General features: G+C 73.6%; 65 protein-coding genes (1 of these 65 only partly in view). 61 read left to right on the top strand and 4 right to left on the bottom strand.

The annotated features are described in order from the left end of the window. The 41 genes from rpsL to ACRYR8_RS07055 all read left to right on the top strand — a co-directional run. On the top strand, positions 1 to 336 hold the 3' portion of the coding sequence (rpsL, locus tag ACRYR8_RS07255) for a 30S ribosomal protein S12 (protein WP_012084987.1). It extends 39 nt beyond the left edge of the window; only the last 336 of its 375 coding nucleotides appear in the window; its start codon lies off the left edge, out of view; its stop codon occupies positions 334 to 336. Then, on the top strand, positions 336 to 806 hold the full coding sequence (gene rpsG, locus ACRYR8_RS07250; protein ID WP_432483624.1) for a 30S ribosomal protein S7: 471 nt from the start codon (positions 336 to 338) through the stop codon (positions 804 to 806). The genes rpsL and rpsG overlap by 1 nt, the downstream gene beginning before the upstream one ends. A 56-nt stretch (positions 807 to 862) precedes the next feature. Beyond that, on the top strand, positions 863 to 2,965 hold the full coding sequence (fusA, locus tag ACRYR8_RS07245; RefSeq protein ID WP_432483622.1) for an elongation factor G: 2,103 nt from the start codon (positions 863 to 865) through the stop codon (positions 2,963 to 2,965). 134 nt (positions 2,966 to 3,099) lie between these two features. Further along, positions 3,100 to 4,293 (top strand): elongation factor Tu, encoded by a 1,194-nt coding sequence (gene tuf / locus ACRYR8_RS07240; RefSeq protein ID WP_432483620.1) that lies wholly within the window; start codon positions 3,100 to 3,102, stop codon positions 4,291 to 4,293. Positions 4,294 to 4,728: 435 nt separating this feature from the next. Further along, complete coding sequence (gene rpsJ, locus ACRYR8_RS07235; protein ID WP_012084982.1) at positions 4,729 to 5,037, top strand: 30S ribosomal protein S10; 309 nt, start codon at positions 4,729 to 4,731, stop codon at positions 5,035 to 5,037. A 13-nt stretch (positions 5,038 to 5,050) separates the two neighbouring features. After that, positions 5,051 to 5,710, top strand: coding sequence for a 50S ribosomal protein L3 (gene rplC / locus ACRYR8_RS07230; protein WP_432483617.1), 660 nt, complete (start codon positions 5,051 to 5,053; stop codon positions 5,708 to 5,710). Between the two features lie 4 nt (positions 5,711 to 5,714). Continuing rightward, a complete protein-coding gene (gene rplD, locus ACRYR8_RS07225) occupies positions 5,715 to 6,410 on the top strand; it encodes a 50S ribosomal protein L4 (protein WP_432483615.1) in 696 nt (231 codons plus the stop codon). Positions 6,411 to 6,415: 5 nt separating this feature from the next. Next, positions 6,416 to 6,718 (top strand): 50S ribosomal protein L23, encoded by a 303-nt coding sequence (gene rplW, locus ACRYR8_RS07220; protein ID WP_432483636.1) that lies wholly within the window; start codon positions 6,416 to 6,418, stop codon positions 6,716 to 6,718. Between the two features lie 55 nt (positions 6,719 to 6,773). Continuing rightward, entirely contained in the window at positions 6,774 to 7,610 is an 837-nt protein-coding gene (rplB, locus tag ACRYR8_RS07215) for a 50S ribosomal protein L2 (RefSeq protein WP_432483613.1), read from the top strand. Positions 7,611 to 7,628: 18 nt separating this feature from the next. Then, positions 7,629 to 7,910 (top strand): 30S ribosomal protein S19, encoded by a 282-nt coding sequence (rpsS, locus tag ACRYR8_RS07210; RefSeq protein WP_432483611.1) that lies wholly within the window; start codon positions 7,629 to 7,631, stop codon positions 7,908 to 7,910. Between the two features lie 50 nt (positions 7,911 to 7,960). Beyond that, a complete protein-coding gene (rplV, locus tag ACRYR8_RS07205) occupies positions 7,961 to 8,341 on the top strand; it encodes a 50S ribosomal protein L22 (protein WP_242126757.1) in 381 nt (126 codons plus the stop codon). Continuing rightward, positions 8,341 to 9,192: a 30S ribosomal protein S3 gene (gene rpsC / locus ACRYR8_RS07200; RefSeq protein WP_432483609.1), complete on the top strand. Its 852-nt coding sequence runs from the start codon at positions 8,341 to 8,343 to the stop codon at positions 9,190 to 9,192. The genes rplV and rpsC overlap by 1 nt, the downstream gene beginning before the upstream one ends. Before the next feature lie 3 nt (positions 9,193 to 9,195). Next, entirely contained in the window at positions 9,196 to 9,612 is a 417-nt protein-coding gene (rplP, locus tag ACRYR8_RS07195) for a 50S ribosomal protein L16 (RefSeq protein WP_432483607.1), read from the top strand. Continuing rightward, positions 9,612 to 9,860 carry a 50S ribosomal protein L29 gene (rpmC, locus tag ACRYR8_RS07190; RefSeq protein WP_432483605.1) on the top strand — a complete coding sequence of 83 codons (249 nt, stop codon included), beginning with the start codon at positions 9,612 to 9,614 and terminating at the stop codon, positions 9,858 to 9,860. Before rplP ends, rpmC begins: the two co-directional genes overlap by 1 nt. Further along, entirely contained in the window at positions 9,857 to 10,141 is a 285-nt protein-coding gene (rpsQ, locus tag ACRYR8_RS07185; RefSeq protein ID WP_308220261.1) for a 30S ribosomal protein S17, read from the top strand. Before rpmC ends, rpsQ begins: the two co-directional genes overlap by 4 nt. 109 nt (positions 10,142 to 10,250) lie before the next feature. Continuing rightward, positions 10,251 to 10,619, top strand: a complete 369-nt coding sequence (gene rplN / locus ACRYR8_RS07180) for a 50S ribosomal protein L14 (protein ID WP_166609817.1) — start codon at positions 10,251 to 10,253, stop codon at positions 10,617 to 10,619. 3 nt (positions 10,620 to 10,622) lie between these two features. After that, positions 10,623 to 10,994, top strand: a complete 372-nt coding sequence (gene rplX, locus ACRYR8_RS07175; protein ID WP_432483602.1) for a 50S ribosomal protein L24 — start codon at positions 10,623 to 10,625, stop codon at positions 10,992 to 10,994. Next, positions 10,994 to 11,563, top strand: coding sequence for a 50S ribosomal protein L5 (rplE, locus tag ACRYR8_RS07170; protein ID WP_432483600.1), 570 nt, complete (start codon positions 10,994 to 10,996; stop codon positions 11,561 to 11,563). Before rplX ends, rplE begins: the two co-directional genes overlap by 1 nt. A gap of 2 nt (positions 11,564 to 11,565) precedes the next feature. Further along, positions 11,566 to 11,751: a type Z 30S ribosomal protein S14 gene (locus tag ACRYR8_RS07165; protein ID WP_369055792.1), complete on the top strand. Its 186-nt coding sequence runs from the start codon at positions 11,566 to 11,568 to the stop codon at positions 11,749 to 11,751. An 82-nt stretch (positions 11,752 to 11,833) separates the two neighbouring features. Then, on the top strand, positions 11,834 to 12,232 hold the full coding sequence (gene rpsH, locus ACRYR8_RS07160; protein ID WP_432483598.1) for a 30S ribosomal protein S8: 399 nt from the start codon (positions 11,834 to 11,836) through the stop codon (positions 12,230 to 12,232). 13 nt (positions 12,233 to 12,245) lie between these two features. Further along, on the top strand, positions 12,246 to 12,785 hold the full coding sequence (gene rplF, locus ACRYR8_RS07155) for a 50S ribosomal protein L6 (RefSeq protein ID WP_432483596.1): 540 nt from the start codon (positions 12,246 to 12,248) through the stop codon (positions 12,783 to 12,785). A gap of 2 nt (positions 12,786 to 12,787) precedes the next feature. Further along, positions 12,788 to 13,165: a 50S ribosomal protein L18 gene (gene rplR / locus ACRYR8_RS07150; protein WP_432483594.1), complete on the top strand. Its 378-nt coding sequence runs from the start codon at positions 12,788 to 12,790 to the stop codon at positions 13,163 to 13,165. Between the two features lie 34 nt (positions 13,166 to 13,199). Continuing rightward, positions 13,200 to 13,844, top strand: coding sequence for a 30S ribosomal protein S5 (gene rpsE, locus ACRYR8_RS07145; protein ID WP_432483592.1), 645 nt, complete (start codon positions 13,200 to 13,202; stop codon positions 13,842 to 13,844). After that, entirely contained in the window at positions 13,844 to 14,026 is a 183-nt protein-coding gene (rpmD, locus tag ACRYR8_RS07140; RefSeq protein WP_432483590.1) for a 50S ribosomal protein L30, read from the top strand. Before rpsE ends, rpmD begins: the two co-directional genes overlap by 1 nt. Before the next feature lies 1 nt (position 14,027). Next, positions 14,028 to 14,489: a 50S ribosomal protein L15 gene (gene rplO, locus ACRYR8_RS07135; protein WP_432483588.1), complete on the top strand. Its 462-nt coding sequence runs from the start codon at positions 14,028 to 14,030 to the stop codon at positions 14,487 to 14,489. A gap of 202 nt (positions 14,490 to 14,691) precedes the next feature. Next, positions 14,692 to 15,993, top strand: a complete 1,302-nt coding sequence (secY, locus tag ACRYR8_RS07130; RefSeq protein ID WP_432483586.1) for a preprotein translocase subunit SecY — start codon at positions 14,692 to 14,694, stop codon at positions 15,991 to 15,993. After that, positions 15,990 to 16,565, top strand: coding sequence for an adenylate kinase (locus ACRYR8_RS07125; protein ID WP_432483584.1), 576 nt, complete (start codon positions 15,990 to 15,992; stop codon positions 16,563 to 16,565). The genes secY and ACRYR8_RS07125 overlap by 4 nt, the downstream gene beginning before the upstream one ends. A 9-nt stretch (positions 16,566 to 16,574) precedes the next feature. After that, the gene (gene map / locus ACRYR8_RS07120) at positions 16,575 to 17,387 is read left to right on the top strand and encodes a type I methionyl aminopeptidase (RefSeq protein ID WP_432483582.1); all 813 of its coding nucleotides are present in this window, start codon (positions 16,575 to 16,577) and stop codon (positions 17,385 to 17,387) included. A 160-nt stretch (positions 17,388 to 17,547) separates the two neighbouring features. Further along, complete coding sequence (gene infA / locus ACRYR8_RS07115; protein ID WP_012084955.1) at positions 17,548 to 17,769, top strand: translation initiation factor IF-1; 222 nt, start codon at positions 17,548 to 17,550, stop codon at positions 17,767 to 17,769. A 73-nt stretch (positions 17,770 to 17,842) separates the two neighbouring features. Beyond that, positions 17,843 to 17,956: a 50S ribosomal protein L36 gene (gene rpmJ / locus ACRYR8_RS07110; RefSeq protein WP_106209588.1), complete on the top strand. Its 114-nt coding sequence runs from the start codon at positions 17,843 to 17,845 to the stop codon at positions 17,954 to 17,956. Between the two features lie 174 nt (positions 17,957 to 18,130). Then, positions 18,131 to 18,511 (top strand): 30S ribosomal protein S13, encoded by a 381-nt coding sequence (gene rpsM / locus ACRYR8_RS07105; RefSeq protein WP_432483579.1) that lies wholly within the window; start codon positions 18,131 to 18,133, stop codon positions 18,509 to 18,511. Between the two features lie 90 nt (positions 18,512 to 18,601). Next, complete coding sequence (gene rpsK / locus ACRYR8_RS07100) at positions 18,602 to 19,009, top strand: 30S ribosomal protein S11 (protein WP_106209584.1); 408 nt, start codon at positions 18,602 to 18,604, stop codon at positions 19,007 to 19,009. A 151-nt stretch (positions 19,010 to 19,160) separates the two neighbouring features. Further along, positions 19,161 to 20,174 (top strand): DNA-directed RNA polymerase subunit alpha, encoded by a 1,014-nt coding sequence (locus ACRYR8_RS07095; RefSeq protein WP_432483576.1) that lies wholly within the window; start codon positions 19,161 to 19,163, stop codon positions 20,172 to 20,174. A 60-nt stretch (positions 20,175 to 20,234) separates the two neighbouring features. After that, entirely contained in the window at positions 20,235 to 20,858 is a 624-nt protein-coding gene (gene rplQ, locus ACRYR8_RS07090) for a 50S ribosomal protein L17 (RefSeq protein ID WP_432483574.1), read from the top strand. A gap of 116 nt (positions 20,859 to 20,974) precedes the next feature. After that, positions 20,975 to 21,838 (top strand): tRNA pseudouridine synthase A, encoded by an 864-nt coding sequence (locus ACRYR8_RS07085; protein ID WP_432483572.1) that lies wholly within the window; start codon positions 20,975 to 20,977, stop codon positions 21,836 to 21,838. Positions 21,839 to 21,890: 52 nt separating this feature from the next. Next, positions 21,891 to 22,373: a SixA phosphatase family protein gene (locus ACRYR8_RS07080; RefSeq protein ID WP_432483570.1), complete on the top strand. Its 483-nt coding sequence runs from the start codon at positions 21,891 to 21,893 to the stop codon at positions 22,371 to 22,373. Between the two features lie 84 nt (positions 22,374 to 22,457). Then, the gene (locus tag ACRYR8_RS07075; protein ID WP_432483568.1) at positions 22,458 to 24,140 is read left to right on the top strand and encodes an ABC-F family ATP-binding cassette domain-containing protein; all 1,683 of its coding nucleotides are present in this window, start codon (positions 22,458 to 22,460) and stop codon (positions 24,138 to 24,140) included. A gap of 166 nt (positions 24,141 to 24,306) precedes the next feature. Then, positions 24,307 to 24,750 carry a 50S ribosomal protein L13 gene (gene rplM, locus ACRYR8_RS07070; protein WP_432483566.1) on the top strand — a complete coding sequence of 148 codons (444 nt, stop codon included), beginning with the start codon at positions 24,307 to 24,309 and terminating at the stop codon, positions 24,748 to 24,750. Between the two features lie 35 nt (positions 24,751 to 24,785). Continuing rightward, positions 24,786 to 25,283, top strand: a complete 498-nt coding sequence (rpsI, locus tag ACRYR8_RS07065) for a 30S ribosomal protein S9 (RefSeq protein WP_432483564.1) — start codon at positions 24,786 to 24,788, stop codon at positions 25,281 to 25,283. Between the two features lie 115 nt (positions 25,284 to 25,398). Then, on the top strand, positions 25,399 to 26,754 hold the full coding sequence (gene glmM / locus ACRYR8_RS07060) for a phosphoglucosamine mutase (protein WP_432483562.1): 1,356 nt from the start codon (positions 25,399 to 25,401) through the stop codon (positions 26,752 to 26,754). 105 nt (positions 26,755 to 26,859) lie between these two features. Then, complete coding sequence (locus tag ACRYR8_RS07055; RefSeq protein ID WP_432483560.1) at positions 26,860 to 27,927, top strand: GNAT family N-acetyltransferase; 1,068 nt, start codon at positions 26,860 to 26,862, stop codon at positions 27,925 to 27,927. A gap of 9 nt (positions 27,928 to 27,936) precedes the next feature. On the opposite strand, the gene coaA is transcribed toward ACRYR8_RS07055, so the two are convergent. Further along, entirely contained in the window at positions 27,937 to 28,959 is a 1,023-nt protein-coding gene (gene coaA, locus ACRYR8_RS07050; protein WP_432483558.1) for a type I pantothenate kinase, read from the bottom strand. A 151-nt stretch (positions 28,960 to 29,110) separates the two neighbouring features. Here coaA and glmS point away from each other — a divergent pair, with 151 nt between their 5' ends. The 9 genes from glmS to rimI all read left to right on the top strand — a co-directional run bounded on the left by glmS (position 29,111) and on the right by rimI (position 38,677). Then, a complete protein-coding gene (gene glmS, locus ACRYR8_RS07045; RefSeq protein WP_432483556.1) occupies positions 29,111 to 30,982 on the top strand; it encodes a glutamine--fructose-6-phosphate transaminase (isomerizing) in 1,872 nt (623 codons plus the stop codon). A 66-nt stretch (positions 30,983 to 31,048) separates the two neighbouring features. Beyond that, complete coding sequence (locus ACRYR8_RS07040; protein ID WP_432483554.1) at positions 31,049 to 31,402, top strand: holo-ACP synthase; 354 nt, start codon at positions 31,049 to 31,051, stop codon at positions 31,400 to 31,402. Positions 31,403 to 31,509: 107 nt separating this feature from the next. After that, a complete protein-coding gene (locus ACRYR8_RS07035) occupies positions 31,510 to 32,991 on the top strand; it encodes an NAD(P)H-hydrate epimerase (protein ID WP_432483552.1) in 1,482 nt (493 codons plus the stop codon). 28 nt (positions 32,992 to 33,019) lie between these two features. Next, a complete protein-coding gene (gene alr, locus ACRYR8_RS07030; protein WP_432483550.1) occupies positions 33,020 to 34,270 on the top strand; it encodes an alanine racemase in 1,251 nt (416 codons plus the stop codon). Further along, positions 34,267 to 35,319 carry an alpha/beta fold hydrolase gene (locus ACRYR8_RS07025; protein ID WP_432483548.1) on the top strand — a complete coding sequence of 351 codons (1,053 nt, stop codon included), beginning with the start codon at positions 34,267 to 34,269 and terminating at the stop codon, positions 35,317 to 35,319. The genes alr and ACRYR8_RS07025 overlap by 4 nt, the downstream gene beginning before the upstream one ends. Then, positions 35,316 to 35,834 (top strand): tRNA (adenosine(37)-N6)-threonylcarbamoyltransferase complex ATPase subunit type 1 TsaE, encoded by a 519-nt coding sequence (tsaE, locus tag ACRYR8_RS07020; protein ID WP_432483546.1) that lies wholly within the window; start codon positions 35,316 to 35,318, stop codon positions 35,832 to 35,834. The genes ACRYR8_RS07025 and tsaE overlap by 4 nt, the downstream gene beginning before the upstream one ends. A gap of 57 nt (positions 35,835 to 35,891) precedes the next feature. Beyond that, positions 35,892 to 36,569 (top strand): tRNA (adenosine(37)-N6)-threonylcarbamoyltransferase complex dimerization subunit type 1 TsaB, encoded by a 678-nt coding sequence (tsaB, locus tag ACRYR8_RS07015; RefSeq protein ID WP_432483544.1) that lies wholly within the window; start codon positions 35,892 to 35,894, stop codon positions 36,567 to 36,569. A 153-nt stretch (positions 36,570 to 36,722) separates the two neighbouring features. After that, positions 36,723 to 38,219, top strand: a complete 1,497-nt coding sequence (locus ACRYR8_RS07010; RefSeq protein ID WP_432483542.1) for a GntP family permease — start codon at positions 36,723 to 36,725, stop codon at positions 38,217 to 38,219. Then, entirely contained in the window at positions 38,216 to 38,677 is a 462-nt protein-coding gene (gene rimI / locus ACRYR8_RS07005; protein ID WP_432483540.1) for a ribosomal protein S18-alanine N-acetyltransferase, read from the top strand. Before ACRYR8_RS07010 ends, rimI begins: the two co-directional genes overlap by 4 nt. A 4-nt stretch (positions 38,678 to 38,681) precedes the next feature. Here the strand turns inward: rimI and ACRYR8_RS07000 are convergent, their stop codons facing one another. Then, a complete protein-coding gene (locus ACRYR8_RS07000) occupies positions 38,682 to 39,863 on the bottom strand; it encodes a THUMP-like domain-containing protein (RefSeq protein ID WP_432483538.1) in 1,182 nt (393 codons plus the stop codon). Positions 39,864 to 40,099: 236 nt separating this feature from the next. Here ACRYR8_RS07000 and groES point away from each other — a divergent pair, with 236 nt between their 5' ends. Together groES and groL are read left to right on the top strand one after the other, a co-directional pair. Further along, entirely contained in the window at positions 40,100 to 40,396 is a 297-nt protein-coding gene (groES, locus tag ACRYR8_RS06995; protein ID WP_012084928.1) for a co-chaperone GroES, read from the top strand. A 93-nt stretch (positions 40,397 to 40,489) separates the two neighbouring features. Continuing rightward, positions 40,490 to 42,106, top strand: coding sequence for a chaperonin GroEL (groL, locus tag ACRYR8_RS06990; protein ID WP_432483536.1), 1,617 nt, complete (start codon positions 40,490 to 40,492; stop codon positions 42,104 to 42,106). Between the two features lie 182 nt (positions 42,107 to 42,288). Here groL and ACRYR8_RS06985 read toward each other — a convergent pair whose 3' ends face one another. Further along, on the bottom strand, positions 42,289 to 42,591 hold the full coding sequence (locus ACRYR8_RS06985; RefSeq protein ID WP_432483534.1) for a WhiB family transcriptional regulator: 303 nt from the start codon (positions 42,589 to 42,591) through the stop codon (positions 42,289 to 42,291). 350 nt (positions 42,592 to 42,941) lie between these two features. Between ACRYR8_RS06985 and ACRYR8_RS06980 the strand changes: the two genes are divergently transcribed. From ACRYR8_RS06980 to ACRYR8_RS06950, 7 genes are all read left to right on the top strand, one after another. Next, positions 42,942 to 44,003: a MerR family transcriptional regulator gene (locus tag ACRYR8_RS06980; RefSeq protein WP_432483532.1), complete on the top strand. Its 1,062-nt coding sequence runs from the start codon at positions 42,942 to 42,944 to the stop codon at positions 44,001 to 44,003. Between the two features lie 129 nt (positions 44,004 to 44,132). After that, positions 44,133 to 44,744 (top strand): response regulator transcription factor, encoded by a 612-nt coding sequence (locus tag ACRYR8_RS06975; RefSeq protein ID WP_432483530.1) that lies wholly within the window; start codon positions 44,133 to 44,135, stop codon positions 44,742 to 44,744. A 4-nt stretch (positions 44,745 to 44,748) separates the two neighbouring features. Then, entirely contained in the window at positions 44,749 to 45,552 is an 804-nt protein-coding gene (gene shbA / locus ACRYR8_RS06970; protein WP_432483528.1) for an RNA polymerase sigma factor ShbA, read from the top strand. Continuing rightward, on the top strand, positions 45,549 to 47,123 hold the full coding sequence (locus tag ACRYR8_RS06965) for a hypothetical protein (protein WP_432483526.1): 1,575 nt from the start codon (positions 45,549 to 45,551) through the stop codon (positions 47,121 to 47,123). Before shbA ends, ACRYR8_RS06965 begins: the two co-directional genes overlap by 4 nt. Positions 47,124 to 47,143: 20 nt before the next feature. After that, positions 47,144 to 48,694: an IMP dehydrogenase gene (gene guaB / locus ACRYR8_RS06960; RefSeq protein ID WP_432483524.1), complete on the top strand. Its 1,551-nt coding sequence runs from the start codon at positions 47,144 to 47,146 to the stop codon at positions 48,692 to 48,694. Between the two features lie 56 nt (positions 48,695 to 48,750). After that, on the top strand, positions 48,751 to 49,872 hold the full coding sequence (locus ACRYR8_RS06955) for a GuaB3 family IMP dehydrogenase-related protein (protein WP_432483522.1): 1,122 nt from the start codon (positions 48,751 to 48,753) through the stop codon (positions 49,870 to 49,872). 23 nt (positions 49,873 to 49,895) lie between these two features. After that, positions 49,896 to 50,843 carry an oxidoreductase gene (locus tag ACRYR8_RS06950; RefSeq protein WP_432483520.1) on the top strand — a complete coding sequence of 316 codons (948 nt, stop codon included), beginning with the start codon at positions 49,896 to 49,898 and terminating at the stop codon, positions 50,841 to 50,843. A 57-nt stretch (positions 50,844 to 50,900) separates the two neighbouring features. On the opposite strand, the gene ggt is transcribed toward ACRYR8_RS06950, so the two are convergent. Beyond that, on the bottom strand, positions 50,901 to 52,766 hold the full coding sequence (gene ggt, locus ACRYR8_RS06945) for a gamma-glutamyltransferase (protein WP_432483518.1): 1,866 nt from the start codon (positions 52,764 to 52,766) through the stop codon (positions 50,901 to 50,903). Between the two features lie 240 nt (positions 52,767 to 53,006). On the opposite strand from ggt, the gene ACRYR8_RS06940 reads away from it, so the two are divergent. Both ACRYR8_RS06940 and ACRYR8_RS06935 read left to right on the top strand, forming a co-directional pair. Further along, a complete protein-coding gene (locus ACRYR8_RS06940) occupies positions 53,007 to 54,617 on the top strand; it encodes a flavin monoamine oxidase family protein (protein ID WP_432483516.1) in 1,611 nt (536 codons plus the stop codon). After that, the gene (locus tag ACRYR8_RS06935; RefSeq protein WP_432483514.1) at positions 54,617 to 55,324 is read left to right on the top strand and encodes a Rid family hydrolase; all 708 of its coding nucleotides are present in this window, start codon (positions 54,617 to 54,619) and stop codon (positions 55,322 to 55,324) included. The genes ACRYR8_RS06940 and ACRYR8_RS06935 overlap by 1 nt, the downstream gene beginning before the upstream one ends. The last annotated feature ends 50 nt before the right edge of the window (positions 55,325 to 55,374 follow it).

Raw genomic sequence — 55,374 nt, 5'->3', positions numbered from 1 at the left:
GACAAGGTCGTCAAGACCAAGACGCCCGCCCTCAAGGGCAGCCCGCAGCGCCGCGGCGTGTGCACGCGCGTGTACACGACCACCCCGAAGAAGCCGAACTCCGCGCTGCGCAAGGTGGCGCGCGTGAAGCTCACCAGCGGCATCGAGGTGACCGCCTACATCCCCGGCGTCGGGCACAACCTCCAGGAGCACTCGATGGTCCTGGTGCGCGGCGGCCGGGTGAAGGACCTCCCCGGCGTCCGCTACAAGATCGTCCGCGGTTCCCTGGACACCCAGGGCGTCAAGAACCGCAAGCAGGCGCGCAGCCGCTACGGCGCGAAGAAGGAGAAGAGCTGATGCCGCGCAAGGGCCCCGCCCCCAAGCGTCCCCTCGTGGTGGACCCCGTCTACCAGTCCCCGCTGGTGACGCAGCTCGTCAACAAGATCCTCCTCGACGGCAAGAAGTCCGTCGCCGAGTCGATCGTCTACGGCGCCCTCGAGGGTGCGCGCGACAAGACCGGCGGTGACCCCGTCGTCGTCCTCAAGCGCGCCCTGGACAACGTCAAGCCGGCGCTCGAGGTCCGTTCCCGCCGCGTCGGCGGGTCGACCTACCAGGTGCCGATCGAGGTGCGCCCCAGCCGCTCCACGACGCTGGCCCTGCGCTGGCTGGTGGGCTACGCCCGCCAGCGTCGTGAGAAGACGATGACCGAGCGCCTGCTCAACGAGATCCTCGACGCCTCGAACGGCCTCGGTGCCGCGGTGAAGCGCCGTGAGGACACCCACAAGATGGCCGAGTCGAACCGGGCCTTCGCGCACTACCGCTGGTGACCCCAGCGGTTCCTCGCCGACTCACCCCCTCGATCCCAGGGAAGAGGCAGTAAACCGTGGCACAGGACGTGCTGACGGACCTGACCAAGGTCCGCAACATCGGCATCATGGCCCACATCGACGCCGGCAAGACCACGACCACCGAGCGGATCCTCTTCTACACGGGGATCAACTACAAGATCGGTGAGGTCCACGACGGCGCGGCCACGATGGACTGGATGGAGCAGGAGCAGGAGCGGGGGATCACCATCACCTCCGCCGCCACCACCTGCTTCTGGGAGGGCACCCAGATCAACATCATCGACACGCCCGGCCACGTCGACTTCACGGTCGAGGTCGAGCGGTCGCTGCGCGTCCTCGACGGTGCGGTCGCCGTCTTCGACGGCAAGGAGGGCGTCGAGCCCCAGTCCGAGACGGTGTGGCGGCAGGCGGACAAGTACGACGTCCCCCGCATCTGCTTCGTCAACAAGATGGACAAGCTCGGCGCCGACTTCTTCTTCACCGTGCGCACGATCATCGAGCGCCTGGGTGCCGAGCCCCTCGTCATGCAGATCCCGATCGGCGCGGAGAACGACTTCCAGGGCGTCATCGACCTGGTCTACATGCGCTCCCTGACCTGGAGCGCGGAAGCGGCCAAGGGCGAGGCGTACGAGAAGGGCCCGATCCCGGCCGAGCTGCAGGCGCAGGCCGACGAGTACCGCCAGAAGCTGGTGGAGCGCGTCGCCGAGACCGACGAGGCCCTGCTGGAGAAGTACCTCGGGGGCGAGGACCTCACCCCCGAGGAGATCAAGGCCGCCGTGCGCAAGCTGACGATCGCCAGCGAGGTCTACCCGGTCTTCTGCGGTTCCGCGTTCAAGAACAAGGGCGTGCAGCCCATGCTCGACGCGGTCCTCGACTACCTGCCGTCCCCGCTGGACGTGAAGCCGATGATCGGCCACAAGGTGGGCGACGAGTCGGTGGAGATCATCCGCAAGCCGGACGCCGACGAGCCGTTCTCGGCCCTGGCCTTCAAGGTCGCGGCGCACCCGTTCTTCGGGAAGCTGACCTACGTGCGCGTGTACTCCGGGCGGGTCGCCGCCGGTTCCCAGGTCGTGAACTCGACCAAGGGCAAGAAGGAGCGCATCGGGAAGCTCTTCCAGATGCACTCCAACAAGGAGAACCCGGTCGAGGAGGCTCGCGCGGGCCACATCTACGCGATGATCGGCCTCAAGGAGACGACGACCGGCGACACGCTGTCCGACGCGGCGCAGCAGGTCGTCCTCGAGTCGATGACCTTCCCCGAGCCCGTCATCTCCGTGGCCATCGAGCCCAAGACGAAGGGCGACCAGGAGAAGCTGGGCACCGCGATCCAGCGCCTGGCCGAGGAGGACCCCACCTTCCAGGTGGAGCTCGACCAGGAGACCGGCCAGACCATCATCAAGGGGATGGGCGAGCTCCACCTCGACATCCTCGTCGACCGCATGAAGCGCGAGTTCAAGGTCGAGGCGAACGTCGGCAAGCCGCAGGTGGCCTACCGCGAGACGATCCGCCGCGCGGTCGAGAAGATGGACTACACCCACAAGAAGCAGACGGGTGGGTCGGGCCAGTACGCGAAGGTCCAGGTGACCATCGAGCCGCTGGACACCTCCGACGGGGAGTTCTACCAGTTCGACAACAAGGTCACCGGTGGCCGCGTCCCGCGCGAGTACATCCCCTCCGTGGACGCCGGCATCCAGGACGCCATGCAGCTCGGCGTGGTCGCGGGCTACCCGCTCGTGGGCATCAAGGCGAGCCTCCTCGACGGTGCTGCGCACGACGTCGACTCCTCCGAGATGGCGTTCAAGATCGCGGGCTCGATGGTCCTCAAGGAGGCCGTCAAGCGCGCCGACCCGGTGCTCCTCGAGCCCGTGATGTCCGTCGAGGTGCGTACGCCCGCCGACTACATGGGTGAAGTCATCGGCGACCTGAACTCCCGCCGTGGGCAGATCGAGTCCATGGAGGACGTCAGCGGGGCCAAGGTCGTCAAGGCGACCGTGCCGCTGTCGGAGATGTTCGGCTACGTCGGCGACCTGCGGTCCAAGACCCAGGGTCGTGCGGTCTACACGATGCAGTTCTCCAACTACGCCGAGGTTCCCCGGAACGTGGCGGAGGAGATCGTGAAGAAGGTCCGCGGGGAGTAACCGCCCCGGGAGCCGGCGGGGGGTCCACACCCCCCGCCGGCACCAGACCGGTCACCAGACGGCGGCCGGCCACTCTCACCCACCCGCCCGATCCACGGGACGGGGAAGAAGCGACAGTCCGAGGAGGACCCCCAGTGGCGAAGGCGAAGTTCGAGCGGACTAAGCCGCACGTCAACATCGGCACGATCGGTCACATCGACCACGGGAAGACGACGCTGACGGCGGCGATCACCCGCGTGCTGCACGACAAGTACCCGGAGCTCAACCAGGCCTCGGCGTTCGACCAGATCGACAAGGCCCCCGAAGAGCGTCAGCGCGGGATCACCATCTCGATCGCGCACGTCGAGTACCAGACCGAGGCGCGCCACTACGCGCACGTCGACTGCCCGGGTCACGCGGACTACATCAAGAACATGATCACCGGTGCGGCGCAGATGGACGGCGCCATCCTGGTGGTCGCGGCGACCGACGGCCCCATGCCCCAGACCAAGGAGCACGTCATCCTGGCCCGCCAGGTCGGCGTCCCCTACATCGTCGTGGCCCTGAACAAGGCCGACATGGTCGAGGACGAGGAGCTGCTCGAGCTCGTCGAGATGGAGGTGCGCGAGCTCCTCTCCAGCTACGAGTTCCCCGGTGACGACGTCCCCGTCGTCCGGGTCTCCGCGCTGAAGGCCCTCGAGGGCGACGCCGAGTGGGGCGACAAGCTCATGGAGCTCATGAACGCGGTCGACACCGCGATCCCCGAGCCCGAGCGTGCGATCGACCAGCCCTTCCTGATGCCGATCGAGGACGTCTTCACGATCACCGGCCGCGGCACCGTCGTGACCGGCCGCATCGAGCGCGGTGTCCTCAACGTCAACCAGGAGGTCGAGGTCGTCGGCATCAAGCCGACCTCCACCAAGACCACCGTGACCAGCATCGAGATGTTCAACAAGATGCTGGACACCGGCCAGGCCGGCGACAACGCCGCCCTGCTGCTGCGCGGTCTCAAGCGTGACGACGTCGAGCGCGGCCAGGTCGTCGTGAAGCCGGGCAGCATCACGCCGCACACCGAGTTCGAGGGCCAGGCCTACATCCTGTCCAAGGACGAGGGTGGCCGTCACACGCCCTTCTACAACAACTACCGTCCGCAGTTCTACTTCCGGACGACCGACGTCACCGGCGTCGTCTCGCTGCCCGAGGGCACCGAGATGGTCATGCCCGGCGACAACACCGAGATGAAGGTCGACCTCATCCAGCCCATCGCGATGGAAGAGGGCCTGAAGTTCGCGATCCGTGAGGGTGGCCGCACCGTCGGCGCCGGTCGGGTCACGAAGATCCTCAAGTGAGCTGAGCCGGCGGGGGAGCGAGAGCCCCCCGCCGGGTCGCTCTCCGCGCGGAGGGGCGGGTCCACTCGGGCCCGCCCCTCCGTCGTGAGGGGCGCCGCCGCCGGCGGCGCCTGCCCAGTCCTCCGCGCACGGCTCGATTCGCCAAGGTGGGGTCCTGTCTGGCAGACTATCGGGGTTGCTGTGCCGCCGCGGGTGAATCCCGCCAGGCGACCGGCGACCGCGAACGTCGAACGTCTCGTACGGGCGGCGGACGGTCAACCTGAACAGGACGACCGCCGTGGGTGACCACGGCTAGGGACCACACCGGGCAACCGGGCGAGGGTGCAGATCGTGCGAGAGCGCGACACGCCCGACCTCGGGGGTCGGAGCCCCTGACGGGGCTCCGCGCCGCGCGCGAGTCAGTAGCGGTACGAAGAGAGAGAGTCAGACGACGCCATGGCGGGACAGAAGATCCGCATCAGGCTCAAGGCCTACGACCACGAGGTCATCGACAGCTCGGCGCGCAAGATCGTCGACACGGTGACCCGTACCGGCGCTTCCGTCGCCGGCCCCGTGCCGCTGCCGACCGAGAAGAACGTCTACTGCGTGATCCGCTCGCCGCACAAGTACAAGGACAGCCGCGAGCACTTCGAGATGCGCACGCACAAGCGCCTCATCGACATCATCGACCCCACGCCGAAGACCGTCGACTCGCTCATGCGTCTCGACCTCCCGGCCGGTGTCGACATCGAGATCAAGCTCTGAGGGACTGCACACGATGAGCGACAGGCAAGTGCGAGGGGTGCTCGGCACCAAGCTCGGCATGACGCAGCTGTGGGACGAGGCCAACCGCCTCATCCCCGTCACGGTCGTCAAGGTCGAGCCCAACGTCGTGACCCAGGTCCGCACCACTACCACCGACGGCTACGAGGCCGTCCAGCTCGCCACCACGGCGATCCCGCAGCGCAAGGCGAGCAAGCCGGCTGCCGGGCACTTCGCGAAGGCCGGTGTGGCGCCCCGCCGTCACCTGGTCGAGCTGCGCACCACGGACGCCGCGTCCTACGAGCCGGGCCAGGAGGTCACGGCCGAGGTGTTCGACGCGGGCACCACCGTCGACGTGGTCGGCACCACGAAGGGCAAGGGCTTCGCGGGCGTCATGAAGCGCCACGGCTTCGCGGGTGTGAGCGCTTCCCACGGCTCGCACCGCAACCACCGCAAGCCGGGCTCCATCGGCGGGTGCGCCACGCCGGGCCGCGTCTTCAAGGGCCTGCGCATGGCCGGTCGCATGGGTGCCGTGCGCCAGACGACCCAGAACCTGACCGTGCACGCGGTCGACGCGGAGAAGGGTCTGCTGCTCATCACGGGCGCCGTCCCCGGTCCCCGCGGCGCGCTCGTGCTCGTCAAGACCGCCGCCAAGGCGCGCGTGAAGGAGGCCTGAGCAGATGACCGCGACGACTGAGGCCATCACCGTCCCGCTGCGCACCGCCGACGGCGGCACCAGCGGCACCGTGGAGCTGCCCGCGGCCGACTTCGGCCGCCAGGTGAACCTCCCGCTGATCCACCAGGTCGTGACGGCCCAGCTGGCCGCCGCGCGCCAGGGCACCCACTCCACCAAGAGCCGTGGCGAGGTGCGAGGCGGTGGCAGGAAGCCCTACAAGCAGAAGGGCACCGGCCGCGCCCGTCAGGGCTCGCTGCGCGCCCCGCAGTTCACCGGCGGTGGCATCGTCCACGGCCCGCAGCCGCGCGACTACTCGCAGCGGACGCCCAAGAAGATGAAGGCCGCCGCCCTGCGCGGTGCGCTCTCCGACCGGGTGCGCCACGAGCGCCTCCACGTGGTGGAGGCCCTGGCCATCGGCGAGGCCCCCTCGACCAAGGTCGCCGTGAAGCTGCTGGCCGCGCTCTCCGGCCGCAAGAACGTGCTGGTCGTCCTGACCCGCGACGACGAGGTGGCGGCCAAGAGCCTGCGCAACATCGCCGGCGTGCACGTCCTGCCCGCGGACCAGCTGAACACCTACGACGTGGTCAAGAGCGACGACGTCGTCTTCACCCGCGCGGCGCTGGACGCCTTCGTCGCGGGGCCGCCGAAGGGTCGCAGCGCGACCGCGGTGGCGGCGGAGTCGGAAGGGAGCACCCTGTGAGCTCGATCGGCGGAACCCAGAAGGACCCGCGCGACATCCTCATCGCTCCGGTCGTCTCGGAGAAGAGCTACGGGCTCATCGACGAGGGCAAGTACACGTTCATCGTGGACCCGGCGGCGAACAAGACCGAGATCAAGATGGCGGTCGAGAAGGTGTTCGGCGTGAAGGTCTCCGCGGTGAACACCGCGAACCGGCAGGGCAAGAGCCGGCGCACCCGGTACGGCACCGGCAAGCGCAAGGACACCAAGCGGGCCATCGTGACGTTGCGCGAGGGCACGATCGACATCTTCGGCGGCTCGGTCGCCTGAGCCCCAGGGCTCGCACGACTGCCGTAGACACCTTCGAACCCGAGGAACCGACGCAATGGGAATCCGCAAGTACAAGCCGACGACGCCGGGCCGCCGCGGCTCGTCCGTCGCCGACTTCGTCGAGGTCACGCGGAGCGAGCCGGAGAAGTCGCTCGTCCGCCCCCTCACCAAGTCCGGCGGCCGCAACTCGACCGGGCGCATCACGACCCGCCACATCGGTGGTGGCCACAAGCGCGCCTACCGCGTCATCGACTTCCGTCGTGACGACAAGGACGGCGTGCCGGCGAAGGTCGCGCACATCGAGTACGACCCCAACCGCACCGCGCGCATCGCGCTGCTGCACTACGTGGACGGCGAGAAGCGCTACATCATCGCGCCGACCCGTCTGAAGCAGGGCGACCGGATCGAGAACGGCCCCACGGCCGACATCAAGCCGGGCAACAACCTGCCGCTGCGCAACATCCCGGTCGGCACCGTGATCCACGCGATCGAGCTGCGCCCCGGTGGCGGTGCGAAGATCGCCCGCTCCGCCGGTGCCAGCGTGCAGCTGGTGGCCCGCGAGGGCCGCTTCGCGCAGCTCCGCATGCCCTCCGGTGAGATCCGCAACGTCGACGTCCGCTGCCGCGCGACGATCGGCGAGGTGGGCAACGCCGAGCAGTCGAACATCAACTGGGGCAAGGCCGGCCGCATGCGCTGGAAGGGCAAGCGCCCGACCGTCCGTGGAGTCGCCATGAACCCGATCGACCACCCGCACGGTGGTGGTGAGGGCAAGACGTCCGGTGGCCGTCACCCCGTCAGCCCCTGGGGTCAGCCTGAGGGCCGCACGCGGCGTCCGGGCAAGGAGAGCGACAAGCTCATCGTCCGTCGTCGCCGCACCGGCAAGAAGCGCTGATAGGGAGTCCAGGCCAGCATGCCTCGCAGCTTGAAGAAGGGCCCGTTCATCGACGACCACCTTCAGAGGAAGGTGGACTCGCAGAACGAGGCCGGCACGCACAACGTCATCCGTACCTGGTCCCGCCGTTCGGTCATCACGCCGGACTTCCTGGGCCACACGTTCGCGGTGCACGACGGCCGCAAGCACGTCCCCGTCTTCGTCACCGAGGCGATGGTGGGGCACAAGCTCGGCGAGTTCGCGCCCACGCGCACGTTCAAGGGCCACGAGAAGGACGACCGCAAGGGGCGTCGTCGCTGAGCACCGCTCATCGACGACGTCACAGACTGAGACCAGAAGGCAGGACAGGGATGGAAGCCAAGGCGCAGACGCGGTACCTCCGCGTCACGCCCCAGAAGGCGCGCCGAGTCGTCGACCTCGTCCGGGGCAAGCAGGCCACCGAGGCCGTCGCCGTGCTCTCGTTCGCCCCGCAGTCGGCGGCCGAGCCGGTGCGGAAGCTCGTCGAGAGCGCCATCGCGAACGCGAAGTTCCTCGCGGACAAGCACTCTGAGGCGTTCGACCCCAACGACTACGTGGTCAAGGCGATCCACGTCGACGAAGGCCCCACCATGAAGCGCTTCCGTCCCCGCGCCCAGGGCCGCGCGGGACGCATCCTGAAGCGCACCAGCCACATCACGGTGGTCGTCGCCCCCGCCGTCGCCGGCGCCAAGAAGACGAGGAGGACCCGCTAGTGGGACAGAAGGTCAACCCGCACGGGTTCCGACTGGGCATCACCACCGACCACAAGAGCCGCTGGTTCGCGGACTCCACCAAGACGGGTCAGCGCTACGCCGACTACGTCAAGGAGGACGTCGCGATCCGCCGCCTCATGTCCAAGGGCATGGAGCGGGCCGGCATCTCCAAGGTCGAGATCGAGCGCACCCGCGACCGCGTGCGCGTCGACATCCACACCGCCCGGCCGGGCATCGTCATCGGCCGTCGCGGCGCGGAGGCCGACCGCATCCGCGGTGAGCTGGAGAAGCTCACCGGAAAGCAGGTGCAGCTGAACATCCTCGAGGTCAAGAACCCCGAGGTGGACGCCCAGCTCGTGGCGCAGGGCATCGCCGAGCAGCTCGCCAGCCGCGTGTCGTTCCGCCGCGCCATGCGCAAGGGCATGCAGACGTCCCTGCGCTCCGGTGCCAAGGGCATCCGCGTGCAGTGCGCCGGCCGCCTGGGCGGCGCCGAGATGAGCCGCTCCGAGTTCTACCGCGAGGGTCGTGTGCCGCTGCACACGCTGCGCGCGAACATCGACTACGGCTTCTACGAGGCCCGCACGACCTTCGGCCGCATCGGCGTGAAGGTCTGGATCTACCACGGTGACGTCACCAGCCGTGAGCTCGCCCAGTCGCAGGCCGCCGCTCCGCGCGCCCCGCGTCGTGGCGAGCGCGGCGACCGCCCCGACCGCGGCGGCCGTCGTCCCCGTCCCGCTCAGGACGCGGCCAGCGCGCCGGTGGCCGAGGCCGCCAGCGCCGGCAGCGCCCCGACCGGGACTGCGGCGAACGAGGCCGTCACCGGCAAGGGCAGCAACGGAACGGAGGCCTGAGTCGTGCTCATCCCACGGCGAGTCAAGCACCGCAAGCAGCACCACCCCACGCGGCGTGGTGCGGCGACCGGCGGCACCCGCGTCACCTTCGGCGAGTACGGGATCATGGCCGTCGAAGGCGGCTACGTGACCAACCGGCAGATCGAGTCGGCCCGTATCGCCATCACCCGCCACATCCGTCGTGGCGGCAAGGTCTGGATCAACATCTACCCGGACCGGCCGCTCACGAAGAAGCCCGCCGAGACCCGCATGGGTTCCGGCAAGGGCTCGCCGGAGTGGTGGATCGCGAACGTGAAGCCGGGAAGGGTCATGTTCGAGCTGTCGTTCCCCAACGAGAAGGTCGCTGCGGAGGCGCTGACCCGCGCCATCCACAAGCTTCCGGTGAAGTGCAAGATCGTGCGCCGCGAGGGTGGTGAGTGATGGCCATCGGGACCAAGGGGCTGAGCCCCGACGAGCTTCGTGAGTTCGACGACGCGAAGCTGGTCGACGAGCTCAAGAAGGCCAAGGAAGAGCTGTTCAACCTGCGCTTCCAGTCCGCGACCGGTCAGCTGGAGAACAACTCCCGGCTCCGGGCCGTCAAGCGGGACATCTCCCGCATCTACACCACGATGCGCGAGCGCGAGCTCGGCATCACCGAGGCGCCGATCACGAAGGAGGCTGCGGAGTGAGCGAGCAGACCGCCGCCGCCGCGACGAGCGAGCGCGGCTACCGCAAGACGCGCCGCGGCTACGTCGTCAGCGACAAGATGCAGAAGACCGTCGTGGTCGAGGTCGAGGACCGCGTGAAGCACCCGCTCTACGCCAAGGTCATCCGCCGCACCACCAAGGTCAAGGCGCACGACGAGGCTTCGACGGCCGGCGTGGGGGACCTCGTCCTCATCGCCGAGACCCGGCCGCTGTCGGCCACGAAGCGCTGGCGCGTGGTCGAGGTCCTCGAGCGCGCCAAGTGACCTCGGGCGGAGCGCGGCTGCGCACCGCCCCCCGTACCCCATGTCCGTTCGGCCAGGCTCGGCGCCCCCTCGCGGGGCGTCGAGAACCGGCGCGACGAAGGAGTAGAGAGTGATCCAGCAGGAGTCGCGGCTCAAGGTCGCCGACAACACGGGTGCCAAGGAGATCCTGTGCATCCGCGTGCTCGGCGGTTCCGGCCGCCGCTACGCGGGCATCGGTGACGTGATCGTGGCCACGGTCAAGGACGCGATCCCCGGTGGCAACGTGAAGAAGGGCGACGTGGTCAAGGCCGTCGTCGTCCGCACCAAGAAGGAGCGTCGCCGCGCCGACGGTTCCTACATCCGCTTCGACGAGAACGCCGCCGTGATCCTCCGCGCCGACGGCGACCCGCGCGGCACCCGCATCTTCGGGCCCGTGGGTCGCGAACTGCGTGAGAAGAAGTTCATGCGCATCATCTCGCTGGCTCCGGAGGTGCTCTGACCCATGGGGAAGATCCGCATCAAGAAGGGTGACCTCGTCCAGGTCGTCACCCGTGTGCGTGGACGCCGCAACGAGGACGGGACGAAGACCTCCGACCTCGGCAAGCAGGGCAAGGTCCTGGAGGTCTTCGCCGACACGCAGCGCGTGCTCGTCGAGGGCGTCAACCAGATGAAGCGGCACACCAAGGCCCGTCCGGGTGTCGCCGGCGGCATCGAGGTCCGCGAGGCCCCGATCCACATCAGCAACGTGCAGCTGGTGGACCCGGAGACGGGCAAGCCGACCCGCGTCGGCATCCGCACCGAGCAGGTCGAGCGCGACGGCCGGACCAAGACCAACCGGATCCGCGTCGCCAAGCGCTCCGGCAAGGACATCTGATGACTACTGAGACTGAAGCCCGCGTGCTGCCCCGCCTGAAGCAGCGCTACCGTGACGAGATCAAGGGTCAGCTGCACGAGCAGTTCTCCTACGGCAACGTCATGCAAATCCCCGGCCTGGTCAAGGTCGTGGTGAACATGGGTGTCGGCGAGGCCGCTCGCGACTCCAAGCTGATCGACGGCGCCGTGCGCGACCTGACCGTCATCACCGGCCAGAAGCCGCAGGTGACCAAGGCCCGCAAGTCGATCGCCCAGTTCAAGCTCCGCGAGGGCATGCCGATCGGCGCGCACACCACGCTGCGCGGCGACCGCATGTGGGAGTTCCTGGACCGCCTGCTGTCGCTCGCCCTGCCACGCATCCGCGACTTCCGCGGCCTGTCGGCGAAGCAGTTCGACGGCAACGGCAACTACACCTTCGGTCTCAACGAGCAGTCGATGTTCCACGAGATCGACCAGGACAAGATCGACCGCGTCCGCGGCATGGACATCACGGTCGTGACGACGGCCAAGACCGACGAGGAGGGCCGTGCGCTGCTGCGTGCGCTGGGCTTCCCGTTCAAGGAGAACTGACCGTGGCGAAGACCGCTCTCGTTACCAAGGCCGCGCGCAAGCCCAAGTTCGCTGTCCGCGCCTACACCCGTTGCCAGCGCTGCGGCCGGCCCCACGCCGTGTTCCGCAAGTTCGGCATCTGCCGCATCTGCCTGCGGGAGATGGCACACCGTGGCGAGCTGCCCGGTGTGACCAAGAGCAGCTGGTGACCTCCAACATCACGACGACGCCGCAGGTCCGCACCGCTCAGCGCGGTGTGGAAACCCCGGCGAGGAAGGGCGGACGAGCCCGATGACGATGACCGACCCCATCGCAGACATGTTGACCCGTCTGCGCAACGCCAACTCGGCGTACCACGACACGGTTTCCATGCCGTACAGCAAGCTCAAGTCGCACATCGCGGAGATCCTCCAGGCCGAGGGCTACATCGCCTCCTGGTCCGTCGAGGACGCCGAGGTCGGCAAGAAGCTGACGCTGAACCTGAAGTTCGGCCCCAACCGGGAGCGCTCCATCGCCGGCCTGCGCCGCGTGAGCAAGCCCGGTCTGCGGGTCTACGCGAAGTCGACCAACCTGCCCCGCGTGCTCGGTGGCCTCGGCGTGGCGATCCTGTCCACGTCCTCGGGGCTGCTGACCGACAAGCAGGCCAACAAGAAGGGCGTGGGTGGGGAAGTCCTCGCCTACGTCTGGTGAGGGAGGAGGACTCATGTCGCGCATCGGTCGACTCCCGATCCCCGTTCCCACGGGCGTGGACGTGACCATCGACGGCCCCGCCGTCACGGTCAAGGGCCCCAAGGGCACGCTGACGCACACCATCGCTTCGCCGATCACGGTGGAGCGCACGGACGAGGGCACCCTGCAGGTCGTTCGCCCGAACGACGAGCGGACCTCTCGCTCCCTGCACGGCCTGACCCGCACGCTCCTGGCCAACATGGTCGAGGGCGTGACCCAGGGCTACGAGAAGCGCCTCGAGATCGTCGGCACCGGTTACCGCGTGACGGCCCGGGGCTCCGACCTCGAGTTCGCCCTCGGGTTCAGCCACCCGGTCGTCGTCAAGGCGCCGGACGGCATCACCTTCGCGGTCGAGAACAACACCCGCTTCTCGGTGGCCGGCATCGACAAGCAGCAGGTCGGCGAGGTCGCTGCGAACATCCGCAAGCTCCGCAAGCCCGACCCGTACAAGGGCAAGGGCGTGCGCTACGCCGGCGAGCAGATCCGCCGCAAGGTCGGAAAGGCTGGTAAGTGACGATGGCTCTCTCCACCCAGCGCACCCAGAAGAGCAAGGCCGCGTCGCTCAAGCGCCGCCACACCCGCGTGCGCAAGAAGGTCGTGGGCACCGCTGCGCGCCCGCGCCTGGTCGTCACCCGCTCCACCCGGCACGTCTTCGTGCAGGTCATCGACGACGCGGCGGGTCACACCCTCGTGTCGGCCTCGACCATGGAGTCGGACCTGCGTGCGAGCAGCGACGACAAGTCGGCCAAGGCGAAGGCCGTCGGCGTCCTCGTCGGCGAGCGGGCCAAGGCGGCCGGCATCGAGGCCGTGGTCTTCGACCGCGGCGGCAACCGCTACGCCGGGCGCGTGGCGGCGATCGCCGACGGCGCCCGCGAGGCTGGTCTCGCCCTGTGATGACCCGAACTGTCGATGAGATGAGGAACGTCTGATGCCTGGACCCCAGCGCCGAGGCGCCGGCGCCGGTGCGGCCGGCGGCGGCGACAACCGCAACAACGACCGTCGGGACCGCCGTGACGGCGGCCGCGACCAGCGCGGGCGGGGCGACGCGGGCGACCGCGGCAACTTCGTCGAGCGCGTGGTGACCATCAACCGCGTGGCCAAGGTCGTCAAGGGCGGCCGCCGCTTCAGCTTCACGGCCCTCGTGGTCGTGGGCGACGGCGACGGCACCGTCGGCGTCGGCTACGGCAAGGCCAAGGAGGTGCCCGCGGCGATCGCCAAGGGTGTCGAGGAGGCCAAGAAGAACTTCTTCCGCGTGCCCCGCATCCAGGGCACCATCCCGCACCCCGTGCAGGGCGAGAAGGCGGCCGGCGTGGTCATGCTGCGTCCGGCCTCCCCGGGTACCGGTGTCATCGCCGGTGGTCCGGTGCGCGCCGTGCTGGAGTGCGCGGGCGTCCACGACGTCCTGTCCAAGTCCCTGGGCAGCGACAACGCCATCAACATCGTCCACGCGACGGTGGAGGCGCTGCGCGGCCTGGAGCGTCCCGAGCAGGTCGCGGCGCGCCGCGGGCTGCCGGTGGACCACGTCGCGCCCGCCGCGCTGCTGCGCGCCCGGGCCGAGGGGGTGACCGCCTGATGGGTCGCATCAAGGTCACCCAGGTGAAGTCCGCCATCGGCGGTAAGCAGAACCAGCGGGACACCCTCCGCAGCCTCGGGCTGCACAAGATCGGGCAGAGCGTCGTCAAGGACGACAAGCCCGAGTTCCGCGGCATGGCCAAGACGGTGGCGCACCTCGTGACCGTCGAGGAGGTTGACTGACATGGCGAACCAGCCGGGCGAGCACGTCCTGAAGCTGCACCACCTGCGCCCCGCCCCGGGCGCGAAGACCGCCAAGACCCGCGTCGGCCGCGGTGAGGGCAGCAAGGGCAAGACCGCCGGTCGCGGCACCAAGGGCACCAAGGCGCGGTACTCCGTGCCCGAGGCGTTCGAGGGCGGCCAGATGCCCCTGCACATGCGCCTGCCGAAGCTGCGCGGGTTCAAGAACCCGTTCCGCGTCGAGTACCAGGTCGTCAACCTCGACAAGCTGGCCTCCCTGTACCCCGAGGGCGGCACGGTCACGGTCGAGGACCTGGTCGCCAAGGGCGCGGTCCGCAAGGGCCAGCCCGTCAAGGTCCTGGGCACCGGTGAGGTCACCGTGGCCCTGCAGGTGACCGCGGACAAGTTCTCCACCTCGGCCGCCGAGAAGATCGCGGCGGCCGGCGGGACGACCACCGCCTCCTGAGCGGCGTCCCTGTTCCACCACGCACGGCGGTAGCGGCGAGTGATCGCCTGCTACCGCCGTGTGCGCGTTGTGGGTGACTGTAGGGTGCTCCGGGGAGACGCCCGCAGCACGCTGCGCACGCCGACCCGGCAGGTCTCCGCAAGTCCGTCCTCGAAGTCCACCCGCCGCGCCCCGCCGGGCAGCGGTGGCGCAGGAGGTTCACGTGCTCACCGCATTGGCCCGGGCGTTCCGCACGCCGGACCTGCGCCGCAAGCTGCTGTTCACGCTCGGCATCATCGTGCTGGTCCGTGTCGGCTCCTTCGTGCCCACGCCCGGGGTGGACTACGCCGCCGTGCAGCAGTGCATCGCGCTCGCCGACTCCGGCAACGACCTCTTGGGGTTGGTCAACCTCTTCTCGGGCGGCGCGCTGCTCCAGCTGAGCATCTTCGCGCTCGGGATCATGCCGTACATCACGGCGAGCATCATCGTCCAGCTGCTCACCGTGGTGATCCCGCGCTTCGAGGCCCTCAAGAAGGAGGGTCAGCAGGGCACGACCAAGCTGACCCAGTACACGCGCTACCTGACCATCGCCCTGGCCGTGCTGCAGTCGACGACCTACGTGACGATCGCGCGCGACCCCTCCCGGCTCTTCGGCACGGCCTGCAACGCCGAGGTGGTGCCCGACCAGAGCATCCCGGTGATCGTGCTCATGGTCATGACGATGACCGCGGGCACCGGGCTGATCATGTGGCTGGGCGAGCTGGTCACCGAGCGCGGCGTCGGCAACGGCATGTCCCTGCTCATCTTCACGCAGATCGCAGCGGGCTTCCCCACGTCGCTGTGGGCCATCCAGCGCGAGCGCGGCACGCTGACGTTCGCGGCCGTCCTGCTCATGGGCCTGGTGGTCGTGGCCGCCGTCGTGGCCGTGGAGCAGTCCCAGCGCCGCGTGCCGGTGCAGTACGCCAAGCGGATGGTCGGCCGGCGCATGTTCGGCGGCAGCTCCACCTACATCCCGCTGAAGGTCAACATGGCCGGCGTCATCCCGGTCATCTTCGCCTCCTCGCTGCTGTACCTGCCCGCGCTGGTGTCGCAGTTCAGCGACCAGGACGCCGGCTGGGTCGTGTGGATCAACAGGTACCTCGTGACCGGTGACCACCCGATCTACATGGCCACCTACTTCCTGCTGATCATCTTCTTCGCCTACTTCTACGTCGCGATCACGTTCAACCCGGACGAGGTCGCCGAGAACATGCGCAAGTACGGCGGCTTCATCCCCGGCGTGCGCGCCGGCCGGCCCACCGCCGAGTACCTCGACTACATCCTCACGCGCATCACCCTGCCAGGCTCGCTGTACCTGGGGCTCGTCTCGCTGCTTCCCCTGATCGCACTGGTGGCGTTCAATGCCAACGCGAACTTCCCCTTCGGGGGCACGTCGATCCTGATCATCGTCGGGGTGGGCCTCGAGACGGTGAAGCAGATCGAGTCCCAGCTCCAGCAGCGCAACTACGAAGGGTTCTTGCGATGAGTCGTCTCGTCCTCCTCGGTCCGCCCGGTGCCGGCAAGGGCACCCAGGCCAAGCTCCTGTCCGACCGCCTCGGCATCCCGGCGATCTCCACCGGCGACATCTTCCGGGCGAACGTCGCGGAGCGCACCGACCTGGGCAGGACGGTCCAGGAGTACCTGGACGCGGGCAAGTACGTGCCCGACTCCGTGACCAACGCCATGGTGCGCGACCGCCTGGCGCAGCCGGACGCCGCCGACGGCTTCATCCTCGACGGCTACCCGCGCACGACCGACCAGGTCCGCGAGCTCGACGACATGCTGGCCGTGGCCGGCGTGAAGCTCGACCGGGTCCTGGAGATCACCGCCGACCCCGACGAGCTCGTGCGCCGCCTGACGAAGCGCGCCCAGGTCGAGGGTCGCAGCGACGACACCGAGGAGGTCGTCCGCACCCGGCAGCAGGTCTACGCCGAGCAGACCGCCCCGCTGGTCGCGGTGTACTCCGAGCGCGGTCTGCTGCGCAGCGTGGACGGTCTGGGCGAGGTGCCCGAGGTGACCGCGCGGCTGCTGGACGCGCTGGCGTCCGACGCCGGCTGAGGCAGCTCCTTGTTCGGTCGCGAGCGCATCGAGATCAAGACGCCGGAACAGGTCGTCGCCATGCGGCGCGCGGGTCTGCTGACCCACGCAGCGCTGGAGAGCGCCCGGGCGGCCCTGCGCCCGGGGATCACCACGCGCGAGCTGGACGCCGTCGCCGCCGAGGTGATCCGCGCCGGTGGCGGCACGTCCAACTTCCTGGGCTACCACGGCTACCCGGCCACCCTGTGCATCTCCGTCAACCACGTGGTCGTCCACGGCATCCCCGGTGACCAAGTGCTGGCCGAGGGCGACGTCGTCTCCATCGACGGCGGTGCGGTCGTCGACGGCTGGCACGGCGACTCCGCGTTCACGGCCATCGTGGGGGAGCCGGCCGACCCGGCCGACGTCGAACTGGTGGAGACCACCCGCCGGGCCCTGTGGGCCGGCATCGCGGCCCTGGACCGCCGTGGGCGAGTGGGGGACGTCGGGGCCGCCGTGGAGGACGCGGTGGACGGTCGCTTCGCCATCGTCGACGGGTACACCGGCCACGGCATCGGCACGGCGATGCACATGGCGCCCGAGGTGCTCAACCACCGGGCCCGGGAGCGCGGTCCCAAGGTGCGCCCCGGCCTGTGCCTGGCCGTGGAGCCGATGTGCACCCGCGGGGGCGTCGAGACCGACGTCCTCGCCGACGAGTGGACCGTGGTGACCTCCGACGGCTCCCGAGCCGCGCACTGGGAGCACACCGTGGCGGTGCTGGAGGAGGGCCTGTGGGTGCTCACCGCCCCCGACGGCGGAGCCTCCGAGCTCGGCCCGCTCGGGGTGCGGGTCCCGCAGGAGTGACTGCGGCGCAGCGCGTCTCACCGGCGCGCTGCGCCGATTTCTTGTATGGCGCGCCGTCGACTAAGCTTGACCGTCGGTCCGCCATGCCCATGTTCCGACGCGTCAGCGCCGGGCAGAGCGGGCGGACACCGAACCGACACTTGATGGAAAAGCGGAGGACATGCCGAAGAAGGACGGCGTCATCGAGATCGAAGGCACCGTGATCGAAGCCCTGCCGAACGCGATGTTCCGCGTCGAGCTGAGCAACGGTCACAAGGTGCTCGCCCACATCTCCGGGAAGATGCGGCAGCACTACATCCGCATCCTCCCCGAGGACCGGGTGGTCGTCGAGCTCAGCCCCTACGACCTGTCCCGCGGGCGCATCGTCTACCGCTACAAGTGATCCCCCCACTGGCCGCCGGCCGGGGTCCCGCCACGCCCGTGGCCGGGGTCCGGTCTGCACGACCGGAGACACGATGAAGGTCAAGCCGAGCGTCAAGAAGATCTGCGACAAGTGCAAGGTGATCCGCCGTCACGGCCGGGTCATGATCATCTGCGACAACCTGCGCCACAAGCAGCGCCAGGGCTGATCGCAGGACCACCCCCGCCGCCGGGCCCCGCAGCCGGCAGCACCCGTTGCAGCACCCGCCCGTCCCGGTGACCACCGGAGCGGGCGACACCCCCGGTCGGAGGCCGGGGACCCGCCCGACGAGAGCGGGAGCGGTGCTGCGTCAGACCTCCGCCACAGAAGAAGGACCACCACGATGGCACGTCTCGTCGGTGTCGACCTCCCCCGCGAGAAGCGGCTGGAGATCGCACTCACGTACATCTACGGCGTCGGGCGCACCCGCGCCCAGGAGACGCTGGCCGCTACCGGCGTCAGCCCGGACCTGCGCGTCCGCGACCTCTCGGACGACGACCTGGTCGCCCTGCGCGACCACATCGAGGGCAACTACCGCGTCGAGGGTGACCTCCGCCGCGAGGTGGCCGCCGACATCCGCCGCAAGGTCGAGATCGGCACCTACCAGGGTCTGCGGCACCGCCGCGGCCTGCCCGTGCGCGGGCAGCGCACCAAGACCAACGCCCGCACCCGCAAGGGACCGAAGCGCACCGTGGCCGGCAAGAAGAAGGCCGGTCGCAAGTAAGCAGTGCGCGGCCCTCCGGGTCGCCTCGCGAGCCGTCCACCGGCTCGCCCTCGAACTCAGTCGTCGCAGTCCACCAGGAGTCCGGACACCATGCCTCCCAAGAGCCGCCAGGCCACGGCGACGCGCAAGCCGCGTCGCAAGGAGAAGAAGAACGTCGCGCACGGCCACGCGCACATCAAGAGCACGTTCAACAACACGATCGTCTCGATCACCGACCCCACCGGTGCGGTGATCGCCTGGGCCTCCGCCGGCCAGGTCGGTTTCAAGGGGTCGCGCAAGTCCACCCCGTTCGCCGCTCAGATGGCGGCCGAGGCCGCCGCCCGCCGCGCTCAGGAGCACGGCATGCGCAAGGTCGACGTCTTCGTCAAGGGTCCCGGCTCCGGCCGTGAGACCGCGATCCGCTCGCTGCAGGCCACCGGCCTGGAGGTCGGCGCGATCCAGGACGTCACCCCCAGCCCGCACAACGGCTGCCGGCCGCCCAAGCGCCGGCGCGTCTGACCCGGTGACGGAGCCGGCCACCCCCTGCGGGGCGGTGGCCGGCTCCGCCCCGACCGGCTGGTCCCGGTCGACAAGCCAGACCCCGTCGGTGGACCGATGCTGACGGGCGTGCGGGGCGTCATATGGCGGACGCCCGCGGGAAGGAACCTCCGTGCTGATCGCACAGCGCCCCACCCTCACCGAAGACGTCGTCGACGAGTACCGCTCGCGCTTCGTCATCGAGCCCCTCGAGCCCGGTTTCGGGTACACGCTCGGCAACTCGCTGCGCCGGACCCTGCTGTCCTCCATCCCGGGCGCGGCCGTGACGAGCCTGCGCATCGACGGCGTCCTGCACGAGTTCACCAGCGTGCCGGGGGTCAAGGAGGACGTCACCGAGATCGTCCTCAACGTCAAGAACCTCGTGGTCTCCTCCGAGCACGACGAGCCCGTCGTGATGTACCTGCGCAAGCAGGGGCCGGGTGCCGTGACCGCCGCCGACATCGCGCCCCCGGCCGGTGTCGAGGTGCACAACCCCGACCTGCACATCGCGACCCTCAACGGCAAGGGCAAGCTCGAGATGGAGCTGACGGTCGAGCGTGGCCGCGGCTACGTGTCGGCCGCCCAGAACAAGTCCGGCGAGCAGGAGATCGGCCGCATCCCGGTCGACTCGATCTACTCGCCCGTGCTCAAGGTCACGTACAAGGTCGAGGCCACCCGCGTCGAGCAGCGGACGGACTTCGACCGCCTCGTCGTGGACGTGGAGACCAAGCACGCCATCACCCCGCGCGACGCCGTCGCCTCGGCCGGCAAGACGCTCACCGAGCTGTTCGGACTGGCGCGCGAGCTCAACGTCGAGGCCGAGGGCATCGACATGGGCCCCTCGCCGACCGACGCAGCGCTCGCGGCCGACCTCGCGCTGGAGATCGAGGCACTGGACCTGACGGTCCGCTCGTACAACTGCCTCAAGCGCGAGGGCATCCACACCGTCGGCGAACTGGTCTCGCGCAGCGAGGCCGACCTGCTCGACATCCGCAACTTCGGGCAGAAGTCCATCGACGAGGTCAAGGCCAAGCTGGCGGGCATGGCCCTGCACCTGAAGGACTCCCCGCCCGGGTTCGACCCGAGCACCGCCGTCAACGACTTCGAGGAGGACGACCCGTCCTTCGCCGAGGACGAGCAGCTCTGACCGTCCGCTGACCGTCACCCCGCACCGGGGTGACGGCGACCTTCGAGGAGATCGACAACCATGCCCACCCCCACCAAGGGTCCGCGGCTCGGCGGCGGGCCGGCCCACGAGAAGCTCATCCTCGCCAACCTGGCGACGCAGCTGTTCGACAACCGCAGCATCACCACGACCGAGGCGAAGGCCAAGCGCCTGCGCCCCGTCGCGGAGCGGCTCATCACCTTCGCGAAGAAGGGTGACCTCGCCTCCCGTCGCCAGGTGATGAAGACGGTGCGCGACAAGTCCGTCGTGCACTTCCTGTTCACCGAGATCGCCCCGGCGATGGCGGAGCGGCAGGGCGGCTACACCCGCATCGTGAAGATCGGCCCCCGCAAGGGCGACAACGCCCCCATGGCGGTCGTCCAGCTCGTCATGGAGCCGGTCAGCGCGAAGCAGGCCACCGTGCGCGAGGCCGAGCAGGCCGCCGCCGGTGCCGCCGCCGCGTCCACCGCCGCCGCGGTCGCCGCCGACGCCGAGGCGGGCGCCGCCGCGGCGGAGGAGCCGGTCGAGGCCGGCAGCGTGGACCAGCCCGACACCCTGCCCGACGCGGGTGCCGAGGTCGACGCCGCCGAGGCCGACCCGAGCGACGAGGCCGCCGGCGCCGCGCCGGTGACCTCCACCGAGGGCACCACCGAGGACAAGGCCTGAGCGCCACCCCCTCGCACCGCGACGAGCCCGCCCTCCCCACCGGGGAGGGCGGGCTCGTCCGCGTCCCGGCCGCGGGCGGTGCGGTCGACCCCCTCCCCGGCGCACCCGCCGGCCCGGTGCGGCTGCGCCTCGACCTCGGCTACGACGGCGCCGGTTTCGCCGGCTGGGCGGAGCAGCCCGGTCTGCGCACCGTGCAGGGCGAGCTCACCCGGGCGCTGGGGCGCGTGCTGCGCCTGGACCCGCCCCCTCGCCTGACGGTCGCGGGGCGCACCGACGCCGGCGTGCACGCGCGCGGCCAGGTGGCCCACGTGGACGTCCCGGCCGAGGCGCTGGCCGCTGCCCCCGGACGGTCCGGTTCGACGCCGCAGGCGGCGCTCCTGCGGCGCCTGGCGGGGGTCCTGCCGCCGGACGTGCGGGTGCACGCGGTCCAGGAGGCGCCCGCCGGCTTCGACGCCCGCTTCTCCGCGCTGCGCCGCCGCTACGCGTACCGCGTCAGCGACCACCCCGCGGGGGTGCCGCCGCTGCGCCGGCACGACGTCCTCGGCCACCGCCGCCCCCTGGACGTCGCGGCCATGGACGCCGCCGCGCGCGCCCTGGTGGGCCTGCACGACTTCGCCGCCTACTGCAAGCCCCGGGAGGGCGCCACGACCGTGCGCGCGCTGCTGGGGTACTCCTGGCGGCGCGAGGAGGACGGCCCCGACGCGGGGCTGCTGGTGGCCGACGTGCGCGCCGACGCGTTCTGCCACTCCATGGTGCGGGCGCTGGTCGGTGCCGCGCTGGCGGTGGGGGACGGCCGCCGCGGCGCGGACTGGCCCGCGCAGGTCCTGCTGCGCGGCGTGCGCGACCCCGGCGTCGCCGTGGTGGCCCCGCACGGCCTGTGCCTGGAGGAGGTCTCCTACCCGCCGGACGCCGAGCTGGCCGCCCGCGCCCGCGAGGCGCGCGCGGTGCGCTCCGCGCCCCCCTCACCGGGACGCCCCTGAGCGTCGCGGGGCCGGGTGCGGGGGGCCGGGAGCCGTGGGGCAGTCTTGCGCCGTGCCCACGCTCGTCCTCGTCCGTCACGCCAAGGCGGACACCCCCCTCGGCCTGCAGGACATCGCCCGCCCCCTCACCGAGCGGGGCCGCGCCGACGCGGTCGCCGCCGGGCGGTGGCTGGCCGACCACGTCGCCGCCCCGGACCTGCTCGTCACCTCGCCCGCCCGGCGCACCGAGGAGACCACCGCGCGACTGCTGGACGCCTGGGGCGTCGAGCCGGCGGTCGTGGACGAGGAGCGCGTCTACGAGGCGTCCCTGGGCGACCTGCTGCGCCTGGTGCGCGGGCTGGACGCCGACCGCCCCGACGCCGTCGTCGTCCTCGTGGGCCACAACCCGGGCCTGTCGGACCTGCTGGAGGCCCTCACCGGGGAGGTCCAGCAGCTGCGCACCGCCGGGATCGCCGTCTGCGACGTGGCGGGGGCGTGGGCCGACGCCGACAGCACCAGCTGCGTCCTGCGCACCGTCCACACCGCGCGCGCCTGAGCTGCCCCCCGCCGGTGCCCCCCGAGGGGCCGGCGGGGAAAAGCGGGCGCACCCCCGGCGGCCGCGGGGGCAGACTGACCCCCCGTGGGTCACGTCGACGTCCAGGCCGTCAGTCACGAGCTGCCCGACGGGCGGCCGCTGCTGCACGAGGTCTCCTTCCGCGTCGCCGACGGGACCACCACCGCGCTGGTGGGTCCCAACGGCACCGGCAAGACGACGCTGCTGCGCCTGGTCGCCGGGGACGAGCCCGTGCAGGAGGGGGCCGTCGCCCGCAGCGGGGGGCTGGGCGTGATGCGCCAGTTCGTCGGCTCCGTGCGCGACGGCACCACGGTCGGCGAGCTGCTGGTCTCCGTGGCCCCGCCGCAGCTGCGCAGCGCCGCCGCCGCCCTGGACGCCGCCGAGCTGGCCCTGCTGGAGACCGACGCCGAGCGCGAGCAGATGCGCTACGCGCAGGCCATCGCCGACTACGCCGACGCGGGCGGCTACGACGCCGAGGTCGGGTGGGACGAGTGCACCACCGCCGCGCTGGGGATCGGCTTCGACGCCTGCCGGCACCGCTTGGTGCGCACCCTCTCCGGGGGCGAGCAGAAGCGCCTGGTGCTGGAGGCGCTGCTGCGCGGCCCCGACGAGGTGCTGCTGCTGGACGAGCCGGACAACTACCTGGACGTGCCCGGCAAGCGGTGGCTGGAGGAGCAGCTGCGGGCCACGGCCAAGTCGGTGCTGCTGGTCAGCCACGACCGCGAGCTGCTGTCCGCGGCCGCCGACCGCATCGTGACGCTGGAGCCCGGCGCCCTGGGGGCCGTCTCGTGGGTGCACGGCGGCTCCTTCGCCACCTACGGCGAGGCCCGCACGGCGCGCGGTGAGCGGCTGGAGGAGCTGCGCCGGCGCTGGGACGAGGAGCGGGTGAAGCTGCGCACGCTCGTGGTGACGCTGCGGGAGAAGTCGAAGTTCAACGACGGGGTGGCCTCGCGCTACTCGGCGGCGCAGACGCGGCTGGCGAGGTTCGAGGAGGCCGGCCCGCCGCAGGCGCCCCCGGCCGTGCAGGACGTGCGGATGCGGCTGCGCGGTGGGCGCACCGGCAAGCGCGCCGTGGTGTGCGAGCGCCTGGAGCTGACCGGCCTGATGCGCCCGTTCGACGCGGAGCTGTGGCTGGGCGACCGCGTGGCCGTCCTGGGCTCCAACGGGTCGGGCAAGTCGCACTTCCTGCGGCTGCTGGCGGCCGGCGGCACCGACCCGGACGCCGAGCACGCTCCCGTGGCCGAGCAGGCCGTGGCGCCCGTGCCGCACGCCGGCACCGCGCGCCTGGGCGCGCGGGTGCGGCCGGGCTGGTTCGCGCAGACCCACGACCAGCCGTCGCTGGTGGGTCGGACCCTGCTGGACGTGCTGCACCGGGGCACCGCCCACCGGGCGGGGCTGGACCGGGAGGCCGCCTCCCGGGCGCTGGACCGCTACGGGCTGGCGGCGGCCGCCGAGCAGCGCTTCGAGCACCTGTCGGGCGGCCAGCAGGCGCGGCTGCAGATCCTGCTGCTGGAGCTGTCGGGCGCCACGCTGCTGCTGCTGGACGAGCCGACCGACAACCTGGACCTGCACTCGGCCGAGGCGCTGGAGCAGGCGCTGGCGACCTTCGAGGGCACCGTGGTGGCCGTGACCCACGACCGCTGGTTCGCGCGGGGCTTCGACCGCTTCCTGGTCTTCGGGGCCGACGGGCGGGTCGTCGAGAGCGACGAGCCGGTCTGGGACGTGGCCCGCGTGGTGCGGGCGCGCTGAGCCGCCCGGCGCTCGCGCCACGCAGCCGTTTTGACCCTTCGGCTACTGGCCGGGTAACGTCATGGGTCGTTGTGCCCACGCAGTGCCTGTCAGCCCGATTCCCGGAGCCGGCGGCCCCGAGCGCGGGCCCGTTCCGCAACTGTTCTCGAGGAGATGGGCAAGCCCCGTGCGCACGTTCACCCCGAAGCCCGGCGACATCGACCGCCGCTGGCTCGTCATCGACGCGGAGGACGTGGTCCTGGGTCGCCTGGCGTCTCAGACCGCCACCCTCCTCCGCGGCAAGCACAAGCCGACCTTCGCGCCGCACGTCGACGGCGGCGACTACGTCGTCATCGTCAACGCCGCCAAGGTGGCCCTGACGGGCTCCAAGCGCGACCAGAAGATCGCGTACCGCCACTCCGGCTACCCGGGCGGCCTCAAGGCCACCGGCTACACCGAGCTGCTGGAGAAGAACCCCGAGAAGGCCGTCGAGAAGGCCATCCGCGGGATGCTGCCGAAGAACTCGCTGGGCCGGCAGATGCTGGCCAAGCTCAAGGTCTACGCCGGCCCTGAGCACCCGCACGCGGCGCAGCAGCCGCAGCCCTTCGAGCTGACCCAGGTCGCGCAGTGAGCGCTGCGCCCACTGCGAACTGACTGAGGAGAACCGTGGCCGAGTACACCACCGAGACCGTCGACGACATCACCGAGTCCGACGAGTTCACCGGCACCTACACCAGCGAGTCCGCGCAGCCGCAGACCGGCGGCAGCAGCGTGATCGCCCCCGGCGGGGCCACCGGCCGCCGCAAGGAGGCCGTCGCCCGCGTCCGCATCGTCCCCGGCTCCGGCAAGTGGACGATCAACGGCCGTGAGCTGGACAACTACTTCCCGAACAAGGTGCACCAGCAGCTCGTCAACGAGCCGTTCCGGGTCACCGCGCTCGAGGGGTCCTTCGACGTCATCGCCCGCATCCACGGCGGCGGGTCGTCCGGCCAGGCCGGTGCGCTGCGTCTCGGCGTGGCCCGCGCCCTGAACGCGGTCGACCTCGAGGCCAACCGCCCGGCGCTGAAGAAGGCCGGGTTCCTGACCCGCGACCCGCGCGCCACCGAGCGCAAGAAGGCCGGTCTGAAGAAGGCCCGCAAGGCGCCGCAGTTCAGCAAGCGCTGATCCGTGCCCGCACCCGCGGGCACGCACCAGCTCACACCACGACGGCCCCGGGGGGAACCACCCCGGGGCCGTCGTGGTGCCAGGAGTCATTGGACCGAGTGGGGGACGGACGCACGTGGGGCGGCTCTTCGGCACCGACGGGGTGCGTGGTCTGGCGAACGTCGACCTGACGGCGGACATGGCGCTGGGCCTGTCGGTCGCGGCGGCCACGGTGCTCGCCGAGCCCGGTGGCGCCGCGCACCCGCGCGCGCTGGTGGCGCGGGACCCGCGGGTCTCGGGGCAGTTCCTGTCCGCCGCCGTGGTGGCCGGCCTGGCCAGTGCCGGGGTCGACGTGCTCGACGTGGGGGTCGTGCCCACGCCCGCCCTGGCCCACCTCGTGGACCGGACCGGCGCCGACTTCGGCGTGATGCTCTCGGCGTCCCACAACCCCATGCCCGACAACGGGCTGAAGATCTTCGCCCGGGGCGGCACCAAGCTGCCCGACGAGGTCGAGGACGCCGTCGAGCGGGAGTTCCGCGCCGGCGGCGGCCGCCGGCCCACCGGTGCCGCGGTGGGACGCGTGCACTCCGGCCCCGACGTCGAGCAGGACGCCGCCGACACCTACTCCGCGCACCTGCTGTCCACCCTGCCGAACGGGCTGGAGGGCCTGCACGTCGTCGTGGACTGCGCCAACGGCGCGGCCAGCGCCATCGCCCCGCGGGTGCTGGCCGAGGCCGGTGCCCGCGTCACCACGCTGTTCGCGCACCCCGACGGGTTGAACATCAACGACGGCTGCGGCTCCACCCACCTGGGGCCCCTCACGGAGGCCGTCCTCGAGCACGGCGCCGACGTCGGCATCGCCCACGACGGTGACGCCGACCGGTGCCTGGCCGTGGACGCGGCCGGGCAGGTCGTCGACGGCGACCAGATCCTCGCCGTGCTCGCCCTCGCCCTGCGCGACCGCGGGGAGCTGCACGAGTCCACCCTGGTGGCCACCGTCATGAGCAACCTGGGCCTGCGGCTGGCCATGCGGCGCGAAGGGGTGCGGATGGTCGAGACGGCCGTGGGGGACCGCTACGTGCTCGAGGCCCTCGGCGCGGGCGGCTGGAGCATCGGTGGCGAGCAGAGCGGCCACGTCGTGCTGCCCGCGCACGCCACCACCGGCGACGGCGTCCTGACCGCCCTGCACCTGCTGGCGCGGGTGGCGGGCACCGGCCGGTCGCTGGCCGAGCTGGCCGCCGTCGTGCAGCGCCTGCCGCAGGTCCTCGTCAACGTGCGCGGGGTGGACAAGTCCCGCGCGGGCGCCGACGAGCCCCTGCGCGACGCCATCGCCGCCGCCGAGGCCGAGCTGGGGGAGACCGGCCGGGTGCTGCTGCGACCCAGCGGCACCGAGCCGCTGGTGCGCGTCATGGTCGAGGCCGCGCACACCGCGCACGCGCAGGAGATCGCCGACCGCCTCGCCGGCGTCGTGCAGCAGCGCCTCGCCCTCTGACCCGCAGCGTCCCTCCCCCCTCCCCGCGCGACCCCCGGGGTGGGGGAGGGACGGGCGCCGGAAAACCCCTCGCCGTCGCGGTCGGTGCGCTGGCTCACTGGTGCCGTGCGCATCTGGACCGCCTGCACCGACGACCCGGACCGCTCCGCGTGGGCCGCGGACCACTTCGACGACTGGTACGCGGCGCTGGCCGCCGGGGAGTCCCACGGCCGCGCCGACCCGGCGCTGTGGCAACCCGGGGAGCGGCGCGCCCAGTTCGAGCACGGCACCGTCGACGAGCGCATCCACCTGCTGCTGGCCCGCGGCGCTGACGGCACGCCGCTGGGCGCGGCGGAGGTGTGGCTGCCCGTGCACGACAACCTGCACCTCGCCCTCGTCGACGTCGCCGTCGACCCGGGGCACCGCCGCGGCGGGGTGGGCACCGCGCTGCTGCGCGCGGGCCTGGACGTGGCCGAGGCCGCCGGCCGCACGCGCGTCCGGTCGACCACCGAGCGTCCGGCGGGCGTCGCCGCCGGCGGCTGGCCCGGCTCGGCGGCCGCGGCCGCGTGGGGCTTCACCGTCGGCCAGGCCGTCGCCCGCCGCCAGCTGCAGCTGCCGGTGCCCGAGGGCCTGCTGGAGCGGCTGGAGCGCGCCGCCGCCCCGCACGCCACCGGGTACGCGCTGCGCTCCTGGAGCGGACCCGTGCCCGAGGCGGACGTCGAGGAGCTCGCACGCCTGGCCTCGCGCATGAGCACCGACGCGCCGCAGGGTGAGCTGAGCACCACCCCGGAGGTCTGGGACGCGGCCCGGGTGCGTCGCGGCGAGGAGCTGCGCGCCGCGCAGGGCCGCCGGTGGTGGACGGCGCTCGCGCAGGCGCCGGACGGCGCACCGGCCGGGTACACGGTGCTCGTGAACTCCCGGCACGAACCGCAGCGGCTGCTGCAGCACGACACCCTCGTGGTGCGCGAGCACCGCGGGCACCGGCTGGGACTGCTGCTGAAGGTGGCGTGCCTGCGCGCGGCGCTGCGCGACGTCCCGGGCGCCCGGCGGGTCACGACGTGGAACGCGGTCGCGAACACGCCGATGATCGCCGTCAACGAGGCGATGGGGTTCCGCTGCGACGAGGTCGTCGAGGAGCTGGAGGCTCCGCTGGCCGCCGTGCGCGCCGCGCTGGCCCGGCGGACCGCCCCCTGACGGCCCGGCTCAGATCTTGCGCAGCCGCACCTGCTGCACGGCGTGGTCGGGGCCCTTGCGCAGCACGCACGTCGCGCGGCCCCGGGTGGGGCGCACGTTGCCCACCAGGTTCGGCTCGTTGATGTCCGCCCAGATCCGCTCGGCCCGGGCGGCGGCCTCGGCGTCGCTGAGGGCCGCGTAGCGCCGGAAGTACGACTGCGGCCGGTTGAAGGCCGTGCGGCGCAGTTCCAGGAACCGGGACACGTACCAGGAGCGCACGTCCTCGGTGCGCGCGTCCACGTACAGGGAGAAGTCGAAGAAGTCGCTGACGGCCACGCCCTGCGTGCCGTCGGCGCGCACCCGTGCCGGCTGCAGCACGTTCAGCCCCTCCACGATGAGGACGTCGGGGCGGCGCACCACGGCCTCCTCGCCGGGCACGATGTCGTACGTCAGGTGCGAGTACACCGGTGCACGCACCTCCGCGGCCCCGGACTTCACGGCCGCCACGAAGCGCAGCAGCGCCCGGCGGTCGTACGACTCGGGGAAACCCTTCCGGTGCAGGAGCCCGCGCCGCTCCAGCTCCGCGTTCGGCAGCAGGAACCCGTCGGTGGTCACCAGCTCCACCCGCGGCGTCTCCGGCCAGTGCGACAGCAGCTCGCGCAGCACGCGCGCCGTCGTGGACTTGCCGACCGCCACCGACCCGGCGACCCCGATGACGAAGGGGGTGCGCTGCGACCGCTCGCCCAGGAACGTGGAGGTCGCCGCGTGCAGGCTGCCGGTGGCGCGCTCGTACAGCGTCAGCAGCCGCGACAGCGGCAGGTACACCTCCTCCACCTCGCGCAGGTCGACGCGGTCGCCCAGGCCCCGCAGCCGCGCGACGTCCTCGGCGGTCAGGGTCAGCGGGGTGGCCGCCCGCAGCCGGCTCCACTCCCGCCGGTCCAGCACCACGTAGGGGGAGGTGTCCCGGGAGGTGTCCCGGGGGGTCTCGCGGGAGGGGTCGCCCGGGTCCGGCGCCACCGGCGCCGTCCCGGTCGGGGGTCCGGCCGTGCTCACCGGCGGCACGGTACCCGCTCGCCCCGCCCGCCCCGCCCGCCGCGGCGCGTCACCCGCGCGGCCGGACGGGTGGAGCCGACCGGGTGGTGGGCACAGCACCCGCACACCGCGTTCCCGGCCCGGGCCAGGGAGGGACCGTACGCTGCTGCCCATGTGCGGCATCGTGGGCTACGTCGGGCGACCCGGGGCACCGGGCGCGGCAGGGGGGGACGGCGCAGCCGTCGTCCTGGAGGGGCTGCGGAGGCTGGAGTACCGCGGGTACGACTCCGCGGGCATCGCCGTCGTCACCGGCGACGGGCTGGCGGTGCGCAAGCGCGCCGGCAAGCTGGCCAACCTCGTCGAGCTCCTGGACGCCGACCCGCTGCCCGGGGCCGACACCGCGATCGGCCACACCCGCTGGGCCACCCACGGCGGCCCCACCGACGCCAACGCGCACCCCCACGTCGACGCCGCCGGCCGCGTCGCCGTCATCCACAACGGCATCGTGGAGAACTTCGCGGCGCTGCGCGCCGAGCTGCGCGAGGCGGGTGTGGAGTTCACCAGCGAGACCGACACGGAGGTCGTCGCGCACCTGCTGGGCGCACAGCACCGGCTCACCGGCGACCTCACCGAGGCGATGCGCCTGGTGTGCGCCCGTCTGGAGGGCGCCTTCACGCTGCTGGCCGTGCACGCCGACGCCCCCGGCGTCATCGTCGGCGCGCGCCGCAACTCCCCGCTGGTGGTCGGGCTCGGCGAGGGCGCCAACTACCTCGGCTCAGACGTCGCGGCGTTCATCGCGCACACCCGCGACGCCCTGGAGCTCGGGCAGGACCAGGTCGTCACGATCACCCCCGACGAGGTGAGCGTCATCGGTTTCGACGGTGCACCCGCGCAGGGCCGGCGCTTCCACGTCGACTGGGACGCCTCGGCCGCCGAGAAGGGCGGCTTCCCCAGCTTCATGGCCAAGGAGATCCACGACCAGCCGCAGGCCATCGCCGACACCCTGCTGGGCCGCACCGACGCCGCCGGCCGCCTGCAGCTGGACGAGATGAAGATCTCCGAGGCCGAGCTGCGCAGCATCGACAAGATCGTCGTCATCGCCTGCGGCACCGCCGCCTACGCCGGGCAGGTCGCCAAGTACGCCATCGAGCACTGGTGCCGCATCCCCGTCGAGGTGGAGCTGGCGCACGAGTTCCGCTACCGCGACCCGGTGGTCTCCGACCGGACGCTCGTGGTGGCGATCTCGCAGTCCGGCGAGACGATGGACACGATCATGGCGGTGCGCCACGCCCGCGAGCAGGGCGCCAAGGTGCTGGCGATCTGCAACACCAACGGCTCCACCATCCCCCGCGAGTCCGACGCGGCGCTGTACACGCACGCCGGCCCCGAGATCGCCGTGGCCTCCACCAAGGCGTTCCTGGCCCAGATCACCGCGTGCTACCTGCTGGGGCTGTACCTGGCGCAGTTGCGCGGCAACAAGTTCGCCGACGAGGTCTCCGAGGTCCTGGCCCAGCTGCACGAGATCCCCGGCCAGGTCCGCCAGGTCCTCGACGGCCTGGAGCAGGTCCGCGAGATCGCCCGCTACATGGCCGACACCCGCTCGGTGCTGTTCCTGGGCCGCCACGTCGGGTACCCGGTGGCCATGGAGGGTGCGCTCAAGCTCAAGGAGCTGGCGTACATCCACGCCGAGGGCTTCGCGGCCGGTGAGCTCAAGCACGGCCCCATCGCCCTGGTCGAGCCCGGCCAGCCCGTGTTCGTCGTGGTGCCCAGCCCCCGCGGGCGCGACTCGCTGCACGCCAAGGTCGTCTCCAACATCCAGGAGGTGCGCGCCCGCGGCGCCCGCACCCTCGTCATCGCCGAGCACGGCGACACCGACGTCGAGCCGTACGCCGACGTCGTCATCCGCATCCCGCGCACCTCCACGCTGCTGTCGCCGCTGCTGGCGGTCGTGCCGCTGCAGGTGTTCGCCTGCGAGCTCGCCACCGCCAAGGGCCTGGACGTCGACCAGCCCCGCAACCTCGCCAAGTCCGTCACCGTCGAGTGAGGCGACCCCGCCGCCGGTGGCCCGGACCCCCCGTGGGACCGTGGCCGCCTGCGGAGGGGGTGGGGCGTGATCGTCGGAGTGGGCATCGACGTCGTCGACATCGCGCGGTTCGTGCGGCAGGTGCAGCGCACGCCGCGACTGCTGGACCGGTTGTTCGGCGACGGTGAGCGCGGCCTGCCGGCCGAGTCGCTGGCGGCGCGGTTCGCCGCCAAGGAGGCCGTCGCCAAGTCGCTCGGCGCTCCCGTCGGACTGGTGTGGCGAGACGTCGTCGTCGAGCGCGAGGACGGTCACCGCCCCGAGATCGTCGTGCGGGGCAGCGCCGAGCGCATCGCCCGCGAGGCGGGCGTGCAGCGCTTCCACCTGTCGCTGTCGCACGACGCGGGCATCGCCACCGCCATGGTCGTCGCGGAGGGTCCCTGAGGCGGAGGGTCCCTGAGAGCGCGGCCGGGGAGCGGCCGAGGACCCGCTGAGCCGTTCGGGTGACCCGTCGGCGCGCGCGCGCGGCCCTTCGGTGCCAGGGTCGGGACGTGATCGAAGCGCACGCCACCGCAGACGTCCGCGCTGCCGAACGCACCGTCATGGCCAGCGTGCCCGAGGGCACGCTCATGCAGCGCGCTGCCACGGCCCTGGACGCCGAGTGCGCCGCCGTGCTGCGGGCCGCCACCGGTCGCGTCACCGGCCGGCGCGTCGTCGTCCTCGTCGGCGCCGGCGACAACGGCGGCGACGCCCTGTTCGCCGCCGCCCGCCTCGCCGCCCGCGGCGCCGGCGTCCTCGTCCTGACCACCGCCGACGTCGCGCACCGGGCCGGGCTGGAAGCCGCCGTGGGCGCCGGCGCCCGCGTGCGCCCCTTCGACGACGAGGGGCCCGCGGCCTGCCGGGCCGCGGACCTCCTGATCGACGGGATCACCGGCATCGGCGGGCGCGGCGGGCTGCGCGCCCCCCTGGACGCGCTGCCCGCGGCGCTGGCCGGCGCCGGCGACGACGGCCCCGTCGTCGTCGCCGTCGACGTGCCCAGCGGCCTGGACGCCGACCGCGGTGCCGTGGAGGGCGACGTCCTCGCCGCCGACGTCACCGTCACCTTCGGCACCGCCAAGCCCGCCCACCTGCTGGCCCCCGCGTCCGCCCGCTGCGGCCGCGTCGTCGTCGCCGACATCGGGGTGCGCGAACAGCTGCCCGCCGCCGCGGTGCGCCGGGTGGAACCCGCCGACGTCGCCGCCCGCTGGCGGCGCCCCGGGCCCGGTGACGACAAGTACTCCCGCGGCGTCGTCGGCGTCGTCGCCGGCGGGCCCGACTACACCGGCGCGGCGCTGCTGGCCGTGGACGCCGCGGTGCGCGCCGGCGCCGGCATGGTGCGCTACCTCGGCCCCGAGCACCCCGCCGAGCTGGTGCGCCACCACCGCCCCGAGGCCGTCGTCGGGCCCGGGCGCGTGCAGGCGTGGGTGCTGGGCCCCGGCGTCTCCCCGGACGACGCCGAGCAGCAGGCCCGCGTGCGCGAGGCCCTGGCCTCCGGTGAGCCCGCCGTCGTCGACGCCGGCGCCCTCGCCGGGCTGCCCGAGGGCCTGGGCCCGCAGCACGTCCTCACCCCGCACGCCGGGGAGCTGTCCCGCCTGCTCGGGGCCCTCGGCGAGGACGTCCCGCGCGCCGCCGTGGAGGCGGACCCGCTCCCGCACGCTCGCCGCGCCGCCGTCGCCACCGGTGCCACCGTGCTGCTCAAGGGTGCCGTCACCACCGTCGCCGGCCCCGACGGGCGGGTCCTCACCGCCGCGTCCGCCCCGGCCTGGCTGGCCACGGCCGGCGCCGGGGACGTGCTCGCCGGCGTGCTCGGCGCCGCCCTCGCCGCGCGGGCCGACGACCTCGCGCAGGACCCGGCGCTGGCCGCGGAGGTCGCCGCCGACGCCGCGGTGCTGCACGGCTGGGCCGCCGAGCTGGCCAGCGCGGGCGGGCCGTTGAGCGCGCTGGACGTGGCCGAGGCGGTGCCGGCGGCCCTGACGTCGCTGCCCGGCTGGTAGGCGGTCGGGGCCCGGTACCGTCGGGAGGGTGGGTTCACCCGTGGAGGAAGCCGCGCCGCCGACCGACGACCCGGCCGCCGGCGCGCCCCGAGCCGACGGTCACGCGCCGCCCGAGCCGTCGCCGGGGTTGCCGGCCGAGGCGGTCGTCGACCTCGACGCGATCTCCGGCAACGCCGGCGTGCTGCGCGGACGCCTGGGCGGCGCGCAGCTGATGGCCGTGGTCAAGGCCGACGGGTACGGGCACGGCGCCGTCCCCGCGGCTCGCGCGGCGCTCGCGGGCGGCGCGGCGTGGCTGGGCGTGGCGCACGTGCACGAGGCGCTCGCGCTGCGGCGGGCCGGCATCAGCGCGCCCGTGCTGGCGTGGCTGCTGACCCCCGGGCTGGACCTGACCGCGGCCGTGGCGGCGGACGTGGACCTGTCGGTGGCCGCGCCCTGGTCGCTGGGGGAGGTCGCCGCCGCCGCCCGCGTCACCGGGCGCACCGCTTCGATCCACCTGGAGGTCGACACCGGCATGTCCCGCGGCGGTGCCTCCCCGGCGCTGTGGGCGGACCTGCTGGACGCCGTCGCGGGGCACGTCGCGGAGGGTTCCGTGCGGGTGCGCGGCACCTGGGCGCACTTCGCCTCCGCCGACACCCCCGGTGACGCGTCGGTGGACGCGCAGCTGGAGGCCTTCAGCGGCGCGGTCGCCGTCGCCCGCGCCCGCGGGGTCGACCCCGGCCTGCTGCACCACGCCAACTCCCCGGCGGCGCTGTTCGACCCGCGCGCCCGCTTCGACCTGGCCCGCTGCGGCATCGCGCTGTACGGGCTCAGCCCGGCGCCGCACGTGGCCTCGTCGGTGCAGCTGGGGCTCGTGCCGGCGATGACGCTGACGGCGCGGCTCGCCCACGTGCGCTCGGTGCCTGCCGACGCGGGCGTCTCCTACGGCCTCACGCACCGCACGCCCCGTGCCACCACGCTGGGCCTGGTGCCCGTCGGGTACGGCGACGGGCTGCCGCGGCACGCCTCCTCGCGCCCCGGCGGCGGCGGGGCGGTGCTCGTGGCCGGGCGGCGCCGGCCGGTGCTGGGACGGGTGTGCATGGACCAGGTGGTCGTCGACCTGGGCGGCGAGGCACCGGCCCCGGGCGAGCCGGTGGTGCTGTTCGGCGCGGGCGAGGCCGCCGGCCGGCCGGCCGAGCCCACGGCGCAGGACTGGGCCGAGGCGGCCGGCACGATCGCCTACGAGGTCGTCACGCGCATCGGCCCGCGTGTGCCGCGCCGCTGGACCGGGGGCACGGCGTGAGGGTCGCCGGCGCGCTGCGACCGCGGCGGCGCGTCGCGGTCGCCCGCGAGGAGGTGCAGCCCCTGGCCGGGGAACCGGTCGAGGTGGAGACCGACGACGGTGCGCGCCTGCACGTGGAGGTCGACCCCGCCGACCCCGCGCAGGTGGTCCCGGGCGCGCCGACCGTCGTGCTGTGCCACGGCTACGGGCTGTCGGCCGACGCCTGGCACTTCCAGCGCCTGGCGCTGCGCGGCCGGCACCGGCTCGTCCTGCCCGAGCACCGCGGTCACGGCCGCTCCACCCGGGGGCCCGCCGGGCCGGTGGGGGTGGCGCGGCTGGCCGACGACCTGGGGCAGGTCCTCGACGTCGTGGCGCCGACCGGCCCGCTGGCGCTCGTGGGCCACTCCCTCGGCGGCATGACGATCATGGAGCTGGCGGTGCGCCGGCCCGACCTGCTGGAGCGCACCCGCGCCGTCGGCCTCGTCGCCACCAGCTCCGGCGGGCTGGCCGCCTTCGACCACGGGCTGCCGCTGCTGGGGCGTCACCTGGTGCGCTGGGCGGAGCAGGCGCTGCAGCGCACCGCGGAACGCGCCGACGTCCTGGAGCGCGGCCGCCGGCTCGGCGCGGACGTCGAGCAGCGCCTGGTGTCGCACTGGTCCTTCGCCTCGCCGGTCTCCCCTGAGGTGGAGCGGCTGGCCGCTCGGATGATGGCCGGCACCTCGGTGGGGACCATCGCCGACCTGCTGCCGGCGTTCGGCACCCTCGACGAGACCGAGGCGCTGGTCGCGCTGGCCGGGCGGGCGGTGCTGGTGATCGCCGCCGAGCGGGACCTCATGACGCCCGCCGCGCACGGGCGCACCATCGCCGACGCGGTCCCCGGCGCCGAGCACGTGCTGGTCCGGCAGGCGGGGCACCTGGTGATGCTCGAGCACCCCGCCGTGGTCACCGCCCGGCTGGAGCGGCTGCTGGCGCGCGCCGCCGGGGACGTCGAGCACGGCGGGCGCGGCGGGGGCGACGAGGTCGTCCTGCCGGTGGCCGCCCGCTCGCGCCCGAGGCGGGTGCGGCGGTGAGCGCCCCGCTGGAGCTGGAGCTGCCCACCGCGGAGGCCACCGGGGAGTTCGGCCGCCGCCTGGGGGCGCTGCTGCGCGCCGGGGACCTGGTGGTCCTCTCCGGCGACGTGGGGGCGGGCAAGACGACGATGACCCGCGGTCTGGCCGAGGGCCTGGGCGTGCGGGGTCCCGTCACCTCCCCGACGTTCGTCATCGCCCGCGTGCACCCCTCGCTGCGCGGCGGCCCGCCGCTCGTGCACGTGGACGCCTACCGGGTCGGTTCCCTGGCGGAGGTCGACGACCTCGACCTGGACGCCGACGCCGCCGAGGCCGTCACCGTCGTGGAGTGGGGGGCCGGGCTGGTGGAGGACCTGACCGGGCAGCGCCTGGAGGTGCACCTGGAGCGCCCGCACGGCGCGGTGCCGGTGGGGGAGTCCGGGGAGGTGCCGGTGGAGCCGCGCACCGCGCGCGTGGTCGCGCACGGCGCGCGGTGGGCCGGCGTGGACCTGGCCGGTGCCCTGGCGGCGGGCGGGTGAGCGGCGGCGCGCCTCGCGGGTGAGGGGCTCCGGCCGCCACGTCATAAGCTGCCCGGCGTGCTGCTGCTCGCCCTGGACACCGCCACCGACGGGGTCGCCGTGGCGCTGCACGACGGCACCCGCGTGCTGGACGCCCGCCGCGCCGGTGACGCCCGCCACCACAACGAGGTGCTCGTCCCCACGATCGCCGAGGCGCTGGCCGCCGCCGGCCGCGAGCGCGGCGAGGTGACCGACGTGGCCGTGGGCGTGGGGCCGGGCCCGTTCACGGGCCTGCGGGTGGGGCTGGTCACCGCCCGCACCCTGGCGCTGGCGTGGGGGGCGGCGCTGCACGGGGTGTGCTCGCTGGACGCGCTGGCCGCGCAGGCCCTCGCGCAGGGCGCGGTGCCCGCGGAGGGGGAGTTCCTCGTCGCCACCGACGCGCGCCGGCGCGAGGTGCACACGGCCCGCTACCGCGGCGAGGGCGGCCGCCCGGTGCGCCTGGCCGGCCCGGACGTGGCGGCGCCCTCGGCGGTGCAGCGCGACGGGCTGACCGTGGTGGGGCGCGGTGCCGCCCTGTACCCCGACGCGCTCGGACCGGCCGGCCCGCTGGCGGACGTCGACGCGGGGTTCCTCGCCCAGGTGGCCGTCGACGCGCTCGCCGGGCGCGGCGGGCCGGGGCTGCTGCCGGCCGAGCCGCTGTACCTGCGGCGGCCGGACGCCACCGAGCCGGGGGCCCGCAAGCGCGTCACCGCGTGAGCGGGCGCGCGGTCCGGCCGACGCGCCGGTGATCGGCAGCGGTTGACACCGCCCGGAGGAGTGGGAGGGTGTGATCGCCGCCGCGACCCGTCGGCGGTCCGCCCGACCGGGCACCGCCCCAAGGACAGCGCCGTCCCCGTTCCCGGAGGCCCCATGGACGCCGTCGAACCCGCCTACGGCACCGCCACCCTGCTGCTCATCGCAGCCGGTGCCGTGGCCGTGCTCCTGCTGCTCATCATCAAGTTCAAGCTGCACGCCTTCCCCGCGCTCGTGCTCGTCAGCGTCCTGACGGCCGTGGCGACGGGGATCCCCACCGGCGAGATCGTCGACACCCTCAGCACGGGCTTCGGCGGCACGCTCGCCAGCGTGGCGCTCCTCGTCGGGTTCGGCGTCATCATCGGCCGCCTGCTGGAGGTGACCGGGGGCGCGCAGGTGCTCGCCGACACCCTGATCGCCCGCTTCGGGGAGAAGCGCGCCCCGCTGGCCCTGGGCGTCGCCTCGCTGCTCTTCGGGTTCCCGATCTTCTTCGACGCCGGCTTCGTCGTCTTCCTGCCGATCATCTTCTCCGTGGCCCGGCGCTTCGGCGGGTCGGTGCTGCGCTACGCGCTGCCCGCGGCCGGCGCCTTCGCGATCATGCACGCGTTCGTCCCGCCGCACCCCGGGCCGGTCGCCGCGGCCGAGCTGCTAGGGCTGAACGCCGACATCGGCCTGCTCATCCTCGTCGGCTTCGTGCTGGCCGTGCCCACCTGGTTCGTCTCCAGCTACCTGTTCGGCCTGTGGGCGGCGAAGCGCACGGACGTGCCGCTGCCGGCGGAGTGGGCCGGGCACGCCGCGAAGGCCGGCGGGGACCACGGCACCAACCGCGAGTCCTCCACCGGGGCGGGCAGCGGCAGCGCGGCGGGGGCGGTCGGCGACGGCCGCGACGACGAGCCCGCGGTCGGCGGGGACGAGGGCCTGCCCGGCCCGCCGCCGTCGTTCGGCACCGTCCTGTTCCTGCTGCTGCTCCCGCTGGTGCTGATCTTCCTGAACACCGGCCTGAACACGCTGGCCACGGCGGGCAGCGTCGACGGGGACGCCGGCTGGGTGCAGACGCTGCGCCTGATCGGGCAGACGCCCATCGCGCTGCTCATCGCGGTGCTGGTGGCGATGGTCGTCCTGGGGCGCGGCCGCTTCGACAAGGGCACCGTGGAGGACCTCGCCAACGGCGCGCTCGGCCCGGTCTGCGCGATCATCCTCATCACCGGCGCGGGCGGCATGTTCGGCTACGTGCTGCGCACCAGCGGCATCGGTGGCGCGCTGGCCGACACCCTGGAGGCCGCCGGCCTGCCGATCATCCTGGCGGCGTTCATCATCTCCCTGGGCCTGCGCGTGGCGCAGGGCTCGGCCACGGTGGCGCTGACCACGACGGCCGGGCTCATCGCCCCGGCCGTGCAGGGAGCGGGCCTGTCGTCGCTCGACCTGTGCTTCGTCGTCATCGCCATCGCCGCGGGTGCGACGGCCCTGAGTCACGTCAACGACTCCGGCTTCTGGCTGGTGGGGCGCTTCCTCGGCATGGACGTGCCCACGACGCTGCGCACCTGGACCGTGATGGAGACGATCATCGGCGTCGTCGGCTTCGCGCTGGCCTGGCTGGGTTACGTGCTGCTGTGACGACCGTGCTCGCCCCGGAGAGGCTCCTCGCGCCGATGCGCTGGTGGCACGTGGCCGACGTGCAGCGCCTGGAGGCGGACCTCTTCGGTCCCACCGCCTGGTCGGTGGAGACGTTCTGGGGCGAGCTGGCGGCGCCGGGACGCACCTACCTCGTCGCGCTCGAGGGCGAGGAGGTCGTCGGCTACGCCGGGCTCGTGGTCTCGGGCGCGGACGCCGACGTGCAGACCATCGGCGTGGCGCGCAGCGCGCAGGGTCGCGGGCTGGGCCGGGCGCTGCTGCGCGAGCTGCTGGCTGCGGCCCGCGCCGGCGGCGCGACCCACGTGCTGCTGGAGGTGCGCGCCGACAACGAGCCGGCGCAGTCGCTGTACGCCTCGGAAGGGTTCGGGACGATCGCCCGCCGGGCGCGCTACTACCAGCCGGGCGGGGGCGACGCCCTCGTGATGCGCGCGCGGCTCTGACGACTCAGCCGATCGGCTCGACGACGAGCACCGACTGGCGCCCGGCCACCCGGGTCAGCACGATCGTCGCCGCCACCGAGCCCTTCAGGGCCAGCTGCTTGCGCAGCACGTCCGGGTCGACCGCGGTTCCGCGCTTCTTCACCGTCAGCGGCCCCACGTCGCGCTCGCGCAGGTGGCGGCGCAGCGCCTTGAGCCCGAAGGGCAGCACGTCCCGGACGGCGTAGGAGCGCGTGAACGGCGTGCTCGCGGGGCCGTCGGTGGTGACGTAGGCGATCGTCTCGTCCACCAGTCGGCCGCCGAGCTGCTCGGCGACGGCGCCGACCAGCCCGGCGCGGATGACGGCGCCGTCGGGCTCGTGCAGGTGCGAGCCCACGGGGCCGACGGCGGGGACGGGGTTGGCCGAGTCGTCCAGCTCGAAGCGCCCGCCGGCGCGCAGCACCAGGGCGCTGCGCGCCACGCCGGGGCGGGCCAGCGGCCCGCACCACAGCGCGGACTCCACCACGTCGCCGTCCACGGAGGTCCACTGCGCCTCCGCCCCGGCGGGCACCAGCTCGTGCGGCAGGCCGGGGGCGAGCTTGGCGCCGGTGGCGGGCACCCGCGCGGCGGTGGCGAGCACGAACGACAGCGGGGGCGAGGTGGCTTCGGGGTCGAACAGGCGCCTGCCGCCGGTGGTGCGCCGGGCCGGGTCGAACCAGGCCCCGTCACCGGGGCCCAGCTCGTCGACGACGCCGGCGGTCACGTCGGCGCAGCGGACCTCCGCGCGCCCGGCGAGGTTGGCTGCGGCCACCGCGGCCGTGCCCGGGTCGGCGTCCACGGCGAGCACGGCCAGGCCCGCGTCGGCCAGGGCGAGGGCGTCGGCGCCCACGCCGCAGCCGAGGTCGGCGACCCGCCGCACCCCCGCGCCGGCGAAGCGCTGCGCGTGCTCGGCGGCGACGACGGCGCGGGTGGCCTGCTCCACGCCGGCGGCGGTGAGCAGCAGCCCGTGCGCGCGGGGGCCGAGCTTGGCGGCGGCGCGCTCGCGCAGACGCGCCTGCGTCATGGCCAGGGCCACCAGCGCGGGTTCGTGCCCCTCGCGGCGCAGCCGCTGCCCCAGCGCCAGCGGGTCGGCCGGGCCGGCCGCGGTGAGCAGGTCCAGCAGCGCGCGCCCGGTGGGGGAGGTCAGCGCGGCGACGTCGGCGGGGTCCACCCGCCCGACTGTGCCAGCACCCCCACCCGGCCGGTCGCACCGCGGGGGGCGTCTCTGGCACTCGGGGAGTGGGAGTGCTAACTTCTGTCGCAGCGTCGGTGGCACTCCCCCGAAGGGAGTGCCAGCACGCGAGGCGGCGCCGCCCGGCACCCGCGACGACGGGCGGGCACCAGCTTCGCACCCGGCCACCAGTACGCCAGATCCGTACCGAGTACGCAGAAGGGGAGGGCCGCTCAGTGTCGGTCTCCATCACTCCGCTCGAGGACCGCATCGTCGTCAAGCCGCTCGACGCGGAGCAGACGACCGCTTCCGGTCTGGTCATCCCGGACACCGCCAAGGAGAAGCCCCAGGAGGGTGAGGTCCTGGCCGTGGGCCCGGGTCGCGTCGACGACAACGGCAACCGCGTGCCCGTCGACGTCGCCGTGGGCGACAAGGTCATCTACTCGAAGTACGGCGGCACCGAGGTGAAGTACGGCGGCGACGAGCTGCTGATCCTCTCGGCGCGCGACGTCCTCGCCAAGGTCGCCAAGTAAGCAGCAGCAGGACCTGACGCCCCGGGCGCCCGGCGACACCGGGTGCCCGGGGCGTCCGCCGTTGCCGCCAAGAGATCTGGAAGGAACACGCACATGGCCAAGCAGCTCTCGTTCAACGAGGACGCCCGCCGCTCCCTGGAGCGCGGTGTCGACGCCCTCGCCAACGCCGTCAAGGTGACCCTGGGCCCCCGCGGCCGCAACGTCGTCATCGACAAGAAGTGGGGTGCGCCGACGATCACGAACGACGGCGTCACCATCGCCCGCGAGGTCGAGCTCGAGGACCCGTACGAGAACCTCGGCGCGCAGCTCGCCAAGGAGGTCGCCACCAAGACGAACGACGTCGCCGGTGACGGCACCACCACCGCGACCGTCCTGGCGCAGGCGATGGTCCACGAGGGCCTGCGCAACGTGGCGGCCGGCGCGGCGCCGTCCGCCCTCAAGCGCGGCATCGACGCGGCCGTCGAGGCCGTGAGCGACGAGCTGCTCAAGCTCGCCCGCGACGTCGACGGCAAGGGCGACATCGCCCACGTCGCCACCATCTCCGCGCAGGACCCGGCCGTCGGCGAGCTGCTCGCCGACGCGTTCGACAAGGTCGGCAAGGACGGCGTCATCACGGTCGAGGAGTCCTCCACGACCGCGCTGGAGCTGGACTTCACCGAGGGCATGCAGTTCGACAAGGGCTACATCTCGCCCTACTTCGTGACCGACGCCGAGCGCCAGGAGGCGGTGCTGGAGGACGCGTACGTCCTCGTGCACCAGGGCAAGATCTCCACGGTCACCGAACTGCTGCCGCTGCTGGAGAAGGTCCTGAAGACCTCCAAGCCGCTGCTGATCATCGCCGAGGACGTCGACGGCGAGGCCCTGTCCACGCTGGTCGTCAACAAGATCCGCGGCACCTTCAACGCCGTCGCGGTGAAGGCTCCCGGCTTCGGCGACCGCCGCAAGGCCATCCTGGGCGACATCGCCACCCTCACCGGCGGCCAGGTCGTCGCCGAGGAGGTCGGCCTCAAGCTCGACCAGGTCGACCTGGACGTGCTGGGCACCGCCCGCCGCATCGTCGTCACCAAGGACGACACCACGATCGTCGAGGGCGCCGGCGCGTCCGACGAGGTCGCGGGCCGCGTCGCGCAGATCAAGGCCGAGATCGAGCGCACCGACTCGGACTGGGACCGCGAGAAGCTCCAGGAGCGCCTCGCGAAGCTGGCCGGTGGCGTGGTCGTCATCAAGGTCGGCGCGCACACCGAGGTGGAGCTCAAGGAGAAGAAGCACCGCATCGAGGACGCCGTCTCCGCGACGCGCGCCGCGATCGAGGAGGGCATCGTCGCCGGTGGCGGCAGCGCCCTGACCCACGCGGTGCGGGTCCTCGAGGGAGCCCTGGGCAAGGAGGGCGACGAGGCCACCGGCGTGAAGCTGGTGCACCGCGCCGCCACCGAGCCGCTGCGCTGGATCGCCGAGAACGCCGGTCACGAGGGCTACGTCGTGGTCGAGAAGGTCCGCGACCTCGAGCCCGGCAACGGCCTGAACGCCGCCACCGGCGAGTACGTGGACCTGCTGGCCGCGGGCGTCATCGACCCGGTCAAGGTGACCCGCTCGGCGCTGGTCAACGCCGCGTCGATCGCCTCGATGGTCCTGACCACCGACACCCTGGTGGTGGACAAGAAGGAGGAGGAGCCGGCGGCTGCCGGTCACGGTCACGGCCACGGCCACTGACCCCTCCGCACGACGAGAGGCCCGGTCCCCCGAGGGGGCCGGGCCTCTCCGCGTGTCCCCGCCGGTGCCGCGGGGAACGGGTGTCTCGTCGTGCTGGTCGTCGTGGCGCGCGCCGCACACCGCACCACACCGTGCGCGGCCGCGCCGTCCGACGCAGGCGGGCCCCCGCCCGCCGGCCGTGGTCAGCTGGCGATGCGCAGGCTGCGGCGGCGCTCGGTGGCGTAGATGGCCTCGCGGTCGTCCTCGGTGAGGCCGCCCCACACGCCGTAGGGCTCGCGGACCTTCAGGGCGTGCTTGCGGCACTGCTCGATGACGGGGCAGCCGGCGCACACGGCCTGGGCGGCGGCGTCGCGGTTGCGGCGGGCGGGGCCGCGCTCGCCCTCGGGGTGGAAGAACAGGTCCGGGTCGGCCTCGCGGCAGGACCCGATGAGCTGCCACTCCCAGATGTCGGCGACGGGTCCGGGGAGGCGGGAGATCTCGGCCATGGTGCGCTCCTTGGGGAGGGTGCTGGGGGGCCACCGCGAGACGGTGGATCTTGCTGACGAGGTAGGACGCTACAACCGCGCCAGAAGTTGTTCAAGGGGCTGGGGGCAAGTTGTTCAGCAGTGATGCAAGTGACCTGCGCCACACGGATCGAGCGGCGTTGCCGCAACGGGGCCATGCCGTGCACAACCGGTGAACATCCCTGTGAACAACCTTCCGGACAGCGCTTCCCCGTTCGTCGCTCGCAGTGAACAACGTTGAACAACTTCTGCGTGGCCTCCTGCTGCTCCGGGGGGCGCCGGGAACCGGCCGGGGAGTGGCGGTCCAGGTCGCCGCGCGGGAGGATCCCGGGGTGTCCTCGTCGCCCCACGGGTCGGCCGCGCCACCCGCGCCGCGCCTGACCCTCACCGTCGCCGCCGTGGCGCGCCGGCTGGGTGTCGCCCCGGCGACGCTGCGCACCTGGGACCGCCGCTACGGGCTGGGGCCCTCCGAGCACACCGCGGGCGCGCACCGGCGCTACTCCTCCACCGACCTGGCCCGCCTCGTGGTCATGCGCCGCCTGACGCTGGAGGGCGTGGCCCCCGCCGAGGCCGCCGCGATCGCCGCGACCACCGCCGTCGCGGACGGCGGCTTCGCGCTCGCCAGCGTCTCCACCATCCCCGCAGCCGTCATCGAGGCCGCCGTCACCGACGCCGCCGCCATCGCCGGCGGACAAGCCGGTGGCGAGCCCGTCGAGGGCGGGGCGGCCCGCACCGCGGTGGACCCCGGGGTCGGCCTGCCGGCGGCTCGCCCCGGCCGCGCTGCCGACGAGGACGACGAGGACGACGAGGCGGAGGAGGCCGACGCGGAGCGCCGCGCCGCCGGTGCGGTCCCGCGCAACCGCGACGAGCTGCAGGACTGGGCGGTGCAGAGCCTGGCGGACCGCTTCGCCGAGGAGGTCCGCAACCGCGGCGCCGCCGCCGCCTGGGACGACGTCCTCGGCCCCGCGCTCGCCACCGACGACGCCGCGCTGCACGAGGCCGTGGCCCGCGCCCTGGCCCTGCTGCCCACCCGCGAGGACGAGCGCGCCGTCGTGCTGGCCGGCGCCGACCCGGTCCCGCGGGGACCGGCGCTGCTGGCCGCCGCCGCCGCGCTGGCCGAGGCGGGAGCCGGTGCCCGGTCCGTCGGCGACGGTGTGCCGGTGCGGATGCTCGTCGCGGCGGTGCGCCGCGCCCGGCCGCCCGCGGTGCTGCTGCACGCCCGGGCCGCGCGCAGCGGCGCCGAGGTGGAGGCCCTGGCGGCGCTGCTCGCCGTGCGCCCGGCGCCGCTGGTGGTGCTGTGCGGGCCCGGGTGGCCGGACGCCGTGGAGGGGTGCGAGCGCGCCGGCTCCCTGGCCGACGCCGTGCGCCGCTGCGCCCGCGCCGTGCACGCCTGAGCACTCCGCGGAGATCACCGCTCAGGTGCGTGCCGTCACGTGCCGATGCCTTCCCTGCAGCTCGCTCCAGGCGGGTCGCAACGGGTCCACGGAAGGGCCCGTTCCACCCATACAGGGAAGAGGCAAGTGGTGGCTACGGTCCTGGTCTGCGATGACCTCCCACTAGCCCGGGAGGCGATGCGGCGCATGGTCGCCGCGGTCCCGGGTGTGACCCGCGTCGTGGGCGCGGCCTCCGGCGAGGAGGCGCTGACGCGCTGGCCCGTCGAGCGGCCCTCGCTCGTCATCATGGACGTGCGGATGCCCGGCATCGGTGGTGTGGAGGCCGCGCGCCGCTTGCTCGCCCGGCACCCCGAGGCGAACGTCCTCATGGCCACGATGGCCGAGGACGGCGACGGCGTGGCGCGGGCCGTGGCCTCCGGCGCCCGCGGCTACGTCGTCAAGGACGTCTCGCGCGAGGAGCTGGCCACCGCGGTCCTGCAGGCCCTGCAGGACGTGTCCCGCCGTCGTGGCGGCGGCCGCGCCCGCACGGTGCTCTCCGGCCGCGCGCCGGTCCTGACCGAGCGGGAGGGGCAGGTCCTCGTCGGGATGAGCCGCGGCCGCAGCAACGCCGAGATCGGCCGGGAGCTGTTCCTGTCCGAGGACACCGTCAAGACGCACGCCCGGCGGCTCTTCCGCAAGCTCGAGGCGGCGGACCGGGCGCAGGCGGTGGCTGTGGGATTCCGCTGGGGTCTCGTACGGTAGGCGCGTGGGCCCTGGGGGCGACGAGGCCGGCGGACCGGCCGGGACGGACGCCGCGCGGCGCGCCGGCCCCGGTGCTGCGCCCTCCGCGGACGTCGCCCCCGGCACCGTCGAGGTGCGCACCGCGCCCACCGTCACGGCCGGAGCGGCGAGCGGCGAACGGTCCGCGGACGCCCCGGAGGTGCGCTTCGACGGCAGTGGTGTAACGGACGGCGAGCCCCGGCCGATGAGCAGAGTGGATGCCGGGGGGCTCCAGGAACTGGCGACGCGCGCCCTGTCGGGGGAGCAGGGCGCCGTCGCCGACCTCCTGGCAGCGGTTCGCCGCCTCGTCCACCGCTACTGCCGGGCCAGGCTCGGGCGCATGCCCGGGGCTGATCACGCCGCCGAGGACGCGGCACAGGAGGTCTGCATCGCCGTGCTGACGGCACTGCCCCGCTACAAGGACACCGGACGCCCGTTCGAGGCGTTCGTGTACCGCATCGCGGCCAACAAGGTCGCCGACGCGCAGCGGGCCGCGTACCGGGCTCCCGTGCCCACCGACGAGGTCCCGGACTCGGCCGCCGCCGAACCCGGCCCCGAGCAGCTGGCCCTGGACTCCTTCGACGCCGAGACCGTGGGGCGCCTGCTGGACACCCTCCCGCCGAAGCTGCGCGAGATCCTCACGCTGCGCGTGGGAGCGGGCATGTCCGCCGAGGAGACCGGCCGCGCCCTGGACATGACGGCCGGTGCGGTGCGCGTCGCGCAGCACCGGGCGATGCAGAAGCTGCGCAAGACCGCGATGGCCGACGAATCGCTGCGGGTGACGACGTGAGCGGCGACCGCGGGCACCTGCGCGGCGACCGCGGGCACCTGCGCGGCGGGCGGGGCCTGCCCACGGTGCCGGACCTGCTGGCCACCGACGCCCTGCTGGACCGCCTGGGATCGCACCGAGCCGGTGAGGACGACCTCCAGGACACCGTTGCGCGCCTGCTGAACTCCTACGCCCTGCACGCCGACCCGCTCACGGCGGGCGCGCGGGCGCTGGAGCTGCCGGTCGTCGAGGGTGCGGGCGCGCCGGCCGGGGGTTCCTCCCCGGCCGCTCCCGAGCCGCGCGTGCTGATGGCGCGCCGCCGGACGCTGGAGCGCCTCGGGCGCGGCACGGCCGCCGCGTGCGCCGTCCTGGCGCTGCTGGGCGGCACCGCCGCGGCGGCCGCCACGAGCGGGGGGCACCCGGACGCGGTGGCCGGGGAGGTCGCCAGCCCCGTCACGGCCAACCTGCCCGCCTGGTTCCCGGACCGCGTCCTGGAGGCGCTGGGCGGAACGGTGAAGCAGCGCGTGCAGCGGGAGCTGGCGCAGGCGCGCGCCGACGCCTCCTCCGGTGAGCACGAGGAGGCCGTGGAACGCGTCAGTGAGGTCCTGACGACCTTGCGGACCGTCGACGGCGACCCGCAGCTGGTGCGCTCGGTGCAGGACGCGCTGGAGCAGCTGCAGGAGCAGGCCGCCGCCGCGGGGGTCCCCGTGACGGGCCCGGCGCCCGCCGGCGCGAGCGCCCCCACCGGCGTCCCGGCGCCCCCCAGGACGCTGCCGGGCCTGGTCGCCGCCGCCACCCCGACGGTGGGGGCGACCTCCCGCTGGGTCGCCCCGATGGCTCCCGAGCAGCCCGGGGAGGGGACCACCCAGTCGCCGGGTGACGGCACGCTGTCGCCGACCGCGCCGCGCCCGTCGACGGGCACCACCGCGCCGACGGCCCCGGCCGTGCCGAGCGCGCCGGCGTCGCCCTCGGGCGGCAGCTCGGGCGGCGGGTCCACCGGTGCCCCGGTGCCTCCCGCCACCGGTGCCCCGGTGCCTCCCGCCACCGGCTCCCCGGCGCCTCCCGCGACCGGGGGGGCGGGCACGCCGGCCCCCTCCGGTTCGGGGGGGACGGCCGAACCGGTGCCCACCGGCTCCGGCGAGCCGACCGGCGGTGCGGACCCGACCGGTGAACCGGCTCCGACGGGGCCCGCCGGGCCGACCGGGCCCGCCGAGCCGACCGGGGCGGAGCCGCCCGCCGAGCAGCCCGTGCCGTCCTCCGAGCCGGCCGTGCCCGGCACCGCGACGGGCGAGCCCACCGGGGCTCCGGTGGCCCCGGAGGAGCCCGCGGGCGAGCCCACGGAGGAGCCCGCGGACGAGCCCACGGACCCGGAGGCGTCCACCACGCCCGTCGACGTCGTCGCGCCGGGCCCCGGTGCGGAGCCGTCCCCGGAGGCCGGGGCCGCGCCGTCCCCGTCCCCGCAGGCGTCCGGGGGTGGGGCGGCGGCCGACCCGGTGGCGGACGCGCCCGCCGGCGCACCCCCGGACACCCCCGCGGAGGTCCTGCCCGGCGGCTCGGCGGAGGTGCCCGCGCAGCCGTCGGAGGAGGGCTGAGGGAGCCGTAGCATCGAGGGGTGAGCGCGCACACCCCCGCCGGTGCCCCGGCCCCCCTCCCCGCTCCCGACGACCCCGGTCGCGACCCCTTCGGGTTCGTGGGCCTGACCTACGACGACGTCCTGCTGCTCCCCGGCGAGTCGGACGTCGTCCCCTCCGAGGCGGACACCTCCAGCCGCGTCTCCAAGCGCGTGACGCTGCGGGTGCCGCTGCTCAGCTCGGCGATGGACACGGTGACCGAGTCCCGGATGGCCATCGCGATGGCCCGCCAGGGCGGTCTGGGCGTGCTGCACCGCAACCTGTCCGCCGACGAGCAGGCCAACCAGGTCGACATCGTCAAGCGGTCGGAGTCGGGCATGGTCACCCGGCCGGTGACGACCTCCCCGGACGCCACGCTGGCGGACGTGGACGTCCTGTGCGGGCGCTACCGGATCTCCGGCGTGCCCGTCGTGGACGGCGACGGCACCCTGGTCGGCATCGTCACCAACCGCGACCTGCGGTTCGAGAGCGACTTCTCCCGCCCGGTGCACGAGGTCATGACCCCGATGCCGCTGGTCACGGCGCCCGTGGGCATCAGCGCGCACGACGCCGAGCAGCTGCTGCGCCAGCACAAGATCGAGAAGCTCCCGATCGTCGACGAGCGCAACCGCCTCACCGGGCTCATCACGGTGAAGGACTACGTCAAGAACGAGCAGTACCCGCTGGCCACGAAGGACGAGGACGGCCGGCTGCGGGTGGCCGCCGCCATCGGCATCTTCGAGGACGCCTGGAAGCGCGGCATGCAGCTGGTCGAGGCGGGCGTGGACGTCCTCGTGGTCGACATGGCGCACGGGCACTCGCGGGCGGTGCTGGAGATGATCTCCCGCCTGAAGGCCGACAGCGCGGCCGCGCACGTCGACGTCGTCGGCGGCAACGTCGCCACCCGGGCCGCGGCGCAGGCGCTGGTCGACGCGGGCGTGGACGGCATCAAGGTCGGGGTGGGCCCGGGCTCGATCTGCACCACCCGCGTCGTCTCGGGCGTGGGCGTGCCGCAGGTGACGGCCATCCACGAGGCGTCCAAGGCCGCCGGCCCGGCGGGCGTGCCGGTCATCGGCGACGGCGGGCTGGCCTACTCCGGCGACATCGCCAAGGCGATCGTGGCGGGCGCGGACACCGTGATGCTGGGCTCGCTGCTGGCGGGTTGCGAGGAGAGCCCCGGCGACCTGGTGTTCATCAACGGCAAGCAGTTCAAGAGCTACCGCGGGATGGGGTCGCTGGGCGCGCAGCAGACCCGCTCCGGGGGCCGTTCGTTCTCCAAGGACCGCTACTTCCAGAACGACGTGGCCTCCGACGACCGCTTCGTGCCCGAGGGCGTGGAGGGGCAGGTCCCGTACCGCGGTCCGCTGGCGGCGGTGGCGCACCAGCTGGTGGGTGGCCTGCGGCAGTCGATGTTCTACGCCGGTGCCCGCACGGTGCCGGACCTGCAGCGGGTGGGTCGGTTCGTCCGGATCACCCCGGCGGGGCTGCGGGAGAGCCACCCGCACGACATCCAGATGACGGTCGAGGCGCCCAACTACAGCAGCGGCCGCTGAGGGGGCGCCCCTCCCGCGCAGCGGGAGGGGCGCCGCGCAGCCGGTAGCCTGTGCGGGTGCACGAGATCGAGATCGGCCGCGGCAAGCGGGGGCGTCGCGCTTACAGCTTCGACGACGTGGCGATCGTCCCCAGCCGCCGCACCCGCGACCCGGAGGACGTGTCCACCGCCTGGCAGATCGACGCGTACCACTTCGCGATCCCCGTGCTGAGCGCGCCGATGGACTCGGTGGCCTCGCCGGCGACGGCCGTGGCCATGGGGCGCCTGGGTGGTCTGGGCGTGCTCGACCTCGAGGGGCTGTGGACGCGCTACGAGGACCCGGAGCCGCTGCTGGCGCAGATCGCCGCGCTGGACCCGGCCGTGGCGGTGCGCCGCATGCAGGAGATCTACGCGGAGCCGGTCAAGCCCGAGCTCATCACGGCGCGGCTGGCGCAGGTGCGCGCCGCGGGCGTGACGGTCGCCGGCGCCCTGTCGCCGCAGCGGACCCAGGAGTTCTGGAAGGTCGTCGTCGACGCCGGCGTGGACCTGTTCGTCATCCGCGGCACGACGGTCTCGGCCGAGCACGTCTCGGGCCGCAGCGAGCCGCTGAACCTCAAGCGCTTCATCTACGAGCTGGACGTGCCGGTCGTGGTGGGCGGCGCGGCCACGTACACGGCGTCGCTGCACCTGATGCGCACCGGTGCGGCCGGCGTCCTCGTCGGCTTCGGCGGGGGGGCGGCGCACACCACGCGCCGCACGCTGGGCATCCACGCCCCGATGGCCAGCGCCGTCGCGGACGTGGCGGCGGCCCGCCGCGACTACATGGACGAGTCCGGCGGCCGGTACGTGCACGTCATCGCCGACGGCGGCGTGGGCACCTCCGGCGACATCGTCAAGGCGGTGGCGTGCGGGGCGGACGCGGTGATGCTCGGGGCGGCGCTGGCGCGCGCCACGGAGGCGCCGGGCCGCGGCTGGCACTGGGGCCCGGAGGCGCACCACTCGGTGCTGCCGCGCGGTGAGCGCGTGCACGTGGGCACCGTCGCGCCGCTGGCGGAGATCCTGGAGGGGCCGGGCCGGGTGGCCGACGGCACCACGAACCTCGTCGGCGCGCTGCGCCGCTCGATGGCCACCACGGGGTACTCCGACCTGAAGGAGTTCCAGCGCGTCGAGGTCGTCGTCTCCCCGTACCAGCCCGCGTGAGGTCGCGCGGGGAGGGTTCCGCGGTGCCGTGGACGCCGGGCGAGGTCGGTCCCCAGGAGGGTCGCACCGTCGTGGTCACGGGCGCGAACTCCGGTCTGGGGTTCCACGTGGCGACCGAGTTCGCCCGCCGCGGCGCGGACGTCCTGCTGGCCTGCCGCGACGCGGCCCGCGGCGCTGCGGCGCTGGAGCGGCTGCGGGCGGAGGTCGCCGACTCGGGCGTGGAGGCGTCCGCGGAGGTGCTGGCGCTGGACGTGGCGGACCTGGCGAGCGTGCGGCGCGCCGCGGCGGAGGTCGCCGGCCGCCGCGCGAGCGTGGACGTGCTGGTGAACAACGCCGGCGTCATGGCCCCGCCGTTCGGGCGCACCGCGGACGGCTTCGAGCTGCAGGTGGGCACCAACCACCTGGGCCACTTCGCGCTGACGGGCCTGCTGCTGCCGCTGCTGCTGGCCGGGGACGGCGCCCGCGTGGTGAGCGTGGCCAGCGTGGCGCACCGCTTCGGCCGGCTGGACCGGGAGAACTACCTGAGCGAGCGCTCCTACTCGCGCTGGCACGCCTACGGGCAGTCGAAGCTGTCGAACCTGCTGTTCGGCCTGGAGCTGCAGCGGCGCGCCGCGGCGGCGGGGCTGCCGCTGGTCTCGGCGATCGCCCACCCGGGCCTGTCGGACACGAACCTGTGGAAGGCGACGCCGCTGTCGGCCGACACCCGCGTCGGTGCCGCGCTGGGCGGGGCGCTCGGGCGCGCGGTGGGGCACCCCCCGGCGCAGGGGGCCTGGCCGCTGCTGCGCGCCGCCACCGACCCGGACGTGCGCGGTGGTGAGTACTTCGGCCCCGACGGCTTCGGCGGCTGGAAGGGTTTCCCGGTCCTGGAGCGCGCGTCGGCCGCGGCGTACGACACCGCGGACGCGGCGTGGCTGTGGGCGCGCTCGGTGGAGTGGACGGGCGTGGGGTTCGGGGAGCTCGCCGCGCGCTGAGCGGCCCGCTCGTCCGCGGCGGCCCCGGGGCGGGTGCTTCCCGCCCCGGGGTCCCCGTCAGTCGACCAGGCGGGGGGCCAGGTCGGTCGCGGCCTTCGTCGTGGTGGTCGCGTACACGTCGTCGACGACCCCCGCGCTGCCGCCGCCGCGCCGGGTGGTCTCGGCCGCGGCGAGCAGGAGCGGGGTCCGCCCCTCGGGCGTGGGCAGGAACTCCACGGCCGTGGCGGCGCCGATCTCGGCGGTCTCGCTGAAGGCGTGGCCGAGCGCGGTGAGCTCCGCCCCGTGCGCCTGCAGGAACGCCGGCTCGGCGTTGACGCTGGCCGTGTTGCGCGGCGTGGCCCGCGGCGCGGCGATGGCCTCGTCGAGCCGCATGTTCGCGTCGACCCGGTTCACGAGGGTCTGCAGGACGGTCGTGATGATGGTGCTGCCGCCGGGGGAGCCGAGCGCCATGAGGGGCTCGCCGTCGTCCAGCACGATCGTGGGGGCCATGCTGCTGCGCGGGCGCTTGCCGGGGGCGGGCAGGTTGGGCTCCGGCTGCGTGAGGTCGGCGGGCGCGAAGGTGAAGTCGGTGAGCTCGTTGTTGAGCAGGAAACCGCGGCCCGGCACGGTGATGCCGCTGCCGCCGGTCTGCTCGATCGTCAGCGTGTAGCTGGCGATGTTGCCCTCCGCGTCGGCGACGGTGAGGTGGGTCGTCGACACCCCCGCCGCGGTGTCCTGCACGCTCGCGCCCTCGGCGGTGCCGCACGGGGCGTACTCGCCGTCCGGCACGCCGGCCGGGACGGGCTTGACCGCCGCGGCGGTGGGGTCGATCTCGCAGGAGCGCTCGGCCGCGAACCCCTCGGAGAGCAGTTCGTCGACGGGCACCTGGGTGTAGGCGGGGTCGCCGACGTAGGCGTTGCGGTCGGCGAAGGCCAGCGCACCGGCCTCGAGGTAGTGGTGGAGCCGGTCGGCCGCGGGAATCGAGGCCAGGTTGTGCTCGTCGAGGATGTTCAGGGCCTCGCCGACGGTGGTGCCGCCGCTGGAGGGGGGAGCCATGCCGTAGACCTCCAGGCCGCGGTACTCCACCTTCGTCGCCTCGCGCAGCGGGGCGTCGTAGGCGGCGAGGTCGGCGCTGGTGAGCAGGCCGTCGTAGGCCTCCGGCACGCCCTCGGCCTCCTGCGGGTCCTGAGCGGTCGCCGCGATCTCGTCGGCGAGCCGGCCGTCGTAGAAGGAGTCCACGCCCCGCGCGGCGAGCTGGCGGTAGGTGCGGGCGAGGTCGGGGTTGCGGAACACCGACCCCACCTCGGGAAGCTGCCCGCCGGGCAGGAACAGCTCCGCCGTCGCGGGGAACAGGCGGAACCGCTCCTCGTTGTCGGCGGTCTGCTGGCGGAACGTCTCGTCGACCACGAACCCGTCGCGGGCCAGGGCGGTGGGCCCGGTAAGCACGTCGCGCAGCGACTTCGTGCCGAACTCCTCCAGGGCCCGTTCCCAGGTCCGGGGCGTTCCCGGGGTGCCCACGGACAGGCCGCTGTTGACGGCCTCGGCGAAGGGCAGGGGCTCGCCGTCCTCGCCGAGGAACGCGGTGGCGCCCATGGCCATCGGGGCGGTCTCGCGACCGTCGATGGTGGAGACCTCACCGCTCCCGGCGTCGTAGTAGACGAAGAAGCCACCGCCGCCGACGCCGGCCGAGTAGGGCTCGGTGACGCCGAGCGCGGCTGCGGCCGCCACGGCCGCGTCGGCGGCGTTGCCGCCGTCGGCGAGCACGTCGAGGCCGATGCGGGTGGCGTCGGGGTCGACCGTGGCGACCGCGCCGCCCGTGCCGACGGCGAGGGGGACCTTCTCGGCGGTGGGGGCGGCGGACACCGGGCCGGCGGGCCCGGCGACGGCGACCCCGGCGGTCAGGCCGGCGAGAGCGAGCAGGGAGGTGCGGCGACGCTGCGGCATGCGGGCTCCAGGCGGGGGTCGTGGACCGCGGACGGCGCCATCCAATACCCGCGCGCAGCGGCTGCGCAAGGACGCGGGCACGGACGGTGATCGCCCCGTCGGCCCGGGCCGGCGTTGCGCGGCCGTCACAGGCGTCACACGGTGTTGATGATCACGTGATCTGCGCGAAACACGGCCCCGCCAGGGTTCGGGTGTCCCCCCCACCGTGGGTGACTCCACACTGTCCTCTCGAGGAGAACCGTGCCCGTTTCCCGCAGGAACTTCCTCCGTGGTGTCGGCGCCACCGGAGGGGCCGGAGCCATGTTCGGCGCCATGGGTGCGCTGGGTCTGGCACCGGCCGCGTCGGCCGCCGAGAACGCCGCGTTCACCCCGCCCCGCGCCTCCGACTTCACCCTCACCGGCCGCTCGAGCCGCAGCGTCCTGGTGCTGGGCGCCGGCATCGCCGGGCTCACCACGGCCTACGAACTGGGCAAGGCCGGGTACCGCGTCACCCTCCTGGAGGGGCGCCACCGCCCCGGCGGCCGGAACTGGACGGTCCGCGGCGGTGACACGGAGACCGACCTGAACGGTGAGACGCAGCGCGTTCGGTTCGCCGAGGGTCAGTACATGAACGCCGGCCCCGCCCGCATCCCGCAGCACCACGTCACCCTGGACTACTGCCGCGAGCTGGGGGTCGCGATCGAGCCGTTCGTGAACCAGAACGCCGACGCGCTGCTCTACTACACCGGCGACACGGCGATCTCCGGCACGGCGGTCCGGCACCGCGCGGCCAAGGCCGACGTGTACGGCTACGTGTCGGAGCTGCTGGCGAAGGCCACGAACGCCGGTGCGCTGGACGGGGAGCTGAGCGGCGACGACAAGGAGGCGCTCGTCGAGTTCCTGCGCGACTTCGGTGACCTGGGGAACTCCACCGGCGACCCGGCCGCGGCGGACCTCTACCTCGGCGGCAGCGGCCGGCGCGGTTTCGACGTCGCACCCGGCGCGGGTCTGCAGGCGGGTTCCGTCTCCCCGGCGCCGGGGCTGCACGACGTCATCGCCAGCGGGATCGGCAGGGAGTTCTCCTTCGAGTTCGGCTGGGACCAGGCCGTCATGATGTTCCAGCCGGTCGGCGGCATGGACCGCATCGCGTACGCGCTGGAGAAGGCCGTCGGCCCCGCGAAGATCCGGTACGGTGCCGAGGTCACCGCGATCCGCACCACGCCCGCCGGCGGTGAGGTCGACTACGTGGACGCGCGCGGCGCCACCCGCACCGCGACCGCCGACTTCGTCGTCAACACGATCCCGCCGCACATCGCCGCACGGATCCCGCACAACCTCGGCCTCGGTGTCACCACGGCGCTGCAGGCCGCCACCGGATCGCCCACGGGCAAGATCGGCCTGGAGTACTCCCGGCGCTGGTGGGAGGAGGACATGCGCATCTACGGCGGCATCACGAACACCGACCTGGACCTGGCGCACGTCTGGTACCCGTCGTCGGGTTTCCACACCGACCGCGGCGTGGTCGTCGGTTACTACAACTACGGACAGACCGCACTGGACTACGCGGCCCTGCCGCACGCCGAGCGCCGCGAGCGGGCCGTGAAGAACGGCGCGCTGATCCACGGCGACGTGTACGGGGAGGACATCGCCTCCTCGTTCTCGGTGTCCTGGAGCGCGACGAAGTACAGCGAGGGCGGCTGGGTGGACTGGACCTCGCAGACCGGTCCCGAGTACGCGACGCTGCTCGCGCCGCAGGGCAACGTGTACTTCGCCGGCGACCACCTCTCCCACGCCATCGCCTGGCAGCACGGCGCGATGACGTCGGCGCGCGCCGCCGTCACCGCGCTGCACCAGCGCGTCATGAGCAGCTGATGACCCCGAACCGGAGGACCCGAGTGAAGAAGAACCTGTCCCGCCGGCCGCTGGCCGTGGGCGTCAGTGCGCTGCTCCTCGTCGGCCTGGGCGCCGGCGCCGGTGTCGCCGCCGTCCGCGGCGGGACGCCCGCGCCGGGCACGGTCGAGGTGGCGCTGCCCCTGGGCGACACGAACCCGTTCATCGCGAACGGCGTCGGCATCGGCCCGGGGACGGCGATCTACAAGTCCAGCGGGATCGGCCCGTCCGCCGCGAACCCCGACGCCGAGCCGGGTACCCCGGAGGCGTACGTGGACCTCGCCCCCTTCGGCGGTGCGCTGCCGGAGGGGGTGACCCTCACCGAGGCGCAGGGCCTGAACGCCCTGGCGGCGATCGGTGAGAACCTCGCCGCGCAGGGCCTCAGCTTCGACGACGTCGTCACGATGCGCGTGTTCCTCGCCAACGAGGAGGGCACCGAGGTCGCCGACTTCGCCGGCTGGAACCGCGCCTACCGGCAGTACTTCGCCAACGTCGACCTCGAGACGAACGAGGCGGTCGACGTGCCGATGGGCACCGCGGCGCCCGCACCGCCGTTGTTCGAGAACCCCGCGCGCCCCTCGCGCTCGGCGCTCGAGGTCGCCTCGCTGCCGGTCGCCGGCTGGCTCGTGGAGATCGAGGTGGACGCGGTCTACCCGGAGCAGCCGTTCGCGAAGGGGAAGAAGGGCTGACGCACGCCTGAGGCGGTGACCGCGGCGGACCCCCGGGGGTCCGCCGCGGT

Source organism: Kineococcus esterisolvens (assembly GCF_050871405.1).
GTDB lineage: Bacteria > Actinomycetota > Actinomycetes > Actinomycetales > Kineococcaceae > Kineococcus.
The sequence above is the reverse complement of the archived record's forward strand: the minus strand, read 5'-3'. Positions and strand labels throughout refer to the sequence as shown.

Bases quoted from the DNA above. Each gene is read 5' to 3' on its own strand.
- rpsG (WP_432483624.1), top strand. From the start codon at position 336: ATGCCGCGCAAGGGCCCCGCCCCCAAGCGTCCCCTCGTGGTGGACCCC.
- rpsJ (WP_012084982.1), top strand. From the start codon at position 4,729: ATGGCGGGACAGAAGATCCGCATCAGGCTCAAGGCCTACGACCACGAG.
- rplC (WP_432483617.1), top strand. From the start codon at position 5,051: ATGAGCGACAGGCAAGTGCGAGGGGTGCTCGGCACCAAGCTCGGCATG.
- rplD (WP_432483615.1), top strand. From the start codon at position 5,715: ATGACCGCGACGACTGAGGCCATCACCGTCCCGCTGCGCACCGCCGAC.
- rplB (WP_432483613.1), top strand. From the start codon at position 6,774: ATGGGAATCCGCAAGTACAAGCCGACGACGCCGGGCCGCCGCGGCTCG.
- rpsS (WP_432483611.1), top strand. From the start codon at position 7,629: ATGCCTCGCAGCTTGAAGAAGGGCCCGTTCATCGACGACCACCTTCAG.
- rplV (WP_242126757.1), top strand. From the start codon at position 7,961: ATGGAAGCCAAGGCGCAGACGCGGTACCTCCGCGTCACGCCCCAGAAG.
- rpmC (WP_432483605.1), top strand. From the start codon at position 9,612: ATGGCCATCGGGACCAAGGGGCTGAGCCCCGACGAGCTTCGTGAGTTC.
- rplX (WP_432483602.1), top strand. From the start codon at position 10,623: ATGGGGAAGATCCGCATCAAGAAGGGTGACCTCGTCCAGGTCGTCACC.
- rplE (WP_432483600.1), top strand. From the start codon at position 10,994: ATGACTACTGAGACTGAAGCCCGCGTGCTGCCCCGCCTGAAGCAGCGC.
- rpsH (WP_432483598.1), top strand. From the start codon at position 11,834: ATGACGATGACCGACCCCATCGCAGACATGTTGACCCGTCTGCGCAAC.
- rplF (WP_432483596.1), top strand. From the start codon at position 12,246: ATGTCGCGCATCGGTCGACTCCCGATCCCCGTTCCCACGGGCGTGGAC.
- rplR (WP_432483594.1), top strand. From the start codon at position 12,788: ATGGCTCTCTCCACCCAGCGCACCCAGAAGAGCAAGGCCGCGTCGCTC.
- rpsE (WP_432483592.1), top strand. From the start codon at position 13,200: ATGCCTGGACCCCAGCGCCGAGGCGCCGGCGCCGGTGCGGCCGGCGGC.
- rpmD (WP_432483590.1), top strand. From the start codon at position 13,844: ATGGGTCGCATCAAGGTCACCCAGGTGAAGTCCGCCATCGGCGGTAAG.
- rplO (WP_432483588.1), top strand. From the start codon at position 14,028: ATGGCGAACCAGCCGGGCGAGCACGTCCTGAAGCTGCACCACCTGCGC.
- ACRYR8_RS07125 (WP_432483584.1), top strand. From the start codon at position 15,990: ATGAGTCGTCTCGTCCTCCTCGGTCCGCCCGGTGCCGGCAAGGGCACC.
- infA (WP_012084955.1), top strand. From the start codon at position 17,548: ATGCCGAAGAAGGACGGCGTCATCGAGATCGAAGGCACCGTGATCGAA.
- rpmJ (WP_106209588.1), top strand. From the start codon at position 17,843: ATGAAGGTCAAGCCGAGCGTCAAGAAGATCTGCGACAAGTGCAAGGTG.
- rpsM (WP_432483579.1), top strand. From the start codon at position 18,131: ATGGCACGTCTCGTCGGTGTCGACCTCCCCCGCGAGAAGCGGCTGGAG.
- rpsK (WP_106209584.1), top strand. From the start codon at position 18,602: ATGCCTCCCAAGAGCCGCCAGGCCACGGCGACGCGCAAGCCGCGTCGC.
- rplQ (WP_432483574.1), top strand. From the start codon at position 20,235: ATGCCCACCCCCACCAAGGGTCCGCGGCTCGGCGGCGGGCCGGCCCAC.
- glmS (WP_432483556.1), top strand. From the start codon at position 29,111: ATGTGCGGCATCGTGGGCTACGTCGGGCGACCCGGGGCACCGGGCGCG.
- ACRYR8_RS07010 (WP_432483542.1), top strand. From the start codon at position 36,723: ATGGACGCCGTCGAACCCGCCTACGGCACCGCCACCCTGCTGCTCATC.
- groL (WP_432483536.1), top strand. From the start codon at position 40,490: ATGGCCAAGCAGCTCTCGTTCAACGAGGACGCCCGCCGCTCCCTGGAG.
- ACRYR8_RS06985 (WP_432483534.1), bottom strand. From the start codon at position 42,591: ATGGCCGAGATCTCCCGCCTCCCCGGACCCGTCGCCGACATCTGGGAG.
- ggt (WP_432483518.1), bottom strand. From the start codon at position 52,766: ATGCCGCAGCGTCGCCGCACCTCCCTGCTCGCTCTCGCCGGCCTGACC.
- ACRYR8_RS06935 (WP_432483514.1), top strand. From the start codon at position 54,617: ATGACCCCGAACCGGAGGACCCGAGTGAAGAAGAACCTGTCCCGCCGG.